This is a genomic window from Pseudomonas sp. XK-1, from assembly GCF_038069885.1.
In the GTDB taxonomy this organism is placed as follows: Bacteria; Pseudomonadota; Gammaproteobacteria; order Pseudomonadales; family Pseudomonadaceae; genus Aquipseudomonas.
In genome coordinates, this window is the sequence record NZ_JBBPES010000003.1 from 518,254 (window position 1) to 562,023 (window position 43,770).

A 43,770-nucleotide genomic window follows, 5' to 3' on the forward strand; every position below is an offset into this window, starting at 1 on the left:
ACCTTCGAGCATGCCAGTGGCTGGAAATGGGGCGACCTGTTCTACTTCGCCGACTATATAAAGGCCGACAACCAGCAGGCACGCGGCAGCAACTTCGCCAACCTCGAGGTTCGGGAAAAAGACAGTTTCTACTATATGGAATTCTCGCCGCGCGTCAGCCTCAGCTGGCTGACCGGCCAGGAGCTCTCTGCCGGTCCGCTGAAGGATGTGTATGCGGCCTTCACCTACGAGAAAGGCAACGGCGGCCCAGGCACCGAGAACTACCTGTACGGCATCGGCACGGCCTGGAACGCGCCGGGTTTCAAGTACCTGAACGCCAACCTGTACGCGGTCAAGGTCAACAACCACATCTTCTTCGACCATGACTTCAAGGCCTCGGACAAGGGTAACGGCCACACCTACCAGCTGACGGTAAGTGCGGCCTACCCCTTCGCCATCGGCGAGCAGAGCTTTGTTGTCGACGGCTTTATCGACTGGCGCGCGCCGTCCAAGGACGCTGGCACCCAGACCTCGGTAGGCTCCTCGATCCAGGTCAAGTGGGATGCCGGCAAATCGCTGTTTGGCGACGAAGGCAAACTCTATGTCGGTACCGAAGTGAACATGTGGCATAACAAGTACGGCATCAAACCCATCGACGGCTCGACCAGTGGCTTCGACCAGACGGCCGTACAGGCGCTGGTGAAGTACCACTTCTAAGCGAACTCGACCGCTGCCGGGTAGGCGGCAGCGGGAAAGTAAAGGGCGAGCATGCTTGGCATGCTCGCCCTTTTTTATGCGCCGCACTCGCCGGTACGCGGCCGCCCTACCTACCTGGGCTTGGTTGCCCGCACGATATGGGCCGGCGAGTCGAACTCCACCTGGCCCTGCGCCGTCGCATAGGGGGCGAGCGCCTGTTCCGCAGCGGCCAGCACCCGGGCGATGGTCGGCTCATCCAGAGTCACCCCCATCACCGGCAACCAGCCGCGGACATCCGCCTCGACCATGGCCCGGATAGAGGGGAAATGCGCCGTGCCGGTGTGACTGACGATATGCGGCGCGGCGATCCCTGCGTCGCGGAACAACGCCTCCAGCACCTGGGTGTCGCCGAGCACGAAGGGCGCGCGTAGGGCATCGGCCGCCGCTTCGCCGGCGATGCGTGCCAGTACCTCGACTTCCGCCGCATAGGCCGGGGTATGCGCCAGCGAATCCCACACGGCCACCGCCAGGTGCCCGCCCGGGCGCAAGACCCTGAACATCTCGCGCAGAGCCTGCGCACGGTCGCTGAAAAACATCAGGCCAAACTGGCTGATCACGGCATCGAAGGTGTGGTCGGGATACGGTAGGGCTTCGGCCAGCCCCTCCTGCCAGGCGATCGTCGGATCGAGGCGTGCGGCCACGGCGAGCATGCCGGGGTTAACGTCCAGGCCGGCGACCGCACCGTCAGGACCGACGCAGGCGGCCGCGGCCCTGGCCAGCACACCGGTGCCACAGGCGACATCCAGGACCCGCTGGCTCGCCTGGATATTGGCGGCGGCGACCACCCACGGTGCCCATTCCTTAAACAGGGCCGGGACGAAGAATGCCTCGTAGGCGCTGGCCGCCTCGATCTGGACTTGCAAAGCTGGGTCGCTCATCTGAAGGCCCTCCTGCGCTGTGTCGAGGCCGGCGTAGCTGCCCGCGCTACAGGCCATGGAAACCGGCCATGACCAGCTGCCCTACAGACGCTGCAATTGGCCACGGTCTACGATTGCTGGCGACGGCGATGCGCGCCCGTCACCTCAAGCATAGAAGAGCGCGGCCGGGTCCCGCGTGCGGAGCGACCGGCGCGCGCCCTATTCGGTCGCCGCCTTGGCCTTCTGGCGCTTGAGGAAATCGACTTTCCACTGCTCAAGGCCCATGTACTTCGAGTCCAGGTTGGCCTCCACCCGGTATTTATCCTTCAGTGCGGCCACCTCGGCCTGCTGCTCGAGCAGGAATCGGTCGAACCGCTTCAGCACTTCGGGATGCTTGATCGTGGAGAGGTGAAAGGTGCCGCGGGTGTGCGGCAGCTTGGCATCGAATACCAGGGCACCGGGACGGGCGCGGATGTTGTCCAGGTAATGGGTGGCCACCACCACATTGAAGTAGGCCCCGTCGGTGTCCTTGCGCAGGGCCTGGCGGATCATCTGGCGCAGATCATCGCTGTAGGTCAACTCGATCTGCCCGGCGTCGATGCGCTCCTGATAGCCCCGGGGCGTCCAGCCGCTGACCATGGCCAGGCGCTTGAGCTGTTCCACGGGCTGGCCCTGGTGCCGCGGCGCGACCAGCACGCCATCCACGTAATCGACCACGCCCTGGCTGTAGCTCAGGGTCTTGCCGGCCTTCTGCGCCGGTGCCCAGGTTTCGCTATCGGGGTATTTGAAATCCACCTGGCCGCTAAGCAGCGCGGGCAACAGCTGCTCCACGGGCAGCACCTTGTAGCTCAGTTCCACCCCACTGGTCCGTGCGAACAGGTCGAACAACTCACGGGCAAATCCCTGGTACTGGCCTTGCGCATCGATGCTGTAGTGCGGCGCAAAGGCCAGCCTCTCTACACCGATCACATAACTTTGCGCGCTAACCGCGCCGGAACAGACAAGCGCGAACAAACTGCAGACGTGCGAGGGCTTCACAGCAAACCTCCTGGGATAGTTGCATGGCTATTAGTGGGGGAATAAATGCAGACTGCAGGTTGTTGAAAAACGTAGCGAGCGATGGCTAGGCAAGGCGAGCTCAGTTGAGGAAGCGGAGTGTACGAGCAGTACATGAGCATTCCGAAACTGAGCTCAACGCCGCATAGTCGAGCGCAGTAGTTTTTCACCGACCTGCTAGCCGCCGGTCATGCTCATAAAGCGAACGACCTGCACCTGGGCATCGGTCTCGAAATGGTGGCGTTCGGGTTTCAGTTGCAAGGCTTGCATCAAGGCTTCACGCAGGCGTTGGCTTTCGCCGGGGTGAGCGCGCATCAGGCCTTTGAGGTCCAGGGCATTTTCATGGCCCAGGCAGAGCACCAGCTTGCCCTCGGCGGTGACCCGCACGCGGTTGCAGTCGCCGCAGAAGTTGTGGCTGTGGGGCGAGATAAAGCCGACCTGGGTATCGCTGCCGACCACCTGCCAGTAACGCGACGGGCCACCAGTCTGCTTGCTGCTGCGCACCAGGGCGTAGCGCTGTTCAATGCGCTCGCGCACCTCGTCGCTGGAGCAGAAGGTCTGCTCGCGCTGATGGCTGGAAATACTGCCCAACGGCATTTCTTCGATAAAGCTGATATCCAGGCCGCGAGCCATGGCGAACTCGACCAGATCGAGCACTTCATCGTCGTTGCGGCCCTTCTGCACCACGGTGTTGAGCTTGATTCTGGCGAAGCCGGCGGCCCGCGCCACCTCGATACCTTCTAGCACCTGGTCGAGCTTGTCGCGCCGGGTAAAGACGGCAAAACGTTCGCGGTTGAGCGAATCCAGGCTGATATTCAGGCGTTTGACCCCGGCGCTTCGCAGTGCGCCGGCCATCTCGTGAAGCTGCGAGCCGTTGCTGGTGATGGCCAGGTCGTCCAGCTCCGGGCGCTGGCCCAGGCGAGTCAGCAGGCTGATCAGGTTCTTGCGTACCAGCGGTTCGCCACCGGTGATGCGGATGCGTTTGACCCCCAGGCCGATAAAGGCATCGGCCACCGCATACAGCTCTTCAAGGGTAAGAATCTGCTCACGCGGGGCGAAGACCATATCCTCGCTCATGCAGTAGGTGCAGCGAAAATCGCAGCGGTCGGTAACCGACAGCCGTAGGTAGGTGATGCGCCGCCCGAAAGGGTCGACCAGCTGAGTGTCGTGCACAGCATGTCTCCTAGGCCCAGTGAACCGAGACTTTTTGTTATGAAAGCATGAGTTTAAATAAAAACAGAAAACCCAAACCTTGTATACAAATACCTGACCTGCGGGTCAGACAATCGCTGCAGGCCCCCGCCCGTCGGCTTGAGCCCCGCGCAAAGCCGGTGCTACCATGCCCGACCGCCACCCAGCGCCGGGGGGTATACGGAAGCACAGGGGCTTATGACCAGTATTCGCGAGCGCAACAAAGAGCTGATTTTGCGCGCAGCCAGTGAAGAGTTCGCCGACAAGGGTTTTGCCGCCAGCAAGACCAGCGACATCGCCGCCAAGGCCGGCGTACCCAAGCCCAACGTCTACTACTACTTCAAGTCGAAAGAAAACCTCTACCGCGAGGTGCTGGAAAGCATCATCGAGCCGCTGCTGGAAGCCTCCGCGCCGTTCAATCAGCCCGGCCAGCCGGCAGACGTACTGCGCGCCTATATCCGCTCGAAGATCCGCATCTCCCGCGAACTGCCCTTCGCCTCCAAGGTATTTGCCAGCGAAATCATGCACGGTGCGCCGCACCTGTCGCCTGAGCAGACCGAACAGCTCAACGCCCAGGCCAAACACAATATCTCCTGCATCCAGCGCTGGATCGACCAGGGCCTGATGGCCAAGGTCGACGCGCACCACCTGCTGTTCAGCATCTGGGCCGCGACCCAGACCTACGCCGACTTCGACTGGCAGATCTCCACCGTCACCGGTAAAGCCAGCCTGGACGAGGCCGACTACGAAGCCGCAGCGCAAACCATCATCCGCCTGGTGATCAAGGGCTGCGAGATCGACGAAACCCAGCCCGCCGCCTCCGAGCAGGTCACCCGCGCGTAAGCCTGGTTATCCGCCCTGCCCTGCGCTTGAGGCAGCCAGTAAAAAATGGCCGGGAGCCATTTTAACGTTGCGTAGCAACGCCCCGAAGGGTGGTGCCCAGGGATGGCTTGCAACACCGTGGGAGGCGCTTTAGCGGCGAGCGTTTAATCGCAGTTATCGCGGCGAAAGCCCCTCCCACAAGTCGTGCGCTATCAGGCAACGATACCCGCATCGGCCTTCAGCCCCACCGACTCCACGGCACTGACCGCACACTGCTCGTCGATATCCGAGGTGTCGCCGGTAATGCCAATAGCCCCGATCACCTCGCCGCGTTCATCGCGGATCAGCACCCCGCCCGGTGCTGGCACCAGCCGGCCTTCCGCCAGGGCGTTCACCGCGCCGACAAAAGCCGGGCGTTGCTGCGCATCGGCGGCGATCAGGCGCGAGCCCTTGCCCAGGGCCAGCGCCCCCCAGGCCTTGCCGATGGCGATCTGCGGGCGCAACAGGCTGGCGCCATCTTCGCGCTGCAGGCTGATCAAGTGGCCACCGGCATCCAGCACGGCAACGGTCAAGGGCGCAGCGGACAGCTTCCGGCCAAGCACCAGCGCGTGGTTGCTGATGGTGGTCGCGGTGTGCAGGTTCAAAACGCTCATATCGGGAGCCCTCCTCGAAAAATGGATGGAAACAGGGCCTACACGCGCGACGTCATAACCCGGAGCGAGCAGGCCGGACAAGCCAAACACGCAAACAGTACACAATAAATATTATTGTTAGTACATTTAAATTGTTTATTGTATACATTTATGGCCTCATTCATCCTTCCCAATATCCCGGAGTGCTGTAGATCGATTTCAGGTAGTCGATGAAAAATCGCACCTTGGCGGGCAAATAGCGCTGCTGCGGATAGACCGCCTGGATGTCGTAGGCCGGCACGGCGAACTCATCGAGCACCGTCACCAGCTGCCCACGCTTGAGTTCCGCCTGGATCTCCCATGTCGAGCGCCAGCCGATGCCCAGGCCCTGTTTGACCCAGTCGTAAAGGAGTTCGCCATCATTGCAATCGAGATTGCCGGAAACCTTGACCGCCACCTGTTTGCCATCGCGCAGAAAGGTCCAGCCACGCTGCTGGCCACCCTGCAGGTTGAACGCCAGGCAGTTGTGCTGGGCCAGGTCCTCGAGGACCTGGGGCGCAGGATGGCGCTGAAAATAGCCCGGCGAACCGCAGACCACCCGGCGATTGGGGAACAGCTTGACCGCCACGTAGTTGGGGTCGGTCACCTCGCCGATTCGAATGCCCATGTCGTAGCCCTGACGTACCAGGTCGACCACGCTATCGGTCAGGTTGAACGACAGGTTCAGCTCCGGATAACGCGCCTGGAACGCCGGGGCATGGGGCGCGATATGCCGACGGCCGAACGCCGCAGGCGCCGATACCACCAGGTGCCCGCTCACCGAATGGCCGCCATGGGTGATGCTGGCGTCGGCCTCGGCGAAATCGCGCAGCAAACCACGGGCACGCTCCAGGTATTGCTCGCCCAGATCGGTCAGCGACAGGCCACGAGTCGAGCGATGCATCAGCTTGACCCCCAGGTGGTGCTCGAGCATGTCGAGTCGCCGGCCCATCACCACCGGGGTCACCCCTTCGACCAGAGCGGCGGCGGCGAAGGTGCCGTGATCGGCCACCAGAACGAAACTGTGCAAAGCCGTATAACGATCCATTCGATACTCCTGGTACTGACAGAAATGCAGATTACTGCAATTTACCCCATATATACCTTGGCTTCATGCTTTAGGCATGTAGAAAAAATATCGACTAAAGCCTGGAGGGATTTTTCATGGCGCGTATGAGAGCAATCGATGCAGCAGTGGCAGTAATGCGTAAGGAGGGCATAGACGTCGTCTTCGGCGTGCCGGGTGCGGCCATCAATCCGATGTATTCGGCCTTGAAAGCGGACGGTAGCATTCGTCACATCCTCGCCCGCCACGTCGAGGGAGCCTCGCACATGGCCGAAGGTTATACCCGTGCCAAGGCCGGCAATATCGGTGTGTGCATCGGTACCTCCGGCCCGGCCGGCACTGACATGATCACCGGTCTGTACTCGGCCTCTGCCGACTCCATTCCGATCCTGTGCATCACCGGTCAGGCACCGCGTGCGCGTCTGTACAAGGAGGATTTCCAGGCAGTCGACATCGAGTCGATCGCCAAGCCGGTCACCAAGTGGGCGGTCACAGTACGTGAACCGGCGTTGGTGCCGCGGGTGTTCCAGCAAGCCTTCCATGTAATGCGCTCGGGCCGCCCGGGGCCGGTATTGATTGACCTGCCGTTCGACGTGCAGATGGGCGAAATCGAATTCGACGTCGACACCTATCAACCGCTGCAGCCATACAAGCCAGCGGCCAGCCGTGCGCAGATCGAGAAAGCCCTGCACATGCTCAACGATGCCGAGCGGCCGTTGATCGTCGCCGGTGGCGGCATCTACAACGCTGGTGCCGAAGCGCTGCTGCTGCAGTTCGCCGAACTGGTCGGCGTACCAGTTATCCCGACCCTGATGGGCTGGGGCTGCATCCCCGACGATCACCCGTTGATGGCCGGCATGGTCGGCTTGCAGACCAGCCACCGCTACGGCAACGCCACCATGCTGGCCTCGGACTTCGTCCTCGGGGTGGGTAACCGCTGGGCCAACCGGCACACCGGATCGGTTGAGGTGTATACAAAAGACCGCACCTTTGTTCACGTCGATATCGAGCCAACCCAGATCGGCAGGGTCTTCTCGCCGGACTTTGGCATCGTTTCCGATGCCGGTGCCGCCCTGGCCATGTTCGTCCAGGTGGCCAGCGAGTGGAAGGCTGCCGGTCGCCTGAAAGACCGCAGCCATTGGGCTGCCGACTGCCAGGAGCGCAAGAGCACGATGCTGCGCAAGACCAACTTCGAAGACGTGCCGATGAAGCCGCAGCGCGTCTACCAGTGCATGAACAACGCGTTCGGCAAGGATGCCTGCTACGTCAGCACCATCGGCCTGTCACAGATCGCCGGCGCGCAGTTCCTTCACGTCTACAAGCCGCGTCACTGGATCAACTGCGGCCAGGCCGGCCCACTGGGCTGGACCATTCCGGCAGCACTGGGGGTGCGCGTAGCAGACCCGCAGCGCAAGATCGTGGCGTTGTCCGGCGACTACGACTTCCAGTTCATGATCGAGGAACTGGCGGTGGGCGCACAATTCAAACTGCCCTACCTGCACATCCTCGTGAACAACGCCTACCTCGGCCTGATCCGCCAGAGCCAGCGCGGTTTCGACATGGACTACTGCGTGCAGCTGGCCTTCGACAACATCAACTCTGAAGAAGTCGCGGGTTATGGGGTCGATCACATTGCCGTGGTCGAGGGCCTCGGTTGCAAGGCGATCCGCGTACGAAGCCAGGCCGAACTGCGCCCGGCCATCGAGCAGGCAGAAGCCTGGATGGCCCAGTACCAGGTACCGGTGGTGATCGAGATCATTCTCGAGCGGGTGACCAACATCGCCATGGGCACCGAAATCGACGCGATCAACGAGTTCGAGGCACTGGCCACCACCCGCGAAGATGCACCCACCAGCATCATGCCGCTGGACTGATTTGTCCGTTAACCCGTAGCCCGGATTGCATCCGGGCTACCAGAATAAGGAGCATCACATGCCCCGTTTTGCTGCCAACCTGTCCATGCTGTTCACCGAAGTGGACTTCCTGGATCGTTTCGACGCTGCCGCCGCTGCCGGCTTCAGCGGTGTCGAGTACCTGTTCCCCTACGATTTCCCAGCCGAGGCGATCAAGGCCCGCCTGGATGCCAATGGCCTGACCCAGGTGCTGTTCAACCTGCCGGCCGGCGACTGGAGCAAGGGCGAGCGCGGTATCGCCTGCCACCCGGATCGGGTCGAGGAATTCCGTGCCGGTGTCGACCAGGCCATCGCCTACGCCCAGGTGCTGGGCAACAGCCAGATCAACTGCCTGGCCGGCATTCGCCCGTCAGGGTATGACTGCGCGACCGTCGAGCAGTGCTTCGTCGACAACCTCAAGTTTGCCGCCGAAAAACTCCAGGCCGCCGGCATCAAGCTGGTCATGGAAGCCATCAACACCCGCGACATCCCCGGCTTCTACCTGAACACCACCAAACAGGCGCTGGCCATTCGCGAGAAGGTCGCCAGCAGCAACCTCTACCTGCAATACGACATCTACCACATGCAGATCATGGAGGGCGACCTGGCCCGCACCATCGAGGCCAACCTCGCCGCCATCAACCATGTGCAGTTGGCCGACAACCCGGGCCGCAACGAGCCGGGCACTGGCGAGATCAACTACCGCTTCCTCTTCGAGCACCTGGACCGCATCGGCTACCAGGGCTGGATCGGCTGTGAATACAAGCCAGCCACCACCACCGCTGCCGGCCTCGGCTGGATGAAAGCGCACAACGCGATTTAAGGAGCACTCTCATGGCTAAAATCGGATTTATCGGTACCGGCATCATGGGCAAGCCCATGGCTGAAAACCTGCAGAAAGCAGGTCACCAACTGTTCCTCTCGACTCACCACGACCCAGCACCTGCTGACTTGTTAGCGGCAGGCGCAATCGCCCTGGCCAACCCGAAAGAAGTCGCGCAGGAAGCCGAGTTCATCATCGTCATGGTGCCGGACACCCCCCACGTTGAAGACGTGCTGTTCAGCAGCGCAGGCATCGCCGAAGGCGTCGGCCCGAACAAAATCGTGATCGACATGAGCTCGATCTCGCCGAGCGCGACCAAAACCTTCGCCGACAAGATCAAGGCCACTGGCGCTGACTACCTCGATGCACCGGTTTCCGGCGGTGAAGTCGGCGCTAAAGCGGCCACGCTGAGCATCATGGTCGGCGGCAGTGAACAAGCCTTCGAGCGCGCCCTGCCCCTGTTCCAGGCGATGGGCAAGAACATCACCCGCGTCGGCGGCAATGGTGACGGTCAGACCGCCAAGGTAGCCAACCAGATCATCGTCGCCCTGAACATCCAGGCCGTCGCCGAAGCCCTGCTGTTCGCCGCCAGGAACGGTGCCGACCCGGCCAAGGTGCGTGAAGCGCTGATGGGTGGTTTCGCCGGCTCGAAGATCCTTGAAGTGCACGGTGAGCGCATGATCAAGGGCACCTTCGACCCTGGCTTCCGTATCAGCCTGCACCAGAAGGACCTCAACCTGGCACTGGCTGGTGCGCGCGAGCTGGGCCTCAACCTGCCCAACACCGCCAACGCCCAGCAAGTGTTCAGCACCTGTGCAGCCATCGGTGGCAGCAACTGGGACCACTCGGCATTGATCAAGGGCCTGGAACATATGGCCAACTTCAACATCCGTGGTGAGTAAGTAAAACCGTAGGATGGGTTGGGCCGCGCAGGTTGAGCCTGCGATATCCATCAGGTTATCGATACCTCGCGTGATGGGTATCGCTACGCTCAACCCACCCTACACAACCCTTTCGATCTGTCCGGCAGGCGGTGTCACGGCCTGCCTGCCGGGTGGGTCGATTCTAGTGCGCAGCGTCTTGGCCCAGGACGCTGCGCACTAGAATCGAACGTGCTTCAGTAATAAAAAGCGGCTCCGGCCCTATCAAGAGAGATCGCCATGTCCATCGATCCGTCTTTCAATCCAACGTCTCTGCTGCGCGAGCTGTTCGCCAGCGCCATCGACGCCGCCCATCCACGCCAGGTTCTGGCTGACTACCTGCCGGAAGATCGCAGTGGCCGCGTTATCGTGATCGGTGCCGGCAAGGCCGCCGCCGCCATGGCCGAAGTGATCGAGCAGGAATGGCAAGGCGAAGTCTCCGGGCTGGTGGTCACCCGTTACGAGCACGGTGCCAACTGCAACAAGATCGAGGTGGTCGAAGCCGCCCACCCGGTTCCGGATGACGCTGGTGAGCGCGTGGCGCGGCGCGTGCTGGAACTGGTGAGCAACCTGAGCGAAGCCGACAAGGTGATCTTTCTGCTGTCTGGCGGCGGCTCTTCCCTGCTCGCCCTGCCCGCCGAGGGCATCGGCCTTAAAGACAAACAAGCGGTCAACAAGGCCCTGCTGAAATCCGGTGCCTCGATTGGCGAAATGAACTGCGTGCGCAAGCACCTTTCCGCAATCAAGGGCGGTCGCCTGGCCAAGGCCAGCTGGCCGGCCAGCGTCTACACCTACGCGATTTCCGATGTACCGGGCGATGAAGCCACGGTAATCGCCTCCGGCCCGACTGTGGCCGATCCAACCACCTCGGCCGAAGCCCTGGCGATTCTCGCGCGCTATAGCATCGAGATCCCGGCCAACGTGCGTACCTGGCTGCAGAGCCCGGCCTCGGAAACCGTCAAACCGGGCGATCCGTGTCTGGCCCGCAGCCACTTCCAACTGATCGCCCGCCCACAGCAATCCCTCGACGCTGCCGCCGCCAAGGCGCGCGCCGCCGGCTTGCCGACACTGATCCTCGGTGATCTGGAAGGCGAATCGCGGGAAGTCGCCAAGGTCCACGCCGGCATCGCCAAACAGGTGCGCCTGCATGGTCAGCCGATCAAGGCACCCTGCGTGATTCTCTCCGGCGGTGAAACCACCGTGACCGTACGCGGCAATGGCCGTGGCGGGCGTAATGCCGAGTTCCTCCTCAGCCTCACCGACAGCCTCAAGGGCCTGCCCGGTGTGTACGCCCTGGCCGGTGACACCGACGGCATCGACGGCTCGGAGGACAACGCCGGTGCCCTGATGACCCCCGACAGCTACGCCCGCGCCCATGCTCTGGGCCTGAGCAGCAGCGATGAGCTGGATAACAACAATGGCTACGGCTACTTCGCCGCCCTCGATCAACTGATCGTCACCGGGCCGACCCGTACCAACGTCAACGATTTTCGCGCCATTCTGATCCTTGAGACCCCTGCCAAATGAACGCCGACAAGAAAGTAAAAATCCTCGCCACCCTTGGCCCAGCGATCAAAACCATCGATGACATCCGCCAGCTGGTGGAGGCCGGGGTCAACCTGTTCCGCCTCAACTTCAGCCACGGCGAACACGCCGACCACGCCCAGCGCTACGACTGGGTGCGCGAAGTCGAGCAGCAGCTGAACACCCCGATCGGCATCCTCATGGACCTGCAAGGGCCGAAGCTGCGCGTCGGTCGCTTTGCCGAGGGCAAGGTCAACCTGCAACGCGGCCAGACCCTGCGTCTGGATCTGGACAGCACCCCAGGCGACGTCAACCGGGTCAACCTGCCCCACCCGGAAATCATCGAAGCGCTGCAGCCGGGCATGAGCCTGCTGCTCGACGATGGCCGTCTGCGTCTGCAGGTCACCGCCAAGCACAGCGATGCGATAGACACCTGCGTGATCGCCGGTGGCGAGCTGTCCGACCGCAAGGGCGTCAACGTGCCGGAAGCCGTGCTGCAACTCAGCCCGCTGACCGAGAAAGACCGCCGCGACCTGAGCTTCGGTCTGGAGCTGGGCGTGGACTGGGTCGCGCTGTCGTTTGTGCAGCGCCCGGAAGACATTATCGAAGCCCGCCAGCTGATCGGCGACAAGGCGTTCCTGATGGCCAAAATCGAGAAGCCGTCTGCGGTGATTCACCTGGAAGAGATCGCCAAGCTGTGCGATGCGATCATGGTCGCCCGTGGCGACCTGGGCGTGGAAGTGCCGGCCGAGAACGTGCCGCGCATCCAGCGCGACATCATCCGCACCTGCCGCCAACTCGGTAAGCCGGTGGTGGTGGCCACGCAGATGCTCGAGTCCATGCGCTTCTCCCCTGCGCCGACTCGCGCCGAAGTCACCGACGTGGCCAACGCCGTGGCCGAAGGTGCCGATGCGGTGATGCTGTCGGCGGAAACCGCCTCCGGCGACTACCCGCTGGAAGCCGTGCAGATGATGAGCAAGATCATTCGCCAGGTGGAAAACGGCCCGGACTTCCAGGCCCAGCTCGATGTCAGCCGTCCGCAGGCCGAAGCCACCGCCTCGGATGCGATCAGCTGCGCGATCCGCCGCATCAGCACCATCCTGCCGGTCGCCGTGCTGGTCAACTACACCGAGTCGGGCAACTCCAGCCTGCGCGCCTCGCGCGAGCGACCGAAAGCACCGATCCTCAGCCTGGCCCCGAGCCTGGATACCGCGCGGCGTTTGAGCGTGGCCTGGGGCGTGTACTCGGTGGTCAACGCGCGCCTGCACAAGGTTGAGGACGTCACCCGCACCGCCCTGAGCATTGCCCAGGCGCACGGCATGGCCAAGACCGGCGACACCCTGGTGATTACCGCCGGCGAGCCGTTTGGCCAACCAGGCAGCACCAACAGCCTGCGTATCGAAATCCTCCACTGATCAAGGCTGCAAGCTTTGCGTGGGGTGGGTTGGCGGCGCAGAACTGCGTGACCCAAGTCGACTACGACGACAGAGCGCCGCGTAACCCACCATTTTTTCGTCCGCCTGGCAGACCGCCATGGTGGGTTACGGCGCAGCAAAATCCCCGCCAACACTCGCGCCCTGCGCCATGCGCCTAACCCACCCTACGTCTGGCAGACCGACTGTATGCCGCCATTAGCGCCCTACGCCCACGTATTGCAAGGCTCACGTGCCCTGCTTAACGGCTTTAGCCAGATCTTTCTGCAAGCCCATCCCGGCTGTGGCTTGCTGGTGCTCTTGGCGATTGCCATCGGCGCACCGCAGCTGCTCGGCGGTGCCCTGCTCGGCGGCCTTAGCAGCACGCTGACGGCGCAGCGCCGCGGCTATGCCAAAGCCGATATCGAGCTCGGTCTGTACGGCTACAACGGGGTCCTGCTGGGCCTGCTGATCAGCCTGCAATTCGCCTGGTCGGCGCTGCTGCCACTGCTGATCATCCTCAGCGCCGGCCTCTCCAGCCTGCTGCTGGCCGCCTGGATGCAGCGCATGCGCGAGCGTCAGTGGCTGCCCGCTTTCACCTTCCCCTTTGTCGGTTTGAGTTGGCTGCTGTTGTGGCTGGCACCCGCTCTGCAGCTTGAGTTGACGCTGGCCGCGCCAAACCAGGCGCAACCGCTCGACTGGTGGGCCAGCCTGATCGCCATGGCGCGCGGCTTGGGCCAGGTGATCTTTCTCGATCAGCCGTTGGCCGGTGTCTGCCTGCTGCTCGGTCTGCTGCTGGCCGATCGCCGCGCTGCCTGCTGGGCGCTGCTCGGTTCCACTGGCGGCCTGGCTCTGGCGCTGTATCAGGGCTTGCCGCAGCACAGCGCGCTGACCGGCCTGTATGGCTATAACGCCGCCCTGGCGGCTATCGCCCTTAGCCAGGTGCATCGCCGCCCCTGGCTGCCGGCCCTCGGCATCGCCCTGGCACTGGTGCTGCAACCCGGCTTCAGCGCCCTGGGCCTGCCGGCGCTGACCATGCCGTTTATCCTCACCTGCTGGCTGGTCAGCGCGACCCAGCGCCTGCTGCACAAGGCAGCGGCCGACTGCACACCGCTGCCGCCCAACAAGTGCAAGAGCTTGCATCGTCAGGACAAAACTCCCTAGGCTGCGCCATCAGCCTGTTCGCGATAGTGGCGGACAGCGCACATATGGAGCATCCCGAACACCATGGACACGCGGCAGAACCTTCGTCAGCGCCTGTACATCATCATCTTCCAAACCGACACTCCGGCCGGGCAACGCTTCGACCGTTACCTGCTGCTGACCATCATGGCCAGTCTGGTGGTGGTGATGCTCGACAGCATCGACAGCATCCACAGACAGTACGCACCGCTGCTGGCGGGAATTGAATGGGGCTTTACCGCGCTGTTCGCCATCGAGTACGTGGTGCGTCTGTACTGCTCGCCCAAACCGCTGCGCTACGCCTTCAGCTTCTTCGGCCTGATCGACCTGCTGGCGATTCTGCCGGGCATCCTCGCCCTGTTCTACGCAGACGCCCAGTACCTGCTGATCATCCGGGTGATCCGCATGCTGCGGGTGTTCCGCGTGCTCAAGCTCAGCCCCTACCTGCGCCAGGCCAACTTCCTGCTGACTGCCCTGCGCGGCAGCAAACAGAAGATCGTGGTGTTCTTCGCCTGCATCGCCACCCTGGTCACGGTATTCGGCACCCTGATGTATGTGATCGAAGGCCCGGCCCACGGTTTTACCAGTATTCCCAAGGGCATCTATTGGGCAGTGGTTACCCTGACCACCGTGGGCTTTGGCGACATCGTGCCGAAAACCCCACTGGGCCAGGCGCTGTCGACCCTGGTGATGATCACCGGTTACTCGATCATCGCCGTGCCCACCGGCATCTTCACCGCCGAGCTGGCCGCGGCCATGCGTGCCGACGGCGAGTTCGAGCATCCCTGCCCGGGCTGCAAAAAAAACCACCACGAACAGGCGGCAGCCTTCTGCAGCCGCTGCGGCCATAGCCTTTACCCGCTCGCGTCGCCCTCTCAAAAGCCGCCCGCCGACACAGACTGAAGCAAAATCGGCCACCCACCAGGTGGCCGGCTAGGCTATAACGCAGCCTTTTTCTCGGAAGGAAGCCCGTCATGGCCGACTCGACCACCGCCGCGGCTGCCCCCGCCAAGGCCGCCTGGATCGGGCTACTGCTCGGCCCGTTGCTGCTCCTGGCCTGCCTGCTCAGCACGCCGCCCGCCGGCCTGTCCGACACAGCCTGGGCGGCGGTCGGCCTGACCCTGCTGATGGCCACCTGGTGGTCGACCGAAGCCATTCCGATACCCGCCACCTCGCTGCTGCCGATCCTGCTGATCCCGGCCCTGGGCATCGACAGTCTGAATGCAGCCACCGCGCCCTACGCCAATCCGACCATCTACCTGTTCCTTGGCGGTTTTATCCTCGGTCTGGCCATGGAACGCTGGAACCCGCACAAGCGCATCGCCCTGATGACCCTGCTGGCCGTGGGCAGTCAGCCGAGCCGGCAGATCGCCGGTTTTATGCTGGCCACCGCCTTTCTCAGCATGTGGGTGAGCAACACCGCCACCACCATCATGATGCTGCCCATCGGCCTGTCGGTGATCGCCCTGCTGGCTGGCGAGAGAGACGCCGGCGATAGCGAGCGCGAACGTTTCGCCACCGCCCTGCTGCTGGCCATCGCCTATGCCGCCAGCGTCGGCGGTATCGCTACCCTGATCGGCACCCCGCCCAACGCCCTGCTCGCCGCCTTCCTCGCGGAAAACTACGACGTGCAGATCGGTTTCGGCCAATGGATGCTGATCGGCCTGCCGGTGTCGATCCTGATGCTGGCCTTTATCTGGTGGTGGCTGACCCGTGGCGGCTTCCGGCTCAGCGGCCACGACAGCTGTGAGCTGATCCGCAGCGAACTGGCCGATCTCGGCCCGCTGAGCCGCGGCGAGAAACTGGTGGCCCTGGTCTTCGTACTCACCGCTCTGGCCTGGGTGTTGCAGCCGCTCATTGCCCAGCAGATACCCGGAGTCAACGACACCAGCATCGCCATTGCCGCCGCCCTGGCGCTGTTTATCATCCCGGTGGACGCCAAACGGCGGGTGTTCCTGATGAACTGGGAAAGCGCCGGCAAACTGCCCTGGGGGGTATTGCTGCTGTTCGGCGGCGGCCTGTCCCTGGCTGGGGTGATCCGCAGCACCGGCCTGGCCGAGTGGATCGCCCAGAGCCTCGGTGCCCTGAGCGTCCTGCCGGTGCTGGCGATGATCGGCGTGGTGGTACTGGTGATCATCTTCCTCACCGAGGTCACCTCCAACACCGCCACCGCGGCGGCCTTCCTGCCGCTGCTCGGCGCTCTGGCCGTGGCCCAGGGGATGCCGGCAGAGTTGCTGGCGATCCCCGCAGCCATTGCCGCCAGCTGCGCGTTCATGATGCCGGTCGCCACCCCGCCGAACGCCATCGTGTTCGGCACCGGGCATATGCGTATCCAGTCGATGATCAAGGCGGGGTTTGCCCTCAACCTGATCGGCGTGGTGCTGGTAACCCTGGTGAGCTACCTGCTGGTGGGACTGATCTGGAGCCATTGAGGCCCGGCAGACAGCAGGCTGGCAGCGGCCTGCTCGGCTGAAACGCCCACCAAGTGGCCTGTGTGACCAGTTCAATCAGTCAATTTCGAATGACTGGGTTAACCCACTCGCCGTCCAGGCCACTAACGATTGCCCACGGCCTGCTGCACCAGCCTGTCCAGGCTTCCGTCGGCCCTCATCTCCAGCAGGATCTGGTCGAAGCGCTGCAACAGCGCCTGCTGCCGGGCCTGTTTGGCGAAGACCAGATAGGTCGGGTTGATGCTCAGGGGCGGCTCCAGGGCCAGTACCTGATGCATCTGCAGCTGCTGGATAATCCTCTGGCCGGCCAGTTCGATGGCGATCACCGCGTCCAGCCTGCCGGAAGCAAGCATCTTGAAATTCGCCTTATCCGAGCTGCTTTCAGTCACCTTGATGCGACCGTCCCTGATCGCTTCGTCGAGTTCCTCGGTGTAACTCCAGCCGCGGATCACGCCGATGCGTTTGCCGTGCAGGTCACTGACCTGGGTGAAACGGAAGGCCTTGTCCCGGTGCACATAGACGATAAGTTTTTCTTCGAAGATGGGCTGCGAATAGTCATACAGCTCCAGGCGTCGGCTGGTCTTGTAGATGCCGCCCACGCCCACTTCGGCGTTCTCGCTGCGCCTCAGTGCACGCTTCCACGGCATCGCCTGGATTGCCACCGGTTGCCCGGCACGGGCGAACACGGCCTCTAGCACCAGGGGATAGAGGCCTTTGGCCTGGCCGTCCTGCTCGTACATAAAGGGTGGGTTGGCATTGTCGATGGCGATCAGGGTGTCTGCCCGCAGCACAGGTGCCGCCAGGCACAGAACAAGGGCCAGCAGAAGGCGCGCCAGGGTTCCCGTCGAGTCAGTATCCATACAGCCTATCTTCCATGGTTGACGCCATTCGGCACCGCGGTCGCGGGCCAGCCAACAGCACTGCAACATAGCGCCAGAATCGAGCTGATTCAAGGCGGCGCGGGCGGCCTCTGCCGCCTGCGGCTCAGGCGCGCTCGGTCGGCGGCGTCGAGGTCAGCTCGAAGGGGCTGTTGCTGCGCCGCTGGTTGCGGTCTTCGCGCGGGGTGGCACCGAAGAAGTTACGGTAGGCGCTGGAGAAGTGCGGGCCGGAGGAGAAGCCGCAGGACAGGCCGATCTGAATGATCGACTTGCTGGTCTGCATCAGCAGCTGACGGGCCTTGTTCAGGCGCAGTTCCAGGTAGTACTGGCTGGGAACGCGGTTGAGGTACTGCTTGAAGATGCGTTCCAGCTGACGCCGCGACACGCACACGTGCTGGGCGATTTCGTCGGTGGTCAGCGGCTCTTCGATGTTGGCTTCCATCAGCAGCACAGCCTGGGTCAGCTTGGGGTGGCTGGAGCCCAGACGGTTCTGCAACGGAATGCGCTGGCGCTCGCCGCCCTCGCGGATGCGCTCCACCACCAGTTCCTCGCTGACCGCGCCGGCCAGTTCGGCCCCATGGTCGCGGGCCAGCAAGGCCAGCAGCAGGTCGAGCACGGCCATGCCGCCACAGGCAGTCAGGCGGTCGCGGTCCCAGTCGAACAGGTGGCTGGTGGCGATCACCTTGGGGAAGCGCTCGGCAAAGTCGTCCTGCCAGCGCCAGTGCACCGAAGCGCGGTAGCCATCGAGCAGGCCCAGTTGCGCCAGCGGATAGACCCCGGCGGAGATGCCGCCGATCACGCAGCCGGCGCGTACCTGCTGCTTGAGCGCGCCGGACAGCGCCGGAGCCATGGCAGTGGGCGGCTCGTCGGCGAGCAGAAAGAGCTTCTGGCAACCTTCAAGCTTGCTCGCCCAGGGTTCACCGGGCAATCGCCAGGCACCCTCGCCCGGCGCTTCGGCCTGGAGGAACACCAGTTCGTAGACCACCTCGGGGTGGACACGCTGGGCGACGCGCAGCGCTTCTTCGGCCAAGGCCAGGGTCAGGGGCTTAGTCGAGGGCCAAAGCAGGAAGCCAATTCGGTGGGCATTCATGGGGGGCAGTTTAGGCTCTGTTGGCGATTATGGGCATAGCGTGGATGCGTACAGATGTTGCCGTCGGTTACTTCAGGCTGCCAGAGAGAAACTGCTGCAAACGCTCGGATTGCGGATTGGCCAGCACTTCGCGTGGGCAGCCGCGCTCTTCCACCACGCCCTTGTGGAGGAACACCAGCTGGTTGGACACCTCGCGGGCAAAGCCCATTTCGTGGGTCACCACGACCATGGTGCGACCTTCCTGGGCCAGGTCCTGCATGACTTTCAGCACCTCGCCGACCAGCTCCGGGTCCAGCGCCGAGGTGGGTTCATCGAACAGCATCACCTCGGGCTCCATGGCCAGGGCCCGGGCGATGGCCACGCGCTGCTGCTCGCCGCCACTCATATGCGCGGGATAGGCGTCCTTGCGGTGGGCCACGCCGACCTTGCTCAGGTAGTGCTCGGCCTTTTCCAGGGCTTCCTTCTTGCTCATGCCGAGCACGTGCACCGGCGCTTCCATGACGTTTTCCAGGGCGCTCATATGCGACCACAGGTTGAAGTGCTGAAACACCATGGCCAGACGCGAGCGCATGCGCTGCAGCTGCTTGGGCTCGGCGGCCTTGAGCGCGCCGTCCTTGTTGGCCACCAGCTTGAGCTCCTCGCCGTTGAGCAGGATCTTGCCGCCATGGGGCTGTTCAAGCATGTTGATGCAGCGCAGAAAGGTGCTCTTGCCCGAGCCGCTGGAGCCGATGATGCTGATCACATCGCCGGCCTTGGCCGCCAGGGACACGCCCTTGAGGACTTCGTGAGTGCCGTAGCGCTTGTGCAGATCCTGAACTTCGAGTTTGTACATGGTTTCCACTCTCTTGAATCAGTCGCTGAGCAAGCGACCCTGACGAATAGGGGTACGGCCGGCGACCTTGGCCAGCCATAGACCGGGCTGGGCAAAGCGCATCCGTTCACGGGCATAGAGCACGCCGTCGGTGCTGGCGCAGACGATGCTGTGGCGATCATCCAGCGGATCGATTACCTCGAACAGCGGATCGCCGGCCAAGACCCGCACCCCCACTGGTTGCAGAAAACTCACCACCCCGGCATGGGGGGCGTAGGCGTACTGCGTGCCCGCGAAGGGGGTGGCCTCGCAGCAGGGCTCGGGGGCGCTTGGCCAGTCGCCGGCGATCAAGCCCTGCTCAGCGAGAAAGGCCAGGATCTGCTCGGCACTGGCCTCGGCCCGCGGCCGTTCGGTGTCGGCCATACCGCCCAGCTCCACCGTCACCGCCAGGCAGGCCAGGGGAATGGTCGCCTCGGGAAAGCGACGGCTCAGGTGCAACCAGGGCAGCGCGCAGTTCTCGTCGAAGGAACCGCCGCCGGAATCCTCCATGGTCAGCACCGCCCCGGCCTGCAGGCGCGCAGCCAGGGAACGCAGTTGTGACCACTGCTGCGGCAGCAGATACAGGTGCACCACGGCATCGAAATCACAGTGCAGGTCGAGTACCAGATCGGCGTCGCAGGCATGCCTGAGCAACAGACGCTGCAGGCCCTGCAACTCCGATGCGGCCGGCGGCAAGGCATCCAGCGCGGCCAGCATGGCCGTGCGAATCAGCCGTACATTGGTCGGCCCATCCGGCCCCAGGCAACCTTCGAGGGCCGGCGCGATGGCCTCGGCCAGGGCGAAGAAGTCGCGGTTGAAATTCTTCCCGCTGGCCAGTTCGAAACGCCCCTGGTGGCTGGCCTGAAGCATCTGCCCAAGGCCGATGGGGTTGGCCAGCGGCACCAGTTCGATCACCCCGGTCAGACGACCCTGAGCCTCCAGTTCACGCAGGCGACGCTTGAGCTCCACCGCCACGCGCATCCCAGGCAGCTCATCGGCGTGCAGGGAGGCCTGGATATAGGCCTTGCACGGGCCACTGCCGAAACGGAATACGCTCAAGTGTCGTTCTGTGCCTGGGCAGCCCCAGGGCAGTAGGTGATCGATCCGTTGCATGGGTGTCTCCTCAGGCCTTGCGTGGGGCCAGGTAGGCCAGCCAGCGGCGCTCGGCCAACTTGAACAGGCGCACCAGGATAAAGGTCAGGAAGAGGTAGAACAGGCCGGCGGTGATAAAGGCTTCGAACGGCATATAGAAGCGCGAACTGATCGTGCGCGCCGCACCGGTGATGTCGATCAGGGTAACGATCGATGCCAGCGAGGTGGTATGCAGCATCATGATCACTTCGTTGCTGTACTGCGGCAGTGCCCGGCGCAGCGCCGACGGCAGGAGGATGCGCCGGTACAGCTTGAAGCGCGACATGCCCATGGCCTTGGCCGCCTCGATCTCGCCGTGGGGCGTGGCCTTGAGGCTGCCGGCGAGGATCTCCGCGGAGTAGGCGCTGGTATTGATGGCAAAGGCCAGGCAGGCGCAGAAGGTGGCGCTGGACAGGTAGGGCCACATGAAACTTTCGCGCACCGCCTCGAACTGGGCCAGGCCGTAGTAGATCAGAAACAGCTGCACCAGCATCGGCGTGCCGCGGATTACATAGGTGTAGAGCCAGGCCGGGAAGTTCACCCAGGGCGACTTGGACACCCGCATCAGGCCCAGGGGTATGGCCAGGGCCAAGCCGCCGGCCAGGGCAATCAGGAGGATCTGCAGGGTCACCAGCACGCCGCCGAAGTACAGCGGCAAGTTGTCCCAGATCACCGAAAAATCAAAAACCATGGTGGCATTCCCCTGTCAGAGATCGGCGGCTTTGATGCCGACCGAGTAACGTTTTTCCAGGAAACGCAGCGCCAGCAACGATACGCTGGTCAGCACCAGATACAGCGCTGCGACCGCCAGATAGAAGGTGAACGGCTCGCGAGTGGCATCGGCCGCGCTTTTCGCCTTGAACATCATGTCCTGCAACCCCACCACCGAGATCAGGGCGGTGGCCTTGGTCAGTACCAGCCAGTTGTTGGTAAAGCCGGGAATGGCGAAGCGGATCATCTGCGGCACCAGGATGCGGAAGAACACCTGCATGCCACTCATGCCGTAAGCCGCACCGGCCTCGGCCTGCCCCTTGGGGATGGCCATAAAGGCCCCACGGAAGGTCTCCGACAGGTAGGCACCAAAGATAAAGCCCATGGTGAACACGCCGGCAATAAAGGGGTTGATGTCGATATAGTCGTCGTAGCCGAGCATCGGCGCGACACGGTTCACGATGTCCTGGCCGCCGTAGAAGATCAGCAGGATCAGCACCAGATCGGGCACCCCGCGAATCACCGTGGCGTAGGTTTCTCCCAGCAGCGCCAGCCACTTGATCGGCGACAGGCGAAAGGCCGCGCCCAGCAGGCCGAGAAAGATCGCCACCGCCATGGAGGTCAGGGCCAGGATCAGGGTGAGCCATGCACCGTCGAGAATGGTCGAGCCGTAGCCGTTAAGCATGCTCTGGTTACCTCATGCAAGCGCCAGGCGGCGCCAGGAAGCACAACAAAAAATTGTCGGGAGCAATTTTTAACGTCGCTCCGCGACGGCTCGTAGAGTGACCGCCAAGGATGGCGGTCATAAAAAAATTACCGGGAGCAATTTTTGACGTCGCCCCGCGACGGCCTGAAGGGTGACCACCACAGAGGGTGGTCATAAAAGGTGGTGCAGACCAGCAGGCTGCGGGCCTGCGCCACCTTCAGTGCAGACGATCAGTCGCCGTAGACGTTGAAGTCGAAATACTTGTCCTGCAGCTCCTGATACTTGCCGTTGGCGCGGATGGCGTCGATCGCAGCGCTGATCTTGTCAGCCAGCGCCTTGTCGCCCTTACGCACGGCGATACCGGCACCATGGCCGTAGTACTTCTCTTGGGTGAAGTCCGGGCCGACCAGGGCGAAGTCTTTGCCGGCGTCGGTCTTGAGGAAGCCTTCGTCGATATTGACTACGTCGGCCAGGGTTGCGTCCAGACGGCCGGAGGCCAGATCGAGGAAGGCTTCGTTCTGCGAGCTGTAACGCACGATCTCAACGCCGGCCGGCTCGAATTCATCGCTGGCGTGACGGTCGTAGATCGACGAACGCTGCACACCGACTTTCTTGCCCTTGAGGTCAACCAGCGGATCGTTGATCACGGTGCCGGCCTTCATCGCCAGCTTGCCGGGGGTGTGGTAGTACTTCTTGGTGAAGTCAACCGACTTCAAGCGCTCTTCGGTGATGCTCATGGACGACAGCACGGCGTCGAACTTGCGTACTTTAAGCGCCGGGATCAGGCCGTCGAACTCCTGCTCGATCCATTTGCATTCCACTTTCATCTCTTCGCACAGGGCGACGCCGATGTCGTAGTCGAAACCGCTGATGTTGCCTTCCGGAGTCTTGAACGCAAACGGCGGGTAAGCCGCTTCGATACCGATACGCAGAGGCTTGGCCTCTTCAGCCATGGCCAGTGGCGACAGCATGGACAGCGCCAGTGCGCCGAGAAGTGCAATCTTCTTCATTTTGTGACTCCTTCGAATGGGAATGGCATCGGTTGGCAGTGAGGGTGGGGCATGCATCCAGCCATGCATAAATTGTAGTGAGTCGCCGCAAAGCTGCGTTACCTGCAGACCGCAAGCGGCTCCAGCCGGGTGAGCGGCATTCTAGCGACAGCTCGAAAGTCGATATTTCTTCAATGCGACAAGTAATTACAAAAGGCCCGGACGGGCAACGCGAGGATATTGACAGCCACCCACAAATATGGGCAGACAGAAAAGACAGTTAACCTATAGATAAAGCAATTAACGCGCCCACTTTGACAAAGCCCTTTATCTAAAGGCCTTGAGCAAGGTTTTTGGTTTGCCGGGCAGCCTCGAAACGGCCTCAAAATAGGGCGAAACGTTTCCATGCACCCCAGCGCGGTGCACCAACGTTACCGACCAGTGACAGTCGAAAAGTCGGATTTCAGTCCGACTGCCACTGCCCAAGAGGCGCATAACGCACAACGCCCCAGCCGGCTTGTGGCCGAACTGGGGCGTTGCCTGCAGGGGCCGGACCGGGGTCAGGCGGCCTGCATACCGCGGTGGGTGTCGATAAGGTGCTGCACCACGCCAGGATCGGCCAGCGTGGAGATATCGCCGAGTGCATCGTATTCGGCGGTGGCGATCTTACGCAGGATGCGGCGCATGATCTTGCCCGAGCGGGTTTTCGGCAGGCCTGGGGCCCACTGAATCACGTCCGGCGAGGCAATCGGACCGATTTCCTTGCGCACCCAGTTTTTCAACTCCTGGCGCAACTGTTCGGAAGGCTCTTCACCGCCATTCAGGGTGACGTAGACATAGATGCCCTGCCCCTTGATGTCGTGCGGCACACCAACCACGGCGGCCTCGGCAACTTTCGGGTGAGCAACCATGGCGCTTTCGATTTCGGCGGTGCCCATACGGTGGCCGGACACGTTCAACACGTCGTCGACCCGGCCGGTAATCCAGTAGTAACCGTCTTCGTCGCGGCGCGCGCCGTCACCGGTGAAATACATACCCTTGAAGGTCTTGAAGTAGGTATCGACGAAACGATCGTGGTCGCCGTACAGGGTACGCGCCTGACCCGGCCAGGAATCGATGATCACCAGGTTGCCTTCGGCGGCACCCTCGATCAGGTTACCCAGGTTATCCACCAGGGCCGGCTGCACGCCGAAGAACGGACGGGTCGCCGAACCCGGTTTGAGCGCCGTGGCACCCGGCAGCGGGCTGATCAGGATGCCGCCGGTTTCGGTCTGCCACCAGGTATCGACGATCGGGCAGCGTTCCCGGCCGACAGTCTTGTAGTACCAGTTCCAGGCTTCCGGGTTGATCGGCTCGCCGACCGAACCGAGCAGGCGCAGGCTGGAGCCATCGGCCCCGGCTACTGCCGCATCACCCTGAGCCATCATGGCGCGGATCGCGGTCGGTGCGGTGTAGAGGATATTGACCTTGTGCTTGTCGACGATCTTCGACACCCGGGTGATATCCGGGTAGTTCGGTACGCCTTCGAACAGCAGCGTGGTCGCGCCATTGGCCAGCGGGCCGTAGACAATATAGCTGTGCCCAGTGACCCAGCCGACGTCGGCGGTGCACCAGTAAATATCGCCCGGCTTGTAGTCGAACACCCGCTCGTGGGTCAGTGCTGCATACAGCAGGTAGCCCGCGCTGGTGTGCTGCACGCCCTTGGGCTTGCCGGTGGAACCGGAGGTATAGAGGATAAACAGCGCTTCCTCGGCACCCATTTCCTTCGGCGCGCAGACGCTGCCGGCTACCGCCATCAGGTCTTCGTACCAGATGTCGCGGTGCGGGTGCCACTTGATGTCGCCACCGGTGCGTTTGCACACGATGATCTTCTGCACACTGGCGGTTTCCGGGTTAGCCAGGGCGTCATCGACGTTGGCTTTCAGCGGGGTTTTCTTGCCGCCGCGCAGGCCTTCGTCGGCAGTGATCACCACCTTCGACTGGCAATCGATAATCCGCCCGGCCAGAGCTTCGGGGGAGAAGCCGCCGAACACCACCGAATGGATCGCACCAATACGGGCACAAGCCAGCATGGCCACCACGGCCTGCGGAATCATCGGCATGTAAATGGTTACCACGTCGCCACGGTGCACGTCCTGGCCACGCAGGGCGTTGGCGAACTTGCACACCTGCTCATGCAGCTGGCGGTAGGTGATTTCCTCGTGCTCGGACGGGTCATCGCCTTCCCAGATGATCGCCACCTGATCGCCACGCTCTTCCAGATGACGGTCCAGGCAGTTGTAGGAAACGTTGAGGGTGCCATCGGCAAACCACTTGATATCGACATGGTGATCGTCGAAGGAGGTTTGCTTGACCTTGGTGAAGGGTTTGATCCAGTCCAGGCGCTTGGCCTGCTCACGCCAGAAGCCATCGGGGTTGATCACCGACTGCTGGTACATGGCTTTATAGGTGGCTTCATCGGTCAACGACTGAGCCGCCACCTCGGGGCGCACGGGATACAGGGACGCAGCACTCATTGGAAATACCTCGGTGGGTAGTTGTTGTTCTATGGTGCATTTTGTATCCGCGACCCCACCTTTGAGCCATTCGACCATGGTCTTAACGGTCTACGACCATGGTTGCGGACACTTTTCTCGGATAAAAAAAAAGGCGGTCATCTGACCGCCTACCCAAATCATTCCGGGGGAGGAATGGAGAAACGCTTGCATCCAAACCACGCAGGATTGGAACGCCTGCAGTCTGCCCTGCCCCGTATCCCGACACCATTGCACCAAGGTCGTAAGGCCCCTGCCATCCGGGTCGGCCAGTATCCACCAGGCAGACGCCACAGGCAGGGCTAGTCTGACAAGACTTCAGCATGCCCGCCCTGCCCGCCTTCCAGCGCACGGAGCAACCGATGGAAAACCAGCACATCCGCTTGCTACAACACGCCCCGCCCAGCCAGCACCCCGAGGATATCTGGGCACGGCTGTGCTGCGAGCAGGCGCTGTTGGCTGTGGAGCAAGACTGTTATGGCGTGGGCGCAGTACTGGTCAACGACGCCCAGGAATTGCTCTGCAGCGCCCGCAACCAGGTATTTGCCGGCCATTACCACAGCGCCGCTCATGCAGAGATGCTGTTACTCGATCAGCTGGAAACCGAGCACCCACAGCAGGATCGCAGCCGCCTGACCCTTTACGTCAGCCTGCAACCTTGCCTGATGTGCTACGGCCGCATCCTGCTGGCTGGCATCACCCGCGTGCGCTACCTGGCCGACGACAAACCAGGCGGCTTTGACGGCAAACACTTGCCTGCAGCCTGGGCAGAGCTGGCTTCACGCACCTCGGTGCGCCAAGCCGAGGTTGACCGCTACTGGATCAACCTGGCCGAGCAGGCGATCAACCAGTTGCAGGATCGCCAGGCGTTGCGTGAGCGCGTGGTAGCGGCCTGGCGTGGTGAACCGAACAGCTAAACAGCCCGCTGGTGTGCCCGCCAACGCCACTCCAGCAAGGCCAGAGTACCGACAAACAGGGCCTCGACAAGCAGATGCAGCACGCCCAGCAGACTCGCAGCCGGGCCATACAACAGCGCCCAGCGCATGCACAGCAGCGCCCACAAGGCATTGGCCACCACCAGCAGCACCAGCGCCCAAGCGGGCCGCCTGGACAGGCGCGCCAGGCTCAGCGAGTAAGCGGCATAACCCAGGCTGACCATAGCGATAAGCTGCAACAGGGCCGCCGGCAAGCCGTACCAGTGCTGCAGCCATGGGCCGAAGGCTAACAGCAGCACAGCGGCCGCCGCGGCAGCGCAACCATCTATCCAAAGCAGGTAACGGCACAGCCATGGGCCGCTGCCTGTGATCGCAACGCTCGTCACTGAAAATCCCTGGGCAGCAGAATAAAGGTACCCACCGCCTCCATATGATTGACCCCCAGCTCCATGCCGATCACCGCGATATCCAGGCCGGCCGACTCGCCGAAAGGCAGAAAAACTTGGGCACGCGCCCAGTAGCGCTTGCGCAGAGACCACTTGTCCTTTTGCGCAATCCCCCAAAAGGGCAGCACTTCACCCTTGTAGTTGAAGTGATATTTTGCCAGACCATAGCTGGAGGTCGGGATGGAGGACAGCGGCCCCAGATAGGGAGTCAGATCGCTGGCCGAATTCACCTTACGGTACTCGACGATATTCAGGACGCTGCCCTTGGTGGTCCAGTAATCGCTGTAATAGACCACGTCATCGCGCTTGAGCACATCACGCAGCGGCACCGATCTGGAGAAGTCAGCCGTCAGCTGCGCGACGTAACGCCTGACCGGCTCGGGTGCCGTATCGAGCCGATCCTTGAAGGACAGCAGGTCGATTACCAAGCTGTCATGGGACTTGTCCCAGCGCCCTGGAGGCGGCATGTCGCGGGAGACCCGGTGCAGCTGATAGTGCTGCGAACGCATGTCCGCTTCATGGCTCTGCATATCAGCTCCGGCGGCCCATAGTGCATCACTGAAAAGCAGCGCCGGAAACATCAGGCTGGCCAGCATTCGCCCCATAAACCACCTCCCATAATCCGCACATTGCCATCAGCACCCGAGAATCTCAGCGCGTGCGCTCCTGCAGGTCGACAATCCAGGGCTCCAGCCGCCGACCAAAGGCCAGCGCCACAATGAACTGCTTGTCGTAACTCTTCCCGTGCAGATCGCCTTTTACGCCACCCCGGGGCAGGCTGACAAACAGCTTATGCCAGCGCTGCGGCAGATGGATACGCCCTAGACCGGCGCTTTCGCCGCTGCCGCCCAGCTGCCATTGCCAGCGCTGCTCATCGGGGCGCGGGTCATCGCCCTCGCCCCGCCACGGCAGCCACTGACGGTGGGCAAAGGGCCGCACATGGCCACGAACAATGGCGTAGCGCTGCCGATCCGGGTATCGCGCGCGCAGCGTCTGCCGGTCCAGTCCGAGATCCACCACCATCAGGCGACTGATCCGCTGCTGCTGACTGTCCAGACTACTGGCCGCCTGGCGAGCCTCATCGGCCAGCGCCCGGTTACCCGGATCGAGCCGCTGCAGGCGTTGCGCTTCGGCGTAGCGATCCCTGGCCAGCTGTACCTCACGCTGATAGGCCGGCCCATCCAGCTCCAGCACCAACAAGGCCTCGCGCTGCTGCTGGCGGCTATAGCGGCGCAGGCTGTCATCATCCGGCCCTGCCGGCTGCTGGAACCCCAGCTCAAGCATTTTCTCCAGAGAGATCGACGGATAGAAACCCTCGTCGTCCTCCGCGCTCGGCCAGCGATAATCCAGGCGCAGGCCGATACCGCTGTTCTCTTTGCGCGCGTAGCCATAGTGGCTGAGCAACTCGCGCTCGGACAGTTGCAGGCGACTCTCCGCCGGCTCCTGGCGATTCCAGGCCACACCGAGCAGCACGATGGCATTGACCAGCGCGATCAGACCGAGGCCAGCCACGAGGAAATAACCCTGAGTACCCTTCATTGCCCTACCCCCGCGAATAGCCCATGGCGGCTGCGCAAGCGCCGCAGCACCAGCAGGATCAGCACCGCAATCAAACCCAGCAGTAGGAAGAACAGGTACTTGGGCAACAGCGCCCACCACCAGTCGAACAGCTTGGTGTAGAGAAAGATCACCAAGAAGCTCAGCCCGGTGTTGACCACATCACTCCAGCCACGGCGCACCCCAAGCCAGATCAACGCGGCGGACAGGGCAAAGCCGAGCAACTGATAACCACCTTCGATCAGCGCCGGCGAATAGTTCAGGTAGCTGGCCTCGCCCCAGTGGGACAGCACCAGCACCGTCAACAACAACGCCAGCAGAGCGAACACCCGGTAGATCACGGCAAAGCCCTCATAGCGGCGCTGCGCGATCAGCAGCGGCACGGCAAAGACCAGCAGCGCCGCCGGGAAGAAATTCTCCGGCCGCTCGCCGAAGTCCAGCCAGTAGAGGCCACCCCAACTGCCCACCCGCGCAGCGATAAAGGCCAGCAGGCAGAGAATGCCCGCCGCCAGCAGCAGCCGCGCGTGACAGGCATAAGCCAGCAACAGGGCATAGGCGGCCCAGGGCAACAGAGCCTTGTCCGAAGGGGTGATATTGAAGATCTGCCCGAGCATGACGATATTCAGCACAAAGCAGGTTAGGGCCAGCAGCGCCGCCAGCTTGCTGAAATAACCCGAACCATCGCGCCGACTCAGCCACAGAGCCAAGGCACAGGAACCCAGACTCGCCGCCAGCAGGATGGCCACTTGGCTGACCTCGCCAAACAGCCCCCAGAACTGATAGAAAAGAAAGAACAGGCTGGCGGCCAGGGCCAGTGCGCCGAAAAATGAGGCGACACGCATACCCAAAGACAACTGCCGGGCCTGGTTGTCGTGATCGATATCGAAGGCCGTGCGGTAACTGGCCAGCAACTGCTGCTGATGGCCGTGCAAACGGGCGCGCTGGTCATCGCTCAGGCTTAGCACCTGCTCGGCCTCCAAGCGGGCCAACTCACGGTTGAATACCCCAATATCGTCGGCCCGTTGCTGGGCATCACTGCGGCTGAGGGTCATGGTCGTCCTTGTGATCAGTCCATTGGCTGGCAACACTTTAGCAGGCCGATAGCCCCCTACTCCTTACCCAACCCATGCTGGCGCAACTTGTTGGCGATGGTGGTGTGCGACACCCCCAGGCGCTTGCCCAGCTGACGACTGCTCGGGTGGTCGTGAAACAGGCGCTCGAGCACGGCTTTCTCGAAGCGGCCGAGGATATCGTCCAGCCCGCCTTCCACCGAAAACTCGCCCAAGGGCTGCGGCGCGCCGTAGTCCGGCAGGCGGATATGTTCGAGCTTGACCACGCCGCCATCGCACAGGGAAACGGCCTGGAACAGCACGTTCTCCAACTGACGCACGTTGCCCGGCCAGTGGTAGTGACCGAGTTTATCCAGCACCTGCGGCGCTAGCTTGGGCAGCGGGCAGCCGATCTGCCGGCTGGCCTGGTCGAGAAAATGCTCCACCAGCGGCGGCAGGCCATCCAGGCATTCGCGCAGCGGCGGAATATGCAGGCTGAGCACGTTGAGGCGGTGATAAAGGTCCTGGCGGAACTCGCCCTTGGCGCACAGTTCGGACAGGTCGACCTGGGTGGCGCAGATCACCCGCACATCCAAGTAAACCTCCTCGTCGCTGCCGACCCGGCGGAAGCAGCCGTCCTGCAAAAAACGCAGCAGCTTGGCCTGCAGGCGCGGGCTCATTTCGCCCACGCCATCGAGAAACAGGGTGCCGCCGGCGGTCAGTTCCAGCAGGCCGAGTTTGCCTTCCGGCCGCGCACCTTCGAAGGCACCGGGGCCGTAACCGAACAGTTCGGTCTCGGCCATGGATTCCGGCAAGCCGGCGCAGTTCAGCGCCATAAACGGCGACTGCCCGCGTGGGCTGGCCAGGTGGCAGGCGCGGGCCAGCAGCTCCTTGCCGGTACCGGTTTCGCCTTCGATCAGCAACGGCGCATCCAGAGGTGCCATCCGTCGGGCTTCGCGCACCACGGCGACCATCACCTTGGAACTCTGGAAGATCGAATCGAAACCGCGAAGTTCCTGCTTGCGCACGTTGTAGATGCGCTCGCCCACTCGATCCGCCCGGTGCAGGGTCAGCACCGCGCCGGCCAGGGCGTCGCTCTCGTCATGCTCGGTCTGCAGCGGCGCGATATCGGCGAGAAACACATCACCCTTGACCTTGACCCGCAGTCCGTTGATCCGCGATTTGTTGGCGCGCACCAGTTCCGGCAGGTCGAAGTCCTCGGCGTAGCGCGACAACGGAATGCCCGGCACTTCATCCACCCGCACCCCGAGCAGCTGCGCGGCGCTGCGGTTGGCGGCGACTATGCTGCCGCCCATATCGATCGACAGCACCGGAAAATCCAGGGCTCCGAGCAAGGCATTGAGCTCCAGATGGCGACGCTCGCTGGGCATCAGGCCCACGCGTTTGACGCCGAACACCCCGGAAATCGCCTCGAACTTGGGCCGCAAGGATTGGAACTGCAGGTTGATCAGGTTCGGGCAGTGCAGGTAGATGGCATTGCCCTGCTCGCCACCGACTTCGCCGCGGGCGACGTTGATGCCGTATTCGACCAGCAGGTTGAGGATGTCACGCAGGATGCCAATTCGGTTCTGGCAGTGGACTTTGATACGCATGGCAGGACTCTAAACAGGCTTCTTATGGGCCTTCTGGCGAAAAAATCGACAGATTCGGCGGATTATTCGTCAAGAATATGTGACAGATTAGCGCAGCAGCAAGACGATGCTTCGCCACATCGGCGCATACGTAACCAATTCTTTACGGAATAAACACCCTGTTTATCCATAGCCGGCCCAGTCGAGGGCTGCACAAGCGCAACCACTGGAGTATTTCTGGCTCAAACACAACAACAAAAGCCCCAGCAGGAGGCAGCAGCATGACCCAGTACGTGGCTCGCGAACCGGATGACAGCGGCTTTATCCATTACCCGGAAGCCGAGCATCAGGTGTGGAATACCCTGATCACCCGCCAGCTCAAGGTGATCGAAGGACGCGCCTGCCAGGAATACCTGGACGGTATCGAACAGCTCGGTCTGCCCCATGAGCGCATTCCCCAGCTCGGCGAGATCAACCAGGTGCTGCGGGCCAGCACCGGCTGGAGCGTGGCGCGGGTGCCGGCGCTGATTCCGTTTCAGACCTTCTTCGAGCTGCTGGCCAGCAAGCAGTTTCCGGTGGCGACTTTTATCCGCACGCCTGAGGAGCTGGACTACCTGCAGGAACCGGACATCTTCCACGAGATCTTCGGCCACTGCCCGCTGCTGACCAACCCCTGGTTCGCCGAATTTACCCACACCTACGGCAAGCTCGGCCTGGCTGCCAGCAAGGAGGAGCGCGTGTACCTGGCGCGCCTGTACTGGCTGACCATCGAGTTCGGCCTGGTTGATACCAGCCAGGGCCGACGCATCTACGGCGGCGGCATTCTGTCCTCGCCGAAGGAAACCCTCTACTGCCTGTCCGATGAGCCGCAGCACCTGGCCTTCGACCCAATAGAGGCGATGCGTACGCCCTACCGCATCGACATTTTGCAGCCGCTGTATTTTGTCCTGCCCGAGCTCAAGCGCCTGTTTGAACTGGCCCATGAAGACATCATGGCCATGGTCCAGCAGGCCATGCGCCTGGGTCTGCACGCCCCGAAATTTCCGCCGAAAGCCGCCTAAGGTGGACATGCCGCCAGGCTTGTCCACCCTCATTGCCAGCGGTGGACAAGCTGCGCATGTCCACCCTACTTACTGTAGGAGCGGCCCATGGCCGCGATCGCGGGCATGAACTAGGCGTTCCCGCCGCTCCTACAAAAGGCCTAATCTCAGCCCCATCAATACCCACAGATTGAAGGAAACCCGACATGACCACCCTTGCCCAAGCCCAATGCGAAGCCTGCCGCGCCGATGCGCCGAAAGTCAGTGATGAAGAGCTGGCCGAACTGATCCGCGAGATTCCGGACTGGAATATCGAGGTACGCGACGACCATATGGAACTGGAACGGGTCTACCTGTTCAAGAATTTCCGCCACGCCCTGGCCTTTACCAACGCAGTCGGGGCCATCGCCGAGGAAGTCGGCCATCACCCGGCCCTGCTCACCGAATGGGGCAAGGTCACCGTGACCTGGTGGAGCCATGAAATGCGCGGCCTGCACCGCAACGACTTCATCATGGCCGCACGCACCGATGTGCTGGCTGCAGGTGCCGAGGGCCGCAAGTGAGCCACTTTCACAACATAGTGCGAGTACCTGGCGATCCGATTCTCGGCCTGATGGACGCCTATCGGCTTGATCGCAACCCGGCCAAGCTCGACCTCGGCGTCGGCGTGTACAAGGACGCCCAGGGCCTGACGCCGATTCCCCGCGCGGTAAAGCTCGCCGAACAGCGGCTGGTGGAAAGCGAAACGACCAAGAGCTATATCGGCGGCCATGGCGACCCACTGTTTGGCAGCCTGCTTAGTCAGCTGGTACTGGGTGCCGACAGCCCGCTGCTGGCCGAACGCGCCGGCACCACCCAGACGCCTGGCGGTACCGGTGCGCTGCGTCTGTGTGCGGACTTTATCGCCCACTGCCTGCCGGGTCGCGGCATCTGGCTGAGTGACCCGACCTGGCCGATCCACGAGAGCATCTTTGCTGCCGCCGGCCTACGCGTCGGTCATTACCCCTATGTCGGCGCGGACAACCAGTTGAATGTCGAGGCGATGATCGCCGCCCTCACCCACGTGCCCAAGGGCGATGTGGTGCTGCTGCATGCCTGCTGCCACAACCCCACCGGCTTCGATCTCACCCCGCGCGACTGGAAGCGCGTGCTGGAGGTGGTGAAAGCCCGCGAGCTACTGCCGCTGATCGACTTCGCCTACCAGGGTTTTGGCGATGGCCTGGAGCAGGACGCCTTCGCCGTGCGCCTGTTCGCAGCAGAGTTGCCCGAACTGCTGATCACCAGCTCCTGTTCGAAGAATTTCGGCCTGTACCGCGAGCGCACCGGCGCACTGATCGTCTGCGCCGAGACCGCGGAAAAGCTGCAGGATGTGCGCAGCCAGCTGGCGTTTATCGCGCGCAATCTGTGGTCTACCCCGCCGGCCCACGGCGCAGCGGTGGTCGCCAGCATTCTCGACAATACCGAACTGAAAGCCCTGTGGAGTGAAGAACTGGAGAGCATGCGCCAGCGCGTCGCCAGCCTGCGTGCAGGCCTGGTCGAAGCCCTGCAGCCTTATGGGCTCAGCGAGCGTTTTGCGCATATCGCGCTGCAGCGCGGCATGTTCTCCTACACCGGCCTGAGCCCAACCCAGGTGCAACGCCTGCGTCATGAGTTCAGCGTGTATATGGTCGGCTCAGGCCGAGCGAATATGGCCGGGCTCGACGGTGAGCGCCTGGATCAGCTGGCCAGCGCCATTTCACGCGTCTGCTGCGACTGAAACGCGCCTGAGCCCTGCAGCAGCGGGGCTCAGGTAGCAGCATGGGCCAACAAGCTTGCTATAGTCGCCGTACGCCCATCGCTCCGAGACGCCCGTGCCCCGCTTGTTGAACTTAGTCTTCCGCCTGTACCAGCGCATCTTGCAGAGCCTGGCCTTCTATCCGACGCTGATCGCATTGGGCTTCTTCGTTTTGTGCCTGCTGAGCATGAGCATCGAATACCAGCCCTGGATGATGTCGCTCAAAGGCAAGATTGATATCGGCCTGGTGCGCAATGCCGAAAATGCCCGCCTGATTCTGGGCACACTGGTCGGCGGCATCCTGTCGCTGATGGTGTTCAGCTTCTCCATGGTCATGGTGGTGCTCAACAATGCCGCCGCCGCGCTGTCACCGCGCGTAGTGCCCGGCCTGATCAGCGATAAAAGCCATCAGAAGACCCTGGGGTTCTACCTCGGCACCATCCTCTTCTCGCTGCTGCTGATCACCACGATTGAACTGGACAACTCAACCCAGGTACCCAGCCTCGGCGTACTGATGGCACTGGCGATGGGCCTCGCCTGCCTGGGCCTGTTTGTGCACTTTATCCACTCGATTTCCCGCTCGATTCAGGTGGAGTACATCCTCAACAATCTGTACCACACCACCCTGACGAAACTCGCCGCGCGCGAAGCCAAGCTGGCCTCTATCGACAATCTGCCCAGTTGGCCAGAGGATCAAAACTGGCAGGAAATCTGCGCACAACGCAGTGGTTATTTCAAAGAGATCAACGTCAACACGATCAACACAATCTTGTGCGAGCACGACCTGCGCATGACCGTGATGATCCATCGTGGGTTCTTTGTGATGAGTGGCCGGCCGCTGTTCAAGCTCGACCGCGAGGTCGATCCTGCGATTAGCGATGCGCTGCTCGACTGCTTCGATTTCTTTCTCGAGGAATACGCCCACACCCACTACCTGTTTGGCTGCACGCAGATGTCGGAAATCGCCGTCAAGGCGCTCAGCCCAGGCATCAACGACCCCGGCACGGCGATTACCGCCATCGACCTGCTCAGCGTGCTGTTCAGCAAGCGCCTGCCCCTGCCGGACCTGGATGTCACCCTGACGGACGACGGCCCACCGCGTCTCTGGCATTACGAACTCTCGCTGGATGAGTTGCTGCAACAGGTATTCGGCCCCATTCGCCACTACGGTTGCGCCGATGTGAGTGTGCTGCTCGGTTTGCTGCAAGCCTTCAAGAATCTGCTCTACCAGCCGCTGCGCACTACGCAGAAAACCGATCTGCTGCGGCATGTGCGCAGCGTGCAGGAAACTGCCGATCAGCACCTGAGCAACGGCCGTGATCGCGAATCCATCAACCAGCTGCTCGAACGTATCAACCAGGCCAGTTCAGCCCTGGAGCCTATTGCGCTGCTTGGCATACCCGGCACGACAAACGCCGAACAACCTTCTAGCGCCGCGAAGACAACCTTGTAGCGGCCGAGGCCGCGAACGGTATTGGTGCAGCACGGCGTTACAACGCCCTCGGCACGCGCAAAACCAACGACTTAAAATATTCAAAGACCGTTTATCTATAAAAATAACTGTTTTAAAATAACAACTTAATTAGTTACCTAGCTAAGCACTGGCACCTTTCATGCTTGCGTTCACAGGCATAGTCCCCTAGGGTAGGTCGCCATGTGGTCCCTGATTGCCCCTATCAGCTCGTTGCTCGGTGGGGTTGCTTTACTCCTCCTCGGCAATGGCCTGCTAAACACCCTACTGACCCTGCGTGGCGTCGCCGAAGGCTACTCCACCGGGATGCTCGGACTGATCATGTCCGGGTACTTTGTCGGTTTTCTCCTTGGCACCTGGCTAGCGATTCCGCTGGTCCGCCGCGTTGGGCATATCCGTGCGTTTGCCTTTTGCGCAGCGCTGGCTGCCATCACCGCCCTGCTCCATGTGCTGATCATTGACCCCTGGGTCTGGCTGGGCCTGCGTGTGCTCTACGGCCTGGCGCTGGTCAGCCTGTATATGGTGATCGAGAGCTGGCTTAACGCTCAGGTGCCCAACGACAAACGCGGCCAGGTGTTCGCCGTGTACATGGCGGTCAACCTCGGCGCGCTGGCCGCCGCCCAGCAGCTGCTCAACCTGGCTTCCCCGAGCGACTTCGTGCTGTTTGTGCTGGCCGCCATGCTGATCAGCGCGGCCTTGATGCCCATTACCCTGACCCGGCAGGTGCAGCCCAGCGTACCGGACACCCTGCACACCAACCTGCGCCAGATCGCTGGTATCGCCCCGCTGGCGCTGGCCGCTGCGGGTTTATCCGGCCTGGCCCTGGGTGCGTTCTGGGGCATGGCCCCGGTATACGCCAGCCTGAACGGCTTCGACGCCACTGGCGTGGGTTTGCTGATGAGCAGCGCGATTCTTGGCGGCGCGTTACTGCAATGGCCGATCGGCATCTACTCGGACAGGCATGACCGCCGCCAGGTGCTGTTCTGGGTGGTCGTGCTGTCGGTAGTGGTCGCAGTACTGATGAGCCTGCTGCCCGCCGGCCGCCTGCTGCTGGGGCTGATGTTTATCTGGGGCGGCCTGGCCTTTGCCATCTACCCCATCGCCGTGGCGCAGCTGATCGACCAGTTGCACAGCGATGAAATTCTCGCCGGTTCCAGCAGTCTACTGATGGTTAATGGTATCGGTTCGGTATGCGGCCCACTGCTCGCCGGCCTGCTGATGCAGCACCTCGGTGCCCAGGCACTGCCGCTGTATTTCGCCGCCACCCTGGGCCTGCTCGCGGCTTACACGCTGTACCGCCTGCGCCATGTCAGCGACCTGGTCAGCGCGCCGGCCGGGCACTTTATGCCCATGCTGCGCACCAGCCATACGGTGCTGGAGCTGATGCCCGACACACCGCCCAGCGACCACGAACAGCAACCCACCTCGCCAACCGAAGAGGAACCAGCCCCAACCACCCCGTAGCCATGCGCTGTACTCACGCCCCGGCGGTGAGTACAGCACATGCCTGCCCTTTATCAGCACGTCGGCCCATGTCGGCGCGTCACTGCACCCACTTAACTGGACAGGAAGACAGCGCATGTTACTTGCCACCGATCTCGATGGAACCTTTCTCGGCGGCGATCCCAAGGATCGCCTGAGTCTCTACCAGACCATTGCCGCCCACCCGGAAATCCGCCTGGCCTATGTCACCGGGCGCAGCCTGGAGTCGGTTCTGCCATTGCTGGCAGACCCGACCCTGCCGCAACCGGATTTCATCATCTCCGACGTCGGTGCCAGCCTGGTGCATGGCGACAGCCTGCAATCGATTCAGCCGCTGCAAAATGCGGTGGACGCCCTCTGGCCCGGCGAAAGCCAGGTCGCCAGCGCCATCGAGCGCTTTGCCCTGGAGCGCCAGGACGTACCGCAGGTACGCCGCTGCTCCTACTTCTGCAGCCCGGAAGAGGCGGCCAACCCGGCCCTGCTGGAAGCAGCGGACGCCCTGGGTTGCGACCTGCTCTACTCAGCCGAACGCTACCTGGACTTCCTGCCCAAGGGCGTCAACAAGGGCAGCAGCCTGCAAGCGCTGGTCGAGTGGCTGGAACTGGACAACGACCAGGTGCTGACCGCCGGCGACACGCTCAATGACCTCTCCATGCTTAGCGGCCAGTTCAAGGGCGTGTGTGTGGGCGAATCCGAAGACGGCCTGCTGCAGGCCACCCGTCAGCATTCGCGGGTACTCCATGCCGAGCGCGCCGGTTGTGGCGGCATTCTCGAAGCCTTCGTGCACTTCGGCTTTCTCGGCAAGCAGGGTATCGCCGCCGAAGGCAAGCAGGTCGCCGAGCCGGGCAAGGCCGACCTGGTGATGGTCTATCACCGCCTGCCCTATGAGGAATTCCGCGGCAGCGACGGCAAGCTGCAGCGCCGCCGTCCGACCTCGCCGAACGGCATTATCCCGACCCTCTTGAGCTTTTTCGGCGATGGCCGCGCCGGCTCCTGGATCGCCTGGGCCGAACATGACGAAAACAGCAGCGAAGCCTTCGACACCCACACCACGGTGGATGCCGAACGCTACCCCAGACTGACCGCCGCACGGGTGGCGCTGAGCAAGGAAGAGGTCGATATCTTCTACAAGCGCTTCTCCAAGGAAGCCTTCTGGCCAACCCTGCACACCTTCTGGGAGCGCGCGCAGTTCCGCGAGGACGACTGGCAGGTATTCCTCAAGGTCAACCGCGCCTTTGCCGAGCGCACCGCCCTGGAAGCCGCCGAAGGGGCCATCGTCTGGCTGCACGACTACAACCTGTGGATGGTCCCCGGTTACCTGCGCGAACTGCGTCCGGACCTGCGCATCGCCTTCTTCCACCACACCTACTTCCCCTCGGCGGATGTATTCAACGTGCTGCCCTGGCGTCGGCAGATCATCGGCAGCCTGTTGCAGTGCGACTACATCGGCTTCCATATCCCGCGTCAGGTGGAAAACTTCGTCGATGCCGCCCGCGGCGTGATGCCGTTGCAGACCATCAGCCGACAGAACTGCGCGCCGCGCTTTATCACCTATGGCTGCGCTGTGGGCCTGGAGCGCATGACCACCGCCGTCGATACCGGCAGCCGCGTGGTCAAGCTCGGTGCCCATCCGGTGGGCCTGGATATCGAGCGGGTGCGCAACGCCCTGGCCGCGCCGAAGATCAAGGAAATGATGGAACGCCTGCGCGCCGAACTCAGCGGCGTCAGGCTAATCCTCTCGGTGGAACGCCTCGACTACACCAAGGGCATCCTGGAAAAACTCAACGCCTACGAACGCCTGCTGGAGGAAAACCCCGAGCTGCTCGGCAAGGTCACCCTGGTCACCGTCTGCGTGCCAGCAGCCAAGGAAATGACCATCTATGACGAGCTGCAAGGGCAGATCGAGCAGGCCGTGGGCCGCATCAATGGTCGCTTTGCGCGCATCGGCTGGACGCCGTTGCAGTTCTTCTTCCGCAGCCTGCCGTTTGAAGAGGTCAGCGCCTGGTACGCCATGGCCGACGTGATGTGGATCACCCCGCTGCGCGACGGCCTCAACCTGGTGGCCAAGGAATTCGTCGCCGCCCAGGGCCTGCTCGGTGGCAGCGGCGTGCTGGTGCTGTCGGAATTCGCCGGGGCCGCGGCCGAACTCAAGGGTGCCCTGCTGACCAACCCCCACGATCCGATGGACATGGCCCAGACCTGCTACCTGGCCCTGAACATGCCCAGGGACGAGGCCCAGGCGCGCCTGCGCGAGCTGTTCGATATCGTCAGTTACAACGATATCCGCCGCTGGGGCGACGAGTTCCTCTCCGGCGTCAATGAACTGGGCGAGGACCGGCTGCAGCAGGCCCTGGGTCTGGTCAATATGTAAGTACTGAGGGATGCGCGGCGGCCCGCCTTCGTGGGGCCGCCATGCGCAGCCATAGCCCACGGGTTTTGGGCTAGTAGCCGCCCCCAGTGCCATGACCGCGGCGCGGCTTACCGTACTTTTTGTTCAGGCGTGGCGGTACATTCTTATGGCCTCTGGCCCAGGGCCCATCGGGGCGCTCGGACCAGTGCCAGGCATCGCCATGCCAGCGGTAATAGAGACGATCCCGGTAATACAGATGCGGCCAGCCCAGCACCACATAGACATCCAGATCGGGGTCCCAGCGCCATTCGACACGGGGTGGCGGTGCATAACGATAGTGCGGGGTTTCGACCCAGCGCCCGCGATCGCCGCCGACCTGCACGGTACAGGCTGCCAGCGGCATTAACAGAACAAGACACAACAGATAGCGCAGCTTCATGGCCGAACCCTCCTGCAGGCTTATACCTGAGAGCTTAGACCCAAGCAGCTGCCGGCAGTTTCAGCCGTTCGCGGCTCCTGCCCTTATCCGCCGCGGATCTACAGCCCAGCAGCGCCCTGGTGTGCCCGCCAAAGCGGCGGGCACCTCTATCGAAGCAGTCCAGCGGGCGCTCAGCCCATCTGGCTGTCCACCTCGCAGTTGATCATCCAGGACACCCCGAAACGGTCGGTGAACATGGCGAAAAGCGTGGCCCAGAAGGTCTGCTGCAGCTCCATCTGCACCGAGCCACCAGCCGACAGCGCGGCATACAACCGCTCGGCCTCGGGGACGTTGCCCACCTGCAGGGAAATCGAACAACCCTTGATCCCTTCATAGGGGTGCATCGGCAGGCTGTCAGAGGCCATCAGCAACTGGTCGCCCACCTTCAGGCAGGCATGCATGATGCGCTGCTGGTACTCCGCTGGAACCTCCATTTCCTCCGGGCTGTCGGCGTAGCGCATCATTTCCAGGGTGCCGCCCAGGCACTGGGCGTAGTAGTTGAAAGCGGCCTCACATTGGCCGTCGAACATCAGATAGGCATGAATCTTCATCGCAACTCTCCTTAGTGTTCGCTGCTAATACGCGTACGAATACGTACTTCCTGTTCGCGCAATTCGGGGGTGAACTCGGCACCGAAGTCCTCGGCCTCGAAGATCTGCCGGATCTCGATCTCGCTGTCCCCCAGCATGGGGTTGGGACAGCGTCTGACCCACTCGATGCAGGCCTCAAGCGAGGCCACCTGGAAGATCCAGAAGCCGGCGATCAGCTCCTTGGTCTCGATAAAAGGGCCATCGACCACCGTGCGCTGGTTGCCGGAGAACTTCACCCGCGCGCCCTTGGCGCTGGGCTGCAGGCCTTCGCCGGCAAGCATCACGCCGGCCTCGACCAGTTCCTCGTTGTAACGGCCCATGGCCGCCAACAGTTCCTCGCTGGGCATCACTCCGGCTTCTGAATCCGCAGTGGCCTTGACTATCACCATAAAACGCATCGCCTTTCTCCTTGTCCGGCTCGAAAAACCGCAAGCAGGGAGCGCTATACGCCCTACTGCAGACAGCGAACCCATGGCAGGGTTCTAAACCATAGTCGAGCGAGCGACGGGCGAATCGACAGTCGTCGGAAAAATCTTTCAGGCGAGTTGCAGCGCGGCTTTCAGCGCAGAGAGAAAAGACTCGGGCTGTTCCAGCATCATCAGGTGGCCGGCGTCGGCGACCAGCGCCTGGCTGGCGGCGGCCTCCTCGGCCCATTGCGGTACATGCCAGCCGGCGCGCGAACGCACCCCGGCCAGCAAATGCACGGGATGACTGACAAAGACCCGGCGCAGGCCAGCCTGATAGCTCGCCGGCGCGGTCAGCTCGACCACCGAACGCGCCATGGCCTGCAACGTGCTGGCCGGCTGCTGGGCCAGCCAGTGCTCGGCAATCGCCAGGCTGCGCGCATCGGCCTGGACCCCGGCGCGCTCCAGCCAGGCGGCCGGCGCGGCACGAAAACCCTCGAGCATGGCGCAGGCCTCGGCCGCCGGCATACGCGCCACCGCAGCCGACCAGAAGGCATCGTCGAGGCTGAAATTACCTTCCACGCTGACCAGGCTGCGCACCTGCTGGCCATGGGCCTGGGCGAACAGCATCGCCACCACCCCACCCACCGAGTGCCCCACCAGGTGCACCGCCTCGCCGGGGAAATGCCGCTCGATCAACCGCTGCAGATGCGCCACCTGCGCCGGCAGATCGATAGCCTCAGGCGGCACCTCGCGCTGCGTGCCATAACCGAGCAGATCGGGTGCCAGCGCCCGCCCGGGGGGCAAAGGCGGCGGTCATATCGGGCAGCTGCAGCGTGCCGATCAGACCGTGGATAAAGACGATGGGGCTAGGCATAGCGAAATCCTTTTCCGGGCAAGCAGACGAAATAGCGAGCTTACATCCGTAGCCTGCCCGCAGGACACAGCGCGCACCCAGCATATGCCGCGCGGCAGGGTGCTTGCAGGTCGGTGGTTTGCGAGCCGTTATGGCCCTTTGTGACGGGTAGAAAGCGGCCAGACGCGGACATTCAAGTCATGCAGCTTTCGACCCATAGCAGACGTCCTATAATCACTTCGCTTCACACCGATGGCCTGGCCTTCCACCAACAAAGCAAGGACGGCTCAATGATCTACTGCCGGATTGGCCCACTATCCCGCACAGCGATTGAACTGGTCGAGTCTGAATCGCCTGAGCCCTCAGATAGAAGACGCCGGCATTCCTAGGCTGCAAGGCTGACAATCAGGCCTTGTTGTCGCACCGGCCCGGCGATGACGAAAGACACGGGGTCCGGACAAATCTGCGCGCAGGACGCCATTAAAATTACCACCCAACCCGCAATCAAAAAAATTCAGTAGAAGCTTGACCAGGGAGAACGATCGTTCTACTCTAAATACATGGATAAGCCAATGACCGATACACGCGAAAAAATTCTTGCTACCGCCGAGAAGCTCATTTACGAAAATGGTATTCATGCCACTGGTATGGACCTCTTGGTAAAGACCTCGGGAGTAGCACGTAAAAGTATTTATCGCCATTTTTCTAACAAAGACGACATAGCGGCAGCGGCATTAAATGCACGGGATGTACGCTGGATGCAGTGGTTCAGAGGTGAATGCGAAAAAGCGGCAACTCCGCAGGATCGTATTATCAACATTTTCGCTGTACTTAAGAGTTGGTTCGAGTCAGACGGTTTTCGGGGATGTGCTTTTATTAATACAGCCGGAGAGGTAGGCAACGTAGACGACCCTATCCGTCATATCGCAAAACTGCATAAACAGAAGCTACTTGATTATACGTTAGAGCTGGCCAGCCAATTAGGCATCGAAGATCCGAAGTCCTTGGCTAAACAATTGTTTGTGTTGATAGAGGGCGCGATAACTGTTGCACGAGTAATGGGTGACTACACTGCCACAGATAGCGCAAGAGAAACAGCCAGAGTATTGCTTAAAGAAGTACAGCGCATAAGCGTTTGAAGCTGCAGAAACACCAACTTAAATGAACCATCCAAAAGATTGGAGGCACTACCATGTCCAATGCACCAGTTCGCCCACCACTTCCTCCTTTCACTCGCGAATCGGCGATTGAAAAAGTTCGACTCGCTGAGGATGGCTGGAACAGCCGAGATCCAGAAAAAGTTTCGCTTGCCTATACGCTGGACACCAAATGGCGTAACCGCGTCGAATTCGCTACCAATCGCGAAGAAGCCAAAGGTTTCCTCACTCGCAAATGGAAAAAGGAGCTGGATTACCGTCTGATTAAAGAACTCTGGGCCTTCACCGACAATCGCATCGCCGTCCGTTACGCCTACGAATGGCACGATGATTCGGGTAACTGGTTCCGTTCCTACGGCAACGAAAACTGGGAGTTTGAAGCAGATGGTTTGATGCATCGCCGCTTCGCCTGCGTCAACGACATGCCAATCAAGGAAAGCGAGCGTAAGTTCTTCTGGCCATTGGGTCGTCGCCCGGACGATCACCCAAGCTTGACTGAGTTGGGCCTGTAAGCACTCCCGTTCATATTTTCTGACGCGCTTTTAGGGTAAGGGATTAATTTCTGCCACTAATGGTAGTTGTCGGCTGCGTTCTAGCAGCTGCTGCATAAAGTTCTGGAATATCGCTTTAGCCAGGTCTAACTATATCGGCCTAGCTCCATAACTACTGACTCTATTGAGTGATCTAATTAACTCGGAGGCATCACCATGTCTAATGCACAAGCTCGCCCGCCACTTCCACCTTTCACTCGTGAAACTGCGATTGAAAAAGTTCGACTCGCTGAGGATGGCTGGAACAGCCGAGATCCAGAAAAAGTTTCGCTTGCCTATACGCTGGACACCAAATGGCGTAACCGCGCCGAATTCGCTACCAATCGCGAAGAAGCCAAAGGTTTCCTCACTCGCAAATGGAAAAAGGAGCTGGATTACCGTTTGATTAAAGAACTCTGGGCCTTCACCGACAATCGCATCGCCGTCCGTTACGCCTACGAATGGCACGATGATTCGGGTAACTGGTTCCGTTCCTACGGCAACGAAAACTGGGAGTTTGAAGCAGATGGTTTGATGCATCGCCGCTTCGCCTGCGTCAACGACATGCC

42 protein-coding genes (1 of these 42 only partly in view) are annotated in these 43,770 nt (G+C 62.1%); 20 read left to right on the forward strand and 22 right to left on the reverse strand.

What is annotated here, in order from left to right:
- On the forward strand, positions 1-696 hold the 3' portion of the coding sequence (locus WMW70_RS10760; protein ID WP_341437496.1) for an outer membrane protein OmpK. The gene continues 177 nt to the left of window position 1, outside the view; only the last 696 of its 873 coding nucleotides appear in the window; the start codon falls outside the window, past its left edge; the stop codon is at positions 694-696.
- A gap of 110 nt (positions 697-806) precedes the next feature.
- Here the strand turns inward: WMW70_RS10760 and WMW70_RS10765 are convergent, their stop codons facing one another.
- The 3 genes from WMW70_RS10765 to moaA all read right to left on the reverse strand — a co-directional run bounded on the left by WMW70_RS10765 (position 807) and on the right by moaA (position 3,821).
- Positions 807-1,613 carry a methyltransferase domain-containing protein gene (locus tag WMW70_RS10765; RefSeq protein ID WP_341437497.1) on the reverse strand — a complete coding sequence of 269 codons (807 nt, stop codon included), beginning with the start codon at positions 1,611-1,613 and terminating at the stop codon, positions 807-809.
- Positions 1,614-1,811: 198 nt separating this feature from the next.
- The gene (locus tag WMW70_RS10770) at positions 1,812-2,630 is read right to left on the reverse strand and encodes a substrate-binding periplasmic protein (RefSeq protein ID WP_341437498.1); all 819 of its coding nucleotides are present in this window, start codon (positions 2,628-2,630) and stop codon (positions 1,812-1,814) included.
- A 195-nt stretch (positions 2,631-2,825) separates the two neighbouring features.
- Positions 2,826-3,821 carry a GTP 3',8-cyclase MoaA gene (gene moaA, locus WMW70_RS10775; protein ID WP_341437499.1) on the reverse strand — a complete coding sequence of 332 codons (996 nt, stop codon included), beginning with the start codon at positions 3,819-3,821 and terminating at the stop codon, positions 2,826-2,828.
- Positions 3,822-4,037: 216 nt separating this feature from the next.
- On the opposite strand from moaA, the gene WMW70_RS10780 reads away from it, so the two are divergent.
- Positions 4,038-4,682, forward strand: a complete 645-nt coding sequence (locus tag WMW70_RS10780; RefSeq protein WP_341437500.1) for a TetR/AcrR family transcriptional regulator — start codon at positions 4,038-4,040, stop codon at positions 4,680-4,682.
- Between the two features lie 191 nt (positions 4,683-4,873).
- On the opposite strand, the gene WMW70_RS10785 is transcribed toward WMW70_RS10780, so the two are convergent.
- Both WMW70_RS10785 and WMW70_RS10790 read right to left on the reverse strand, forming a co-directional pair.
- Positions 4,874-5,314 carry a GlcG/HbpS family heme-binding protein gene (locus WMW70_RS10785; RefSeq protein WP_341437501.1) on the reverse strand — a complete coding sequence of 147 codons (441 nt, stop codon included), beginning with the start codon at positions 5,312-5,314 and terminating at the stop codon, positions 4,874-4,876.
- Positions 5,315-5,474: 160 nt separating this feature from the next.
- Complete coding sequence (locus tag WMW70_RS10790) at positions 5,475-6,380, reverse strand: LysR family transcriptional regulator (protein ID WP_341437502.1); 906 nt, start codon at positions 6,378-6,380, stop codon at positions 5,475-5,477.
- Between the two features lie 116 nt (positions 6,381-6,496).
- Between WMW70_RS10790 and gcl the strand changes: the two genes are divergently transcribed.
- From gcl to WMW70_RS10830, 8 genes are all read left to right on the forward strand, one after another.
- Complete coding sequence (gene gcl / locus WMW70_RS10795) at positions 6,497-8,272, forward strand: glyoxylate carboligase (protein ID WP_238044066.1); 1,776 nt, start codon at positions 6,497-6,499, stop codon at positions 8,270-8,272.
- 58 nt (positions 8,273-8,330) lie between these two features.
- On the forward strand, positions 8,331-9,113 hold the full coding sequence (gene hyi / locus WMW70_RS10800) for a hydroxypyruvate isomerase (RefSeq protein ID WP_341437503.1): 783 nt from the start codon (positions 8,331-8,333) through the stop codon (positions 9,111-9,113).
- A gap of 11 nt (positions 9,114-9,124) precedes the next feature.
- Positions 9,125-10,015, forward strand: coding sequence for a 2-hydroxy-3-oxopropionate reductase (locus WMW70_RS10805; RefSeq protein ID WP_341437504.1), 891 nt, complete (start codon positions 9,125-9,127; stop codon positions 10,013-10,015).
- 258 nt (positions 10,016-10,273) lie between these two features.
- A complete protein-coding gene (locus WMW70_RS10810; RefSeq protein ID WP_341437505.1) occupies positions 10,274-11,560 on the forward strand; it encodes a glycerate kinase type-2 family protein in 1,287 nt (428 codons plus the stop codon).
- Positions 11,557-12,972 carry a pyruvate kinase gene (pyk, locus tag WMW70_RS10815; protein ID WP_341437506.1) on the forward strand — a complete coding sequence of 472 codons (1,416 nt, stop codon included), beginning with the start codon at positions 11,557-11,559 and terminating at the stop codon, positions 12,970-12,972. Before WMW70_RS10810 ends, pyk begins: the two co-directional genes overlap by 4 nt.
- Before the next feature lie 207 nt (positions 12,973-13,179).
- Positions 13,180-14,133, forward strand: coding sequence for an urea transporter (locus WMW70_RS10820; protein ID WP_341437507.1), 954 nt, complete (start codon positions 13,180-13,182; stop codon positions 14,131-14,133).
- 63 nt (positions 14,134-14,196) lie between these two features.
- Positions 14,197-15,054: an ion transporter gene (locus tag WMW70_RS10825; protein ID WP_341437508.1), complete on the forward strand. Its 858-nt coding sequence runs from the start codon at positions 14,197-14,199 to the stop codon at positions 15,052-15,054.
- A gap of 71 nt (positions 15,055-15,125) precedes the next feature.
- Positions 15,126-16,583 carry an SLC13 family permease gene (locus WMW70_RS10830; protein WP_341437509.1) on the forward strand — a complete coding sequence of 486 codons (1,458 nt, stop codon included), beginning with the start codon at positions 15,126-15,128 and terminating at the stop codon, positions 16,581-16,583.
- 122 nt (positions 16,584-16,705) lie between these two features.
- Here the strand turns inward: WMW70_RS10830 and WMW70_RS10835 are convergent, their stop codons facing one another.
- From WMW70_RS10835 to acs, 8 genes are all read right to left on the reverse strand, one after another.
- On the reverse strand, positions 16,706-17,461 hold the full coding sequence (locus tag WMW70_RS10835) for a substrate-binding periplasmic protein (protein WP_341437510.1): 756 nt from the start codon (positions 17,459-17,461) through the stop codon (positions 16,706-16,708).
- Positions 17,462-17,585: 124 nt separating this feature from the next.
- On the reverse strand, positions 17,586-18,569 hold the full coding sequence (gene argR / locus WMW70_RS10840; protein ID WP_341437511.1) for a transcriptional regulator ArgR: 984 nt from the start codon (positions 18,567-18,569) through the stop codon (positions 17,586-17,588).
- A 67-nt stretch (positions 18,570-18,636) separates the two neighbouring features.
- Positions 18,637-19,401 (reverse strand): ABC transporter ATP-binding protein, encoded by a 765-nt coding sequence (locus WMW70_RS10845; RefSeq protein ID WP_339460342.1) that lies wholly within the window; start codon positions 19,399-19,401, stop codon positions 18,637-18,639.
- Between the two features lie 18 nt (positions 19,402-19,419).
- On the reverse strand, positions 19,420-20,532 hold the full coding sequence (locus WMW70_RS10850) for a succinylglutamate desuccinylase/aspartoacylase family protein (RefSeq protein ID WP_341437512.1): 1,113 nt from the start codon (positions 20,530-20,532) through the stop codon (positions 19,420-19,422).
- Positions 20,533-20,542: 10 nt separating this feature from the next.
- Positions 20,543-21,241: an ABC transporter permease gene (locus tag WMW70_RS10855; protein WP_341437513.1), complete on the reverse strand. Its 699-nt coding sequence runs from the start codon at positions 21,239-21,241 to the stop codon at positions 20,543-20,545.
- Positions 21,242-21,256: 15 nt separating this feature from the next.
- Positions 21,257-21,946, reverse strand: a complete 690-nt coding sequence (locus WMW70_RS10860; protein ID WP_341437514.1) for an ABC transporter permease — start codon at positions 21,944-21,946, stop codon at positions 21,257-21,259.
- Between the two features lie 251 nt (positions 21,947-22,197).
- Positions 22,198-22,977, reverse strand: coding sequence for an ABC transporter substrate-binding protein (locus WMW70_RS10865; RefSeq protein ID WP_341437515.1), 780 nt, complete (start codon positions 22,975-22,977; stop codon positions 22,198-22,200).
- Between the two features lie 539 nt (positions 22,978-23,516).
- The gene (acs, locus tag WMW70_RS10870; RefSeq protein WP_341437516.1) at positions 23,517-25,472 is read right to left on the reverse strand and encodes an acetate--CoA ligase; all 1,956 of its coding nucleotides are present in this window, start codon (positions 25,470-25,472) and stop codon (positions 23,517-23,519) included.
- Between the two features lie 341 nt (positions 25,473-25,813).
- Between acs and WMW70_RS10875 the strand changes: the two genes are divergently transcribed.
- Positions 25,814-26,407 carry a nucleoside deaminase gene (locus WMW70_RS10875; protein ID WP_341437517.1) on the forward strand — a complete coding sequence of 198 codons (594 nt, stop codon included), beginning with the start codon at positions 25,814-25,816 and terminating at the stop codon, positions 26,405-26,407.
- Here WMW70_RS10875 and WMW70_RS10880 read toward each other — a convergent pair.
- From WMW70_RS10880 to WMW70_RS10900, 5 genes are all read right to left on the reverse strand, one after another.
- Positions 26,404-26,724 (reverse strand): hypothetical protein, encoded by a 321-nt coding sequence (locus WMW70_RS10880; protein WP_341437518.1) that lies wholly within the window; start codon positions 26,722-26,724, stop codon positions 26,404-26,406. The genes WMW70_RS10875 and WMW70_RS10880 overlap by 4 nt on opposite strands.
- A gap of 83 nt (positions 26,725-26,807) precedes the next feature.
- Positions 26,808-27,476: a hypothetical protein gene (locus tag WMW70_RS10885; protein WP_341437519.1), complete on the reverse strand. Its 669-nt coding sequence runs from the start codon at positions 27,474-27,476 to the stop codon at positions 26,808-26,810.
- A 46-nt stretch (positions 27,477-27,522) separates the two neighbouring features.
- On the reverse strand, positions 27,523-28,410 hold the full coding sequence (locus WMW70_RS10890) for a DUF4824 family protein (protein ID WP_341437520.1): 888 nt from the start codon (positions 28,408-28,410) through the stop codon (positions 27,523-27,525).
- A complete protein-coding gene (locus WMW70_RS10895; RefSeq protein WP_341437521.1) occupies positions 28,407-29,480 on the reverse strand; it encodes a DUF2157 domain-containing protein in 1,074 nt (357 codons plus the stop codon). Before WMW70_RS10895 ends, WMW70_RS10890 begins: the two co-directional genes overlap by 4 nt.
- Before the next feature lie 56 nt (positions 29,481-29,536).
- Complete coding sequence (locus tag WMW70_RS10900) at positions 29,537-31,090, reverse strand: sigma-54-dependent transcriptional regulator (RefSeq protein WP_341437522.1); 1,554 nt, start codon at positions 31,088-31,090, stop codon at positions 29,537-29,539.
- 260 nt (positions 31,091-31,350) lie between these two features.
- Here WMW70_RS10900 and phhA point away from each other — a divergent pair, with 260 nt between their 5' ends.
- From phhA to ggpS, 6 genes are all read left to right on the forward strand, one after another.
- Entirely contained in the window at positions 31,351-32,130 is a 780-nt protein-coding gene (gene phhA / locus WMW70_RS10905; protein WP_341437523.1) for a phenylalanine 4-monooxygenase, read from the forward strand.
- 185 nt (positions 32,131-32,315) lie between these two features.
- Complete coding sequence (locus WMW70_RS10910; RefSeq protein WP_341437524.1) at positions 32,316-32,672, forward strand: 4a-hydroxytetrahydrobiopterin dehydratase; 357 nt, start codon at positions 32,316-32,318, stop codon at positions 32,670-32,672.
- Positions 32,669-33,865 carry an amino acid aminotransferase gene (locus WMW70_RS10915; protein WP_341437525.1) on the forward strand — a complete coding sequence of 399 codons (1,197 nt, stop codon included), beginning with the start codon at positions 32,669-32,671 and terminating at the stop codon, positions 33,863-33,865. The genes WMW70_RS10910 and WMW70_RS10915 overlap by 4 nt, the downstream gene beginning before the upstream one ends.
- Positions 33,866-33,959: 94 nt before the next feature.
- Positions 33,960-35,336: a DUF2254 domain-containing protein gene (locus WMW70_RS10920; protein ID WP_341437526.1), complete on the forward strand. Its 1,377-nt coding sequence runs from the start codon at positions 33,960-33,962 to the stop codon at positions 35,334-35,336.
- 201 nt (positions 35,337-35,537) lie between these two features.
- Positions 35,538-36,818, forward strand: a complete 1,281-nt coding sequence (locus WMW70_RS10925) for an MFS transporter (protein WP_341437527.1) — start codon at positions 35,538-35,540, stop codon at positions 36,816-36,818.
- A 115-nt stretch (positions 36,819-36,933) separates the two neighbouring features.
- Positions 36,934-39,207, forward strand: a complete 2,274-nt coding sequence (ggpS, locus tag WMW70_RS10930) for a glucosylglycerol-phosphate synthase (protein WP_341437528.1) — start codon at positions 36,934-36,936, stop codon at positions 39,205-39,207.
- 70 nt (positions 39,208-39,277) lie between these two features.
- On the opposite strand, the gene WMW70_RS10935 is transcribed toward ggpS, so the two are convergent.
- The 4 genes from WMW70_RS10935 to WMW70_RS10950 all read right to left on the reverse strand — a co-directional run bounded on the left by WMW70_RS10935 (position 39,278) and on the right by WMW70_RS10950 (position 41,465).
- A complete protein-coding gene (locus tag WMW70_RS10935; protein ID WP_341437529.1) occupies positions 39,278-39,625 on the reverse strand; it encodes a hypothetical protein in 348 nt (115 codons plus the stop codon).
- A gap of 170 nt (positions 39,626-39,795) precedes the next feature.
- The gene (locus WMW70_RS10940; protein ID WP_341437530.1) at positions 39,796-40,215 is read right to left on the reverse strand and encodes a VOC family protein; all 420 of its coding nucleotides are present in this window, start codon (positions 40,213-40,215) and stop codon (positions 39,796-39,798) included.
- Between the two features lie 11 nt (positions 40,216-40,226).
- Positions 40,227-40,652: a YciI family protein gene (locus tag WMW70_RS10945; RefSeq protein ID WP_341437531.1), complete on the reverse strand. Its 426-nt coding sequence runs from the start codon at positions 40,650-40,652 to the stop codon at positions 40,227-40,229.
- Between the two features lie 138 nt (positions 40,653-40,790).
- The gene (locus WMW70_RS10950) at positions 40,791-41,465 is read right to left on the reverse strand and encodes an alpha/beta fold hydrolase (RefSeq protein ID WP_341437532.1); all 675 of its coding nucleotides are present in this window, start codon (positions 41,463-41,465) and stop codon (positions 40,791-40,793) included.
- 609 nt (positions 41,466-42,074) lie between these two features.
- Here WMW70_RS10950 and WMW70_RS10955 point away from each other — a divergent pair.
- The 3 genes from WMW70_RS10955 to WMW70_RS10965 form a co-directional block, all read left to right on the forward strand.
- Positions 42,075-42,653 carry a TetR/AcrR family transcriptional regulator gene (locus WMW70_RS10955; RefSeq protein WP_445942131.1) on the forward strand — a complete coding sequence of 193 codons (579 nt, stop codon included), beginning with the start codon at positions 42,075-42,077 and terminating at the stop codon, positions 42,651-42,653.
- Positions 42,654-42,706: 53 nt separating this feature from the next.
- Positions 42,707-43,183, forward strand: coding sequence for a nuclear transport factor 2 family protein (locus WMW70_RS10960; RefSeq protein ID WP_341437534.1), 477 nt, complete (start codon positions 42,707-42,709; stop codon positions 43,181-43,183).
- A gap of 195 nt (positions 43,184-43,378) precedes the next feature.
- Positions 43,379-43,770: nuclear transport factor 2 family protein (locus tag WMW70_RS10965; RefSeq protein WP_341437535.1), on the forward strand; the 392-nt coding region annotated here is incomplete at its 3' end.

What these genes read in the sequence shown, in the direction of transcription:
- WMW70_RS10765 (WP_341437497.1), bottom strand. Translation starts at nt 1,613, where the DNA reads ATGAGCGACCCAGCTTTGCAAGTCCAGATCGAGGCGGCCAGCGCCTAC.
- WMW70_RS10780 (WP_341437500.1), top strand. Translation starts at nt 4,038, where the DNA reads ATGACCAGTATTCGCGAGCGCAACAAAGAGCTGATTTTGCGCGCAGCC.
- WMW70_RS10785 (WP_341437501.1), bottom strand. Translation starts at nt 5,314, where the DNA reads ATGAGCGTTTTGAACCTGCACACCGCGACCACCATCAGCAACCACGCG.
- WMW70_RS10790 (WP_341437502.1), bottom strand. Translation starts at nt 6,380, where the DNA reads ATGGATCGTTATACGGCTTTGCACAGTTTCGTTCTGGTGGCCGATCAC.
- gcl (WP_238044066.1), top strand. Translation starts at nt 6,497, where the DNA reads ATGGCGCGTATGAGAGCAATCGATGCAGCAGTGGCAGTAATGCGTAAG.
- hyi (WP_341437503.1), top strand. Translation starts at nt 8,331, where the DNA reads ATGCCCCGTTTTGCTGCCAACCTGTCCATGCTGTTCACCGAAGTGGAC.
- WMW70_RS10805 (WP_341437504.1), top strand. Translation starts at nt 9,125, where the DNA reads ATGGCTAAAATCGGATTTATCGGTACCGGCATCATGGGCAAGCCCATG.
- WMW70_RS10810 (WP_341437505.1), top strand. Translation starts at nt 10,274, where the DNA reads ATGTCCATCGATCCGTCTTTCAATCCAACGTCTCTGCTGCGCGAGCTG.
- pyk (WP_341437506.1), top strand. Translation starts at nt 11,557, where the DNA reads ATGAACGCCGACAAGAAAGTAAAAATCCTCGCCACCCTTGGCCCAGCG.
- WMW70_RS10820 (WP_341437507.1), top strand. Translation starts at nt 13,180, where the DNA reads ATGCCGCCATTAGCGCCCTACGCCCACGTATTGCAAGGCTCACGTGCC.
- WMW70_RS10825 (WP_341437508.1), top strand. Translation starts at nt 14,197, where the DNA reads ATGGACACGCGGCAGAACCTTCGTCAGCGCCTGTACATCATCATCTTC.
- WMW70_RS10830 (WP_341437509.1), top strand. Translation starts at nt 15,126, where the DNA reads ATGGCCGACTCGACCACCGCCGCGGCTGCCCCCGCCAAGGCCGCCTGG.
- WMW70_RS10835 (WP_341437510.1), bottom strand. Translation starts at nt 17,461, where the DNA reads ATGGATACTGACTCGACGGGAACCCTGGCGCGCCTTCTGCTGGCCCTT.
- argR (WP_341437511.1), bottom strand. Translation starts at nt 18,569, where the DNA reads ATGAATGCCCACCGAATTGGCTTCCTGCTTTGGCCCTCGACTAAGCCC.
- WMW70_RS10845 (WP_339460342.1), bottom strand. Translation starts at nt 19,401, where the DNA reads ATGTACAAACTCGAAGTTCAGGATCTGCACAAGCGCTACGGCACTCAC.
- WMW70_RS10850 (WP_341437512.1), bottom strand. Translation starts at nt 20,532, where the DNA reads ATGCAACGGATCGATCACCTACTGCCCTGGGGCTGCCCAGGCACAGAA.
- WMW70_RS10855 (WP_341437513.1), bottom strand. Translation starts at nt 21,241, where the DNA reads ATGGTTTTTGATTTTTCGGTGATCTGGGACAACTTGCCGCTGTACTTC.
- WMW70_RS10860 (WP_341437514.1), bottom strand. Translation starts at nt 21,946, where the DNA reads ATGCTTAACGGCTACGGCTCGACCATTCTCGACGGTGCATGGCTCACC.
- WMW70_RS10865 (WP_341437515.1), bottom strand. Translation starts at nt 22,977, where the DNA reads ATGAAGAAGATTGCACTTCTCGGCGCACTGGCGCTGTCCATGCTGTCG.
- acs (WP_341437516.1), bottom strand. Translation starts at nt 25,472, where the DNA reads ATGAGTGCTGCGTCCCTGTATCCCGTGCGCCCCGAGGTGGCGGCTCAG.
- WMW70_RS10875 (WP_341437517.1), top strand. Translation starts at nt 25,814, where the DNA reads ATGCCCGCCCTGCCCGCCTTCCAGCGCACGGAGCAACCGATGGAAAAC.
- WMW70_RS10885 (WP_341437519.1), bottom strand. Translation starts at nt 27,476, where the DNA reads ATGGGGCGAATGCTGGCCAGCCTGATGTTTCCGGCGCTGCTTTTCAGT.
- WMW70_RS10890 (WP_341437520.1), bottom strand. Translation starts at nt 28,410, where the DNA reads ATGAAGGGTACTCAGGGTTATTTCCTCGTGGCTGGCCTCGGTCTGATC.
- WMW70_RS10895 (WP_341437521.1), bottom strand. Translation starts at nt 29,480, where the DNA reads ATGACCCTCAGCCGCAGTGATGCCCAGCAACGGGCCGACGATATTGGG.
- WMW70_RS10900 (WP_341437522.1), bottom strand. Translation starts at nt 31,090, where the DNA reads ATGCGTATCAAAGTCCACTGCCAGAACCGAATTGGCATCCTGCGTGAC.
- phhA (WP_341437523.1), top strand. Translation starts at nt 31,351, where the DNA reads ATGACCCAGTACGTGGCTCGCGAACCGGATGACAGCGGCTTTATCCAT.
- WMW70_RS10910 (WP_341437524.1), top strand. Translation starts at nt 32,316, where the DNA reads ATGACCACCCTTGCCCAAGCCCAATGCGAAGCCTGCCGCGCCGATGCG.
- WMW70_RS10925 (WP_341437527.1), top strand. Translation starts at nt 35,538, where the DNA reads ATGTGGTCCCTGATTGCCCCTATCAGCTCGTTGCTCGGTGGGGTTGCT.
- ggpS (WP_341437528.1), top strand. Translation starts at nt 36,934, where the DNA reads ATGTTACTTGCCACCGATCTCGATGGAACCTTTCTCGGCGGCGATCCC.
- WMW70_RS10935 (WP_341437529.1), bottom strand. Translation starts at nt 39,625, where the DNA reads ATGAAGCTGCGCTATCTGTTGTGTCTTGTTCTGTTAATGCCGCTGGCA.
- WMW70_RS10940 (WP_341437530.1), bottom strand. Translation starts at nt 40,215, where the DNA reads ATGAAGATTCATGCCTATCTGATGTTCGACGGCCAATGTGAGGCCGCT.
- WMW70_RS10945 (WP_341437531.1), bottom strand. Translation starts at nt 40,652, where the DNA reads ATGCGTTTTATGGTGATAGTCAAGGCCACTGCGGATTCAGAAGCCGGA.
- WMW70_RS10955 (WP_445942131.1), top strand. Translation starts at nt 42,075, where the DNA reads ATGGATAAGCCAATGACCGATACACGCGAAAAAATTCTTGCTACCGCC.
- WMW70_RS10960 (WP_341437534.1), top strand. Translation starts at nt 42,707, where the DNA reads ATGTCCAATGCACCAGTTCGCCCACCACTTCCTCCTTTCACTCGCGAA.